The organism is Leptospira jelokensis (genome assembly GCF_004769635.1).
Taxonomy (GTDB): Bacteria; Spirochaetota; Leptospiria; order Leptospirales; family Leptospiraceae; genus Leptospira_A; species Leptospira_A jelokensis.
Window position 1 is genome coordinate 1 of record NZ_RQGH01000028.1, and the last position, 57,671, is coordinate 57,671.

The window sequence follows — 57,671 nt, forward strand, 5'->3', positions numbered from 1 at the left end:
GTTATTATGTATTGGTTAGTGATTCCGTTATGGTTTCCATCCTAATCATTGCATATTATTTTTATGTAAAAGAAAAATACTTATTATTTGTTTTATTATCTAGTTTGGCCATCCTCACAAAAGAACCGGCACTATTTTTGTTATTCCCTCTTGGCTTGGCTGCCTTATTTCGAAAAGATTGGAAAAAAATGATTGTGGTAGGATCAGTTTTGGTGATCCCCGTGTGTTGGCATTTGTATTTATCGTATCGTTTTCCTAATTGGAGGCCAGGCCGGCTAACAGACTTTATCCTCCCGTTTGAAGGACTGATTTCCTATATGGAATCCATTTGGAGCCAATTGGCCGCTGGTAGTAACGTAAAGGAACTTGCACGGCTTTTGAGTCGATTCCCTTTAGTGGTTTTGTTTTTTTTGGGAGTATTTTTGCCCTTCACTGGAAAACTAAAAAAAGGTTGGGAGTTTAGAATTTCGTTTTTATTGGTCCTCTTTATGGTAGGCACAGCTGGGTATTATCATTTTTGGTCTGTTTATGAAAACGTATCGAGGATGTTCACACTTAGCATCCCAATTTTACTTTTACTTATGAATGAAGATAAGACCATTCGCAAACAAGAATACATCTTGGTCACCATCCTCATTTTGTTTTTATTTCTTATAAAAGTTTTATTCATTTCAAAACAAATGAATTACCAAGTTGGCTTTTAGAAATTGAAATCCTGTTGGATTTGAAAATTCTTTTTGGCTTCTTCATTTAGGCTTCGGATTTCATCTTTTTTGAAAATGAGTTCGTAACCATCACCTAATACGAATCTTATGAATGGAGAATCGGATTGGTTTACAATTTGTTTGAGATCCTCAAGGGAAGAAATTTCTTTTCCATTCACAGATTTTAAGATTACTTGGTGGGTTGTATGATACGCCTTATTCCCTGATAGTGGGAATACTTGTGATAAAAATACAATTTTCCCTTCTTTTGGGTTTCGTTTGATTCGGTAAAAATCATTTAAATATAATAATTCTTTACTCACGCGGTTTCGCCATTGGTTCCCGTGTTCTGTAAGGTATTGCTCCGATAGTTCTAAAAATACATCCCAAAAATGGCACTCTTTTTCCCAAACAAACCAAAAATACCAACTAACATTGGATAACCGATACGTGGGGCACGGTAGGATTCATCAAATCCTTTTGGCCAATTTAAATTAAAATTAGAAAGTGGTCGTGAGAAATAATAAAAAATTTGTCCGTCATACCCAGCCCCTAAATCTCCAGATTCACCCTTAAAAAGTATAACATTTTCTGGAGTTTCGGATTTGTTTTGCAACGCGAATTCATGTCCAAAATTAACCATGGAGCTTGGGTTCCATTCGTATTTTTTCCAATAGGAAACCGAAGTGATCCCCCATAATAATAAAAAAACAGAAACCGTTAACCACTGTTTTGAATTTAAGTACTTAAATATTGGATTTAACTTTTTTAACAACATAGTTTACTCCTGAAACGATTCTGTTTTTGGATGTGACAAATATGGTTCTACTGACTTGGCAAAAATGTAATTATAATAACTTGCACCTTCGTACGTTAAATGGTGTGGATCAAAAAAATACCGAACATCCTTAACAACTTCGGTATGATCGATGAGGACCTGTCCTCTTTCCTCTAATTTACGACGCAAATCACCTACCCATTCTTTTCTCCATTGGGAGTCTTTATAAAATGCAAACTCTATGGGATTTTCGGGACTCAAAACCAAAACAAAGGGGATTTTTTTGGATTGAAAATAATCAGAAATTTCTAAGATCCGATTGTATTCTTTCCAAGGCTCGAAACCAACAGCATTCACCATTTTTTTTGCTTCCCTAACCTTGTGTAGGCGAAAGAGTTCATTTCTATTCCCTGAATCACGGATCATTCGTTCAAAGTATTCGTTTCTAAACTCTGAATCACTCATTTGGATGAAACGAGTGTCATCCCAAAAACTCCTTCTGGAATATGCATAACTTTCAGATGCCAATGGTTTACAAAAAAAATGAGACAATCGAATTCCAACCGGTTCATCTTTGCCATAACGAATCAAATTTACTTCTTTGGCAGTTGTAAGATTCGTATTCACTTGGATTTGAACAAATTGCCAATCGTTTTCTTTTCCAACCAATTCGTTCCATTCGATATCAGTCCAACCTGATTTTGGAAAAGATTTTTGAATTGTTACACTTGGAGTTTTTGCATCGTGGGTTTTTTGGTTTTGGTAAAATTGAAAGGTTACGTCTGTATTTGGTTTTTGAATGAATATTGACTCACGTTCTCTTTGTTCGCTACAACGAATGTTTGCCGATTCTTTCGTCCAACCTTTTGACCAAATCCCTTCCTTTGGGATCGCACCTTGGTAGAGGTGGTATTTCCGTCCACTTCGGAAATGGTTATCAATGTAAACAATGATGGGATCCCAAAAAAACACTCGGAACCGACTCACATAAAACATTGACTTCGTTGCCAATTTGGAAAATGATTTTCTTGAAATTCGATTCCAATAATCTTTTAAGTACTGTGTTGGGTAAATTGTTTTGGTAGGATACCGATCGGCTAATTGGTTTATCCAAATCTCTTCTTGGAATTCCAAGGACTGATCTTTTTTTTCCAAATACTCCCATTGCAAATCAGCAAAGTTATGTAAGTATACAACTACGTCAGGACGAGTTGAAAGTAAGGTCTCTTTATAATAATAAAGATCTGTTGGTGACATTGCAACATGGGAAAAAAAATCGTATTTTGTTTTTCGATTTTCTTTTTGATTCAATTCATCTGGAAGGACTGAATACAAAGCCACGGAACTACCTGTGATGATGGTTCGGTGTTCCTTTTTTTGTTTTTGTAGGGATTTTGTTTTGTATATAAAATTGTACCAAGGTGATGAATCCCACTCAGTTTCGTTGGGAAACAAAAAATACAATTCATTAAACAAAATTCTATCGAGTGAGAAAATACCAACTAACAAACAAATGGTGACAAAAAATACCTTCCATTTGATTCCAATACGGCTTTTTGTTATGGGTAGTCGGGGATCAGTTTCCATTTTCTTAACAAAAGTTTTTTTGCAAATTGAATGGCTAGTTTCAAAACCTTACGATTAAAACTGCTATTCGAAAAAACATATTTGATAGGAAGTTCTTTGATGTTTCCATTATTTTTAGAAACAATAGACAAAGCTTCCATATGAAAATCAAAAGCAACTGATTCCAATGGGTAATTTGCAATTTTTTCAAACATAGGTTTGGAATAACGTCGATAACCGCTTGTACAATCGCGCAAACGATTCCCAAACAAATTAAAAACTCCATTGGACAAACAGTAGTTCATCACTTTTGCAGCTAACCATGAAATAAACTTACGATACAAAGGAACATTCACCGTAGAAGTACGTGATCCAATGACCAAATCACAATTTGGAAATTGGATGAATTCTTTTAGGTAATTGGCATCATGAGACAAACCTGCATCCATAGTGATGACCCAATCGTATTTTTTTTCAACAGCATATTTCATTCCATCTTGGATACCTTTGGGAATATGGGTATTTTTTTCATGCCGGATGACATGTAGTCTCTTCCCAAATTCTTTCGAGAGTTTTTTTAAGATGGCAGGAGTATCATCTTTACTGGCATCATCCGTGACGGATACATCTGCATAGGCGATCGCACCTCGCACCACTTCTTCAATTGTGGCTGCTTCATTATAAGCTGGGATCACCACAAGGGTTCGATTTGCCATTTTATTTACCAGCGATGTTGAATACTTCTTTGTTTGCTTCAATCCACTTGAGTAAGCGAGTCACACCTTCTTTTGGAAGGATTTTAGGATTAAATCCAAATTTCTTCGCTTCAGTGATATCACAAATAAAATAACGCATGTCACCTGGTCTTTCCACTTCAAATAGAATTTCTTGTTTTTTACCAAGAATTTCACCAATGAGTGAGATACAATCTAACAAGGAAATTTTATGTGGGCTTGCACCACCAATGTTATAAACACCAGGGATTGGATTCTTAAAAAATTCCAAATAGGATTTTGCACCATCTTCTGCGTGTAAAATATCTCGTGTTTGTTTTCCTGTTCCAAAAATACGGAGTGGAAGACCAAAAACAGACCGAATCGCAAAATTTGCTACCCAACCATGGTCTTCTCCACCAAACTGACGTTCACCGTAAATACCAGTAAATCGAAAACTCGCAGCTTTAACTCCATACATATCGGTATAAGAGCGAACATAATGTTCGGCACTCATTTTGGATGCATGAAGAGGAGAAATTTGACCCACCATAGTTGGGTGTGTAACTGGAATTTCCACAGGCTCTCTCACATATGAAGTTTTGTCTTCTTTTAAGCTATCGTTAATCGAATTTCCATAAACATGGATGGAAGAAGTGTTTACTACCGGGATTTTGTGTTTCCTTGCGGCTTCCATAACATTAAAGGTTCCAATCACATTGGTTGAAAAATCAAGTTCTGGATCTTCCCAAGAAATGGTCATCGCAGGTTGTGCAGCAGTGTGGATGATGTAATCACAATCTACACTTCGGTCCATTAGGTGTTCCAAGTTCCGAATGTCACCTTTCACCATGGTGACACCAAGTGATTTCAAATAGTTCCAATTATAATCTCTAGTGGCATCTGTTCCGTAACCAGTTCGTTTTAACTCATATTTTGTCATGTTATCAAAACTGACAACATCCCAACCTTCTTTACGAAATAATTCACATACATGGGACCCTAAAAACCCACAACCACCGGTTACTAATACTTTATTCGCCATCGCGACTTTCTCCTAAGAAAAACTTTTTTGATAAAATCAATTTTAATATTTGGAATGAATCCGAAATCATATCCCGTAATCGGTATTCCACTTGTCCTACTGGTTTAAAATAAGAAACAGGAATTTCGATACACCTCATGTGAGACCTAACAATATCAATCATCATCTCAACAATGAACTTACGGTCTTCAACAACTAACTGGGGTTTGACTCGGTCATAAGATTCTCGCCAAATGGAAAAGAACTGACAATCCACATCTGTAAATCTTGGTTCTTGGCCCCACCAAAACACTTCCACAAGTTTTCCCATCAGTAAATTCACCAATCGGTACAAAGGTTTTAAATTGGAACCTTGTTCAATCATCTGCCTTGTGGTCCTTGTTCCGATGACCATGTCCGAGTCTTTCATGTATTCCAATAATTTTGGGAAATCTTTCGAACGAAACGATCCGTCCGGTGATACCACAACCAAGATATCACCCGTTGCATATTCTATCCCACGACGAACTTGTTCTCCAAGTAAAGATGGGTCGCCATCACCTGGAAAAGTATAGGTCTTTACCTTTTCCTTTTTAGCAAGTGAAAGAGTTTCATCTGTTGATTCATTATCTATTACAATGATTTCATTGAATTTGTCTTTAAAATCAACAATGACATCCGTAATCGAACGTTCATTATGATTGGTAGGGATAATCAAACTCGTTTTGAATTTGGAAAACAAATCATTACGAACTTCATAGACTGCATGGTAGTAGTCTTGCATCGAGTTGATATTAAAATATTCACAATTGAGGGTGGTTGCATATACGCCACCACTCGTTTCTTTTGCCATCTTATCAATGACATCCGTAATTTCGATTACGCCAGATTTCGGGGAGGCAGGTGTTTTTTTAAAAACTTCAAAGTATTCGGGAGTAAAATAATAACTGCCAAGTCCCAAAAGTTCGTTGGGAGGGTTTTCTGGTTTTTCGACAAGATTTAGAATTTTATCATCTTCTAATACAACTGAATAGTTCTTCCGGATACGAGAGAGAAGGGATGTTTTGACGATCCCAATCGATGCAGACATTTTAGGATGTTTCTTCAATACTTTGAGAAACATTTCATGATTGGAACGGTAATAAAATTCATCACCTAAAATGGTAAGGAAAGGCTCATGGATCATTTTTTCCAAACTTGCAACGTCGGATGCCAATCCTTTTTCCGTCCATAACACAGTTTCGATCACAACTTTAGGAAGTGCCAATCGAATGTGTTCTACTTCAGCCTTAATTTGTTCTTTTAGATGGCCAACAAGGACATACACCTTCTCAATCCCGAATGTTTTCGCCATAAGCTCCACATTCCGGTGGAGGATGGTTTTTCCTTCGATGACAAAGAGAGGTTTTGGTATAAAACTTGTACGGGGATACGCTCTGGTACCTTTTCCAGCGGCGGCAATCACCCCAATTCTGATCTTTTTCAATGTAAAAGGAAAGTCCCTGGAAGGAAGGATTGGGTCAATTAGAAAAGGTTCGTTTCCATCGGTAGAATTGCAGGTCACCTTGGTCCCCAAAGCCCGTAAACGGCTCCCAATTCCCTTTGGAAGGGTTCCAAGTCCTTTCAGGATTGCCATTGCCAATCCCATTCAAATGGAAGCCCCAAATCCCTTCCCTACCGAAAGGCAAGCCACTCAAGTGAACCCCTACTGGGTTCCCTGCTCTATGCTCCAACTCGTAGACAAGAGGGATATTGTTTAAGGTTCCGAGGAGTGATTCGGACAAAACCCAGACCTTGTCCTGGTTTTTTGAAACTGTGAATTGTAAGTGTTCACAATCGAAACGGCGAAGGAGTGCAAACTTCTGCCCCCATTCTTTCATCGCACGGATTTGGCATCCCTCAGGAACCAAAGCCATTCCCTCTGCAGTACTCGTAATTTTCCCTACAAAGAGGATTTCCTCCCAACCTAAGGTTTTTTTAAAACGAAGTTCTTGCGCGTAATAAAAAAACTTTCCTTTTTCCTGGAAAATTTCTATACCTATCACTAGGTATCCATTTTCAGTTGTTTGACGGTCTGAAAAATACAATCCTTCCAGTGATTTTCCTACCATAGGGTTCGTCCAAACAGGTAGAAGGCAAATAAGGGATAAAATCAAAAATTTATGCACTTGAATTACCGAGTAATCACTGCTCTTCTATTTATTTCATCTATTTTTTTCAATTGTTACCCCCTACTCCTTGCCACAAAAGAAGAACCGAATGACAATACTTCGGTTTTACTCGGAACGTATTTATTACTCATTGGTAATTGTAATACAGGAAGTGGTCTTTGGGCAAGGGACCTTACCACACAATCGAGTGTCTGTGTTCCTGTTCAACTTTTGTATGATGGAAACAATGTACAAGTGTATAAAGAAGTATCCCTTTCCACTAATTACGATTTGGTGAATTTTGGGAAAGTTTTTGACACCAATACTTACAACAAACTCATCGCAACATTTGGAACTCCAAGTGACAGAGATGGGGATGGCAAAATCAAAATATTGGTAATGGATATCAGAGATGGGGCAACAACAAACAGTGCTTATGTGGCTGGTTACTATGACCCAGTGAATTATTTTCCAGACAATTTTTTATCAAGAATTCGCTCCAATTACGCAGAAGTATTGTACTTAGATGGCAAAGAACTAATTGCCGCAAATAATTCTGATCCAACCGCATTTACATCCACCGCTGCACACGAATTCCAACACTTACTTCGTTTCCCTAGGATGTATGAAGTGGGTCAATCCGACGAACTTTGGATCAACGAAGGTACAAGCGAAGTGGCAAGTGACATTGCAGGGTTTGGACCTCAAACCAGTCGTTTGGATTGTTATGCGGGGAGAGAATCACGTTGTTCGGATGGGATCAACGGTGTTTCCTTGTTAGATTGGAATAATAGCAGTAGTGAAGTTCTCAAACAATATGCATTTGCCTATGTATTTATGAAGTTTCTTTATGAAAGTTCTGGAACAACAGAGGCAGAAAAACAAAGTTTTTTTCGTAATTCCGTGTTAGGTGCGAATGGGATTCGTGCCAACTCCACTGGAAGTTTGATGTCAGTCTTCCAAACCAGTGCCAATTTCCAATCCTCTGCTCTCACCACCCAGAATTCCGATATCTTCTTTCGTATGTACACTCTCATCACTGGCTATAGTTTTGGGTTGTCAGGAACCAATTTTTCCAATGTAGAACAGGTGCAAAGTGATGGCGGGAATATCAATACAATTGATTTGTCAAATGCAGTCCACTACTACCCACTTCCCACTAGTTTGAATCGGCTTATAACAAATCCAGTTTTGCCTGTAACCCCGAAAACAAATATCAAACAAGGATCGACTAACTTTTATAATTCTGCACCAACGAACATACCTACAAATCCTACTCGAAAAAATTATGGTCGTGTTATTGGAATTGGGAAAGGAATCTTATTATGGGCAGACTCCCCTTCTGGATTCAATGCAAGTGTTCGGAATGTAACAGAAACGACAGGGGATTTGTCTCACATAAGGACAAAACCAAGATCTTTAAAGTCAGTGATTGGTAGCGAACCTGGCCACCAATTCCCCATTTGTGGATTTGAATTTACAAGCGGTTTGGTTCATACTTCCGAAAGTATTCCAATAGAATAGAACGCATCAGACCACGGTAACAATCCTTCGCTACGTGGCCTCCATCCGCAAACGCATTACAAGAGTAAGAGGGATCATTTTTTAATTTCAGAATGGAATAATTGTATTTGGATGTGATCTCATTCACTTCTTTTTCCCAATAACCAACTAGAGATTCTTTTTCCATTAACGATTCAAAATCTGGGGAAGACAAGGGCCATACGACTACCACTTTGATACCTTCCTGATTCAACCTCGAAAGAATTTTTTCATAAAATCCAAATTGCATTCCACTCCTTTGGTAGGAGGCAAACAACCAATCCAAGGTTCTGTGGCTTGTTTGTAATAATGAATTCGAGTTTTTCTCCATATAATTGTCGATAGGCGAAAGTCCATTTCCATTATGCGATAATATATAATCGTAAGTCGCTTTGTGCATCTCAAAAGCATTGGTTAAATATGGATTTTTGTAATTTTTCCACATTTGGTCGAGGTATGGTTTGTAAGTACCCACCGCAAAAAGTTTGCGCCCAAGGTAAAAAGAAACATAGTCTTTTCCAAACAATTGGATATTAGAAAACACATACCCTAAGTCAAAACTATAGGTTAAATTGGAACTTTTGAATACAGAGTTTTGGTTGAACTGGTTTGGGTCTGTTTCCATGATCACAAGATCAGGTTTGATGCCAGCATCCAAAAGTTTTGTTAATTGGTAATCATAATAAGCAGGAGTTGTTACGGCTGAAGAAAGGTTATAAATCTCCCACTCTGGGTAAAACGAAACCAATTCATCATGATCAAAGTACAAAAGGCGGGAAGAACCCAAAATCAACATGATTTTTTTCGTTTTTGCCTCTCCAATCCCAGATTTTTTTTGGATGAGAGAATCCAAAAAGTCAGCTTTTGCTTTGTAGTTAACCGCCGTTAGGTCAATCTTTGTAATGATTTGCACATAAGGGATTCTAAAAATTGAATCCACACAAAACAAAAAAACTAAAAGAAAAACTGGGTAAAAAAGGAACCGTGCCTTGAGCATATCTGAAAGGAGAAAGGAAACGGATTAAAATGTAAAGCGAATTGAGAACCTCCCCCAGACTTTCGAATGAGGGAGAAAGTGTTTATGCTACTTGTGTGCGAGCAAGTTTACGTTTCTTTTTAAGACTGAGGAACCAATCATCAGCCTTACGAACATGGCTCACTAATTTTTTCACGTGTTCTCTATTCTCTGGATTTAAGATTTCACGTGCTTCTTGGATGATTTCTTCCACTGTTTTCACGTGGAAAGTGAAATAACTAGTAAAAAGTTCGTAATACTCTCTATCAGTGTTTTCCCAATCTTTTGATTGGATATCATCAAAAAACTCAGTTAACTGTGGTATGTCGATCTCAGGTGTCGCATCAAAATGATTGTTCATCATTGCGATACGGTCTGTTATATCAGTTAATTTCTGGAAATAAGATTCCAATTCAGGATATTCCATCTTCCAACCCTCCTTAACAACCCTTACTTTTACCAGGATTTTAGAAAGGGTCGAGAGATCAAGTTTTTTTCATAAATTTGCTGATATCTGGATTTTGTTTTAAGAAGTCTTTTAAGTGTACAGCTTGTCCGTCCCATGCCTCTTTGGCACCATCTAGCCATACTTGTGAAGAATCATTGTCAGGAAACCCCCCATTAACAATCGTTAATTTGGATTGATTTGGTCCCGAACTTTCAAATAATAACTGTAAAAAAATATCACCAGCAGGATGGTCTTTCCATTCCATCACAAGTTCTTTTAATGGTTCAATTTTTTTATACACTCCATGTGATGTGAAATTCCCTTCGAGACCTAATTCCCAAGTCCAAGAAAACTCACCTCCCACTTTTGGTCTTCCCCTCACCTCATCTGCCAACCAATGCACTAACACTTCATAAACGGTGACCGCTGACCACAATCGTTCAATCGGTTCATCAAATGTAAAAACAGACTTGGTTTCTCTCATAGACAGAGAGATACGGTTTTCATTTGGTTTGGCAAGATGTTTTTTAGGGAAATGACTACCAATGGATCGAAATTCATCCATCCATTGGTAGATTCGAATTTCTAATTCGAAGATTAGATGTTTAGGTTGTTGGGTCTGACATAAACAGATTGTATCACACTGATGTTTCGCATTTGGAACGCAGCAGCACAATATGCTAAGTAGTACCTCCACTTACGGATAAACGTTTCACTATACCCTTGTTGTCTCACCAAAGCCAAATTGTCTTCAAAGGCACGTAACCAAATCCGAAGCGTTTTTGCGTAACTCAGACCCATATCTTCCAAATGGTGTAAGTACATATCGCCTGTGCGGTTGATTGCTTGGTTCATTCGGCCAATCGAAGGTAATAATGAACCTGGGAAAATGTGTTTTTGGATGAAATCAATCCCCTTTTTGAAAGCTGTGAACCTAGAGTCAGGGCATGTGATCACTTGGAGTGCCATGATCCCATCCTGTGTGAGTAAGTCCTGGCATTTTTGGAAAAAGGTTTCATAAAAGGCGTCACCGACTGCTTCTAACATTTCTACAGACACTAATTTTGTGAACTTACCCTCAATTTTTCGGTAGTCTTGGATCCGAATCTCAATTTTGTCTGACAAACCTTCGTTTGCAATTCGTTCTTTTGCATATTTGTATTGTTCTTCAGACAGAGTAACAGTCGTTACTTTACATCCATAATTTTTTGCCGCATGGATGGATAAAAATCCCCATCCACTCCCAATTTCCAATAAATGGTCGTTCGGATTTAATTTTAACTTTTGGCAGAGTTTATCTACCTTCGTGGTTTGTGCTTCTTCTAAAGTTTGGTCAAGTGACTCAAAATAAGCAGAACTATAGGTCATCGTAGGATCTAAGAATAGTTTATAAAAACGATTTCCTAAATCGTAATGTTCTACAATGTTTTTTTTACTTCCCGTAAGTGTATTCCTTCTTAGGAAATGTAAGAATTTATTTCCCAAATTGAACAAATCCAAATGGAAAAGTTTTTTCTTAGCACCTGATAAATTAGGGGCTTCATCCACATTCAAAATAAACCATGATATCACGTTTTCAATGGAGTCTGTGTCCCAATCACCAGTGAGATAGGATTCAGAAAAACCAATATCACCATGTAATACAGATTTTTTGAAGAAAACAGGGTCTTTCACGTGGATGATAGCGGAGTGGAATTTTGGTTCGAAATCGCTATTCGAATCTCCGAGCACCACCTGCTCCCCGTTAGGTAGAATCATTCGCAATGATCCCCTTTTCATGGAACTCATCGCTTTAAAAAATATCTTTTTGTAAATGGGATATTGTTCGGTGACCGTTTTATCCTTTAGTTCTGTAAAAAGTTCTGAATCAATCGTTTCTTGTAAAAGGGACTGGTTCGCTGATTTTTCCAAGGGGAACTCCTGTTTGTTTCTCTAAGTTTTGGTGTTTCTTTATATAAGGAATTTTTTTGATCCACAACTTGAAGGCTTGCCAATGAATCAATGTTATTATTTTGACGGTAATAAATGGAAATTGGATGAAAAGTTTTAATAAGGATTGGGTCTTAAATGGGATTTTTTTTCCGATAAAGGATGTGATTAAAATCCGTTTCCCAGCTTCATAAGAGTCGACTCCAATCTGTAATTTTTCATTGGGAACATTCAATCGAAATTCGAATTCAGAATCCAAAGGGATAAAAGGTGAGACATAAAAATGTTTTGGTTCTCGTATGAACACTTCTGGGTCTGCAATTGTACCTTTCCCTGTTTGGAATTTACCAATGTATGGTTTGATTTCCCCAAAGGTATTCCCAACTTCTGCAATGGCGATGAGTGGTGCTCCCTCTGGAGTAAAACAAAAATAAAAACTTACCGGGTTAAACACATAACCAAGTACCCGAAAATTGGTTAAAAGGTAAATTTTTCCGAAAGGACCTTTCACTCCAGACGCTTCCAAAAACGCTTTCACATTGTCATAGGTTGTCTGTTTTCCAAATTGCAAATGGTCTTTGTCGAAGTAAGAAAATAAATTCCACCGATTCCGCGAGAAAAACAAACTTTTGTGGGACAACTGGTCTATTTCTTCCAAATCAATATAAAAATTAAAGATTTTATATTGGAATTTGTTTTGGGTCGGAGCGGTACGCATATGGAATACGTCCGCTTCATACATACATGAATTTAGGTCCATGGATCTCGTTTTAAAATGCTTTTGCAAACGTTCACTGCAGATAAAAATCCATCTTCGTGGAATCCGTAACGGAAATAAGCACCCGCATAATAAATGGGCCCTTCCTCGTTTAACTTCGGCAAACGGCTCTGTCCAAGGGAAGCTTCCACAGAAAAAAGTGGGTGTTCATAATCAATTTTTTTGATTAGGTGGCTTTTTTTCACACGGTCTGGGTCATTGATGGTTACAAAATAGTTTTGTTTCTTCGAAACATTTTGCAAACGATTCATCCAATAGATGGTAAAAGGTTCCTGTTTCCCATTTTGCCCTTCCAAAATTTTATAGTTCCAACTCGACCAACAGGATTTGATCGTTGGCATGTCTGAATCATCGGTATGTAGGGTGGCTGTATTGTGTTGGTATTTGTAAAGTGGCAATAATTCTTGTTCGAGTTTGGTCGGATTTTGTAAAAGTTTGGCAGACAAATGCCCATGTGTTGCCAGTAACACTTTGTCAAACACTTCCTTTTTCCCTTCCGGTAAACTTAGTTCCACTTTTCCATTTGGCAATCGAGTGACGGCCTCTACAGCTGTATTCAATCGGAAACGGTTTTGGATGGGAGGGATGATTCGTTTCACATATTCTTTCGAACCACCATCCACCGTATACCATTGGTGTTGGGTATTTAAGCCCAAAAATCCATGGTTATAAAAAAAGCGAATGAGGGATTTGGCCGGAAATTCCAACATCAAATCAGGTGGTGTCGACCAAACTGCAGAACTCATAGGAACCAAATAGTAGTTCAGGATGTCCTTACCATACCCAAAGGTCTGCATATAACGCCCTAAGTTCCAATCATCATAGGTAGGGTTGTCCAATATTTTTGGGGCGTTCGAATTGAACCGATCGATCTCCAGTAACATCTTCAAATAACGAGGTCGGAATAAATTTCTTTTTTGTGCAAATAAACCTGAGAGGCCTGATCCACAAAACTCAAGTTTGGTGGGATCATGTTGGACACTGAATGACATGTCAGATTTTTTAGTCGGCACACCTAAGGTTTGGAACAAACGTAATAAATTTGGATACGTGACATGATTGAAGACAATGAACCCAGTATCGATGGGGATTTGGATCCCATCTTCTTCTACCATCACTGTATTGGTATGACCACCTATGTAATCGGCAGAGTCAAAAATTGTTAAATCAAAATGATTTTTTAAAAAGTAAGCAGAACCCAATCCTGCGATTCCAGTTCCGACAATTGCTAATGTTTCTTTCACTTGTTTCCCTAATGGTCATTAGACCGTTACGAAAAGAGTTGGTTCATTTGCAAATGGACTTCTTCCGCTTTCTTTTTTGAAACTTCACCATAATTTTCGGAAGTTGTGCTTAATGTGATGCCACGAGAAGAATTGATCAGTGCATCTTTTCCAGAGGCATTCAAAATCGATTCTAAATCTCCGCCTTGGGCACCATACCCTGGGATGAGAAAACATAAATCTTTATGACGGTTACGAAGGGATTGGATCTCTTGTGGATGGGTACCTCCCACAACAAGGCCAATTTGTCCTGGGTAGGTTTCGGAAAGTTTTGCCATTTGGTCACTCACCTCTTCATAGAGGTAGAGACCACTGCCTTCGGTTTTCAGTTTTTGGAGATCCCGTGAGCTTGGATTGGAGGTTAACCCAAGTACAAATAGATAACCACCCAAATCAAGATAGGGTTCCAAACTATCTCGGCCCATATAAGGGTTCACTGTTAAAGCATCCACCTTTAGGGTTTGGAAAAAATACTTCGCATACTCTTTTGCCGTGTTCGCTAGATCACCACGTTTCGCATCCATAACGATGGGGACCTCTGGTGAAACCTCTTGCATCAGGTGGACCATATGTTCTAATGCAAAATACCCTTCTGGTCCGAAACGTTCAAAGAATGCGATATTGGGTTTCCAAGAAACAGCAAAGGGGTTGGTGTACCGAACAATGGTTTCGGAAAAATGGACTAGTGGGGATTTGGATTCCAGACATACCTTGGGTAATTTTTCTAATTCCGGATCAATGCCAATGCAAAGTTGGGAGCGTAACTGGTCACGACGGGCATGGAACTTTGGTAAAAATGAGGTCATGGATTCGGTTTTATTTCCTTTATGGTTTTCTTTTGTTTGCGTTTTTCCATTTCGAGAGCGATGTCTCTTTTTTTGTAACGACCATAAATGTGGCCCGGGATGACCGTAAATGTAGTGATTGGGTTTACCACAACATCACCAATCGCTCCACCCACATAGGTCGCATAGGCTGGGGTCAATAGTTCGTAGGAAGATTCCAATTGTGCCATATCATCCTTCTCTGCAAAGTAATTGAGTGCATCATCAGATGCCTTTGCTTCGTGGTACAAACTTCCTACGATTGGGATCGCATACACAGCCGCATATAACGTACGTTTTTCCCGTTGTGCAAAATCTTTTGCATGCCCACCTTCATGGATGGCAACGGGAGGTAAATCTGAATACAAATTGATGGTGTTGGTAAAGGCATTGTAATGGTCACCACCGATGGTTCCCGCAAACAATCGACCTGGTAAAAACGTATAGGCAAGTAAAGAAAGAGATCCAAAAAAATAACGAACAACTGGATTGATATTTTGGTTTTTTGACAATCGTTTCCATTCCGACAAGGGAGCGTATTGGTTGAATCTGACTTTCACATCACGTAAGTTATTCTCTTTCATATAACGAATTAAATATTCTTTCGTTTCTTTGGAGATATGATGGTTGTCGGCTTTTCTGTCCCACAAAACAATTTTGGAAGGAATCGAAAAAATCCAGTCCCCTGTTTTGTCCAAAATCCAAATTGGTTCCCCTTCTTCAAATTGGGGATCATCTTCTGTAAATTCTGGACTAGGCAAATATGGATTCCCATAATTGTATTGTTTTTCTAACGAATAACAGTTGATAACCAATGCACCCAAACAAAATAAAAAAAGGATTGGATAACGATTCATAACGAGTCAATGATTTCCTTTAACTTTGGATCCATCGGTTCTTCTGTTTTTGTTGTTTTCTTTTTTGGTGGAGTTTTGATTTCATCTTCTTTCATTTCCTTCCGATTGTTTTGGAAACCTGATGCCATCTCCAATTGGTTAAAAAACTCATTTACCGCATTTCGACCCAGTTGGTTGATTTGGTCTTCACGGTTCCCACGAAATCCACTATAAGGTACATACCAAACCAAAGGTAGGATTGTGATCGTACTTCCGAGAAGATAACAATTGGTTACATGGGAAAGGATCTCATCATAATAATCAAACTCTTCTTGTGAAAATCCACGAATTTGGAAATTCCCTTTGAGGCGAACATAGGTTAAGTTTTCGTGGCATCGATCTAAGGTAACCAATTCAAATGATTCAATCCTAATCTTCCCACCTTTTTCGATTAGGAGTGGGTACCTTTGTTCCCGAATGGACAATTCCTTCCGAATCAAATACGATAAGGGACCATATTCATTTTCTAAACTTTGGGCATCAAAAAAAAACGGATCAAATACTCCCATTTTCATTCGATTTTCATCTTTCACTTCAATTTGGATATGGTCCATTTTTTTGACAAAGTCGTATTCCTTTTCATTTGGAAACGACCGATACACCCGAAGGGATACATCACATCCCAAAAATAGAAAACAGGTAAGGGCAATAAAAATTCTGAGTTTTTTCTCAAAACACATAGGTATATCCTAAAAACAAATTTGCAATCGCAGCCATTCTGTTAGGGCGATCATTATAGCCATCAGCTTCATAATAACCAGAACTTAAGTAATAGTCTTTGATAGCGGAAGAATATGACTCCATGTTTGCAGCCCGAATCCCCGGAATACGGGATTCATTGGCTCTCCAATTGTATTGTAAGTATTGTAATCCTAAATGAAACTTATGGTGGGTAAATGGTTGCCAATTCAATTGTGTGATCAGGTTCAGACCAACAATTGCCGTATCCAAATTTTTTTCCGAAAAGATAGAATACATTTCATCATAGGATATTGTTTCACCAGTAAATCGTGTATACCCACTAGCATTCACGAACATATCCCTTCTGTACTTCAATTTGGCTTCTGGAGTGAAAAATAAATCCCCTCCCAACTCATAGGACCAAACATTTGCCAATTGGTGGTAAAACTTAAATCCAGTACTTGGAGCAATATAATTGATTTGGTCTTTTAATAAACTGGTTTGGCCTAAGGTCGATGAATGTTGAGAAGAATTGGAGTTCATCGAACCAAATCGAAATCCAAACTCCCAAGAAAAACTTTTGTTCGATGAATATTCTTCAAAGACTTGCACAACCAATTTGTGATCTGCATTGCGAAATGCATCCACTTGGTTTCCGTATTGGAACCCGTCTAAATAACCAAAGGTAAAATAATTTCGTGAAGTGTTGGCTTGCAAATACACATACTCAAGTCCCCATTTTTTGGACTTGTGCAGGTAGGCAAACCGTGGTGATAGGTAACTTGATTCCCTTCGTTTGTCATTCCATTCATTGGTAAAGGGTAAAGAACGGATGTTTTGGTATCCAATTTCGGACCTAGGGAAGTAAGGGGTCCCTGCTTGGAAAGCAATCCGACCATCATCAAAACTCCATTCTTTTCCAGACTGGAACATTGAATACGATTGTAGGCCTCGAAACCCAATCTCCCATTTCCCACCTGAAAACTCCAATGAGCCATTGTTCGTGGCAGGGATATTATGGTTGGACGGGATGTATTCAGGTTCGCTATACGACCTTTGGAAATTCCGTGAACGAATTTTTTTAACTTTTTCTCGGAGGATTTGGCCCTTTTTCAAATACCCTCTACTTTCATAGGATTCTGCTTCCAACTCTAATTTGGTTGCATCTGTTTCCTCTGCATATAGCAAAGTGGTTGGTATGGCCAAAAGCCAAACCAACATAGAAAGAGAGAGAGCCACCCATTTCACAAAGTTTTAACCTTTTCGTTTGATATAAGCTTTTGCAAACTCAGGCAAAACAAAGGCTGCTTTGTGAATTTCTGGGCTGTAGTACTTTAGGCCTTTTGGAACCCGTTTTGGATCAGGTGTGACCGAATACGGATCAATTGCATTGGATAAAAAAGTAAACCCTATGATCCCAGATGGGTAGGTTGGGATGGTTGTGTAATAGTAACCATACTCAGGGAAAATCTTTGGAATGAATTCGAATAGGGATGTGATCACATCTCCATGGTACCAAAACGATTCAGCTTGTGTGGCAATGATCCCAGTTGGTTTTAAGGCACTTGCCATATCACGAAAAAACGGTTCTTTAAACAAAACTTCAGCAGGTCCCACAGGGTCACTTGAATCCACAAGGATGACATCAAACCTTCCTTTATTGTCACGTGCAAATTTTGCTCCATCATCATAGTGGTGGATGACTTTAGGGTCTTTCATGGCATCAGCACATTCTGGAAAGTATTTATAACTAATGTCCACAACTGCTTTGTCAATTTCGCATAACACAACTTCTTTGACAGATGGGTGTTTTAAAACTTCACGAACAGTTCCACCGTCCCCTCCTCCAATCACAAGCACTGATTCTGGATTGGGATGGCTCATCATCGGGATGTGGGCAATCATTTCATGATAAGAATGTTCGTCTTTGTTGGTAACCATTGTTACACCATCAAGTGTAAACATACGGCCAAATGATTGTGTCTCAAAAATATCAATTTTTTGGAACGGAGATTGTAGGCTCTCGATTGTTTTTGTTACTCGGTAACTAACAGCTCGCCCTTTTTCTAATTCCAATTTTTCTGTGTACCAAATCTCCATTAAATGCTCCTAAGGATTCTCTCTTTGAACCAGAATAGGAATGGGAAGAAGAGAGTGTAGTTTTTTTTAAAGTTTTTAAACTTAAAAATTGAACTTGGCGGGAATGGGACAGTCCCTTTCCATAGACTTGTATGCAGAAATATTCTCGCGTTTTTTACCTCGTCGGTTTTTTATCCATGCCACTGTTTATTTTACTTCTCGTATTTGGTTATATCAAAATCAACCAAATGGCAAGCGAAGAAATCCACTGGGGCCATAACCAGTCCTTCGCCTTTGGACAAGCATCGAGAGAGGGAAAACTGATTTTACTTGCTGTCACCAAATCCCGATGTGAAATGTTAAAGGGTTTGGAATGTGGCGAAGGCAAACCAGATCTAGGAACCTACGTCCTACTCAACTTCACCCCTCGTGACAACGAATTCCAAACCTTGATCCTCGATGACAGATTTGCCTCATTGAAGAAGGAAGCTCTCCCCCAATACTTTTTACTCAATTCCACAGGTGAGATCCGGCACGCATCCAACCAACTCCCCAGTGTAGAAGAGATGCAAAAACTCCCTAAAAAAGAATCTACTCCCTAAAAATTTTAAAAAATCTCTTGCAACTTCTGGAATCAACTATACCCTATGGGGTATAGGAATTCGGAGGTTTTATGTTAGGGTTAACCGTACACAGAAAAAAGAGTTTTGATGAAACAATTGTCGATACCACAGAAGCTCTCAAAAAAGAAGGTTTTGGTGTCCTCACAACCATCGACGTCAAACAAACCTTAAAAGACAAAATTGGTGTCGATTTCAAACGGTACACCATCCTCGGTGCCTGTAACCCAAGTTTTGCGCACAGAGCCTTACAAACCACAGACGAAATTGGGATGTTATTACCATGCAATGTGGTTGTGACCGAAGAAAAAAACGGAGAAATCAAAGTTTCCATCTTTGATCCCATGACCATGACAAAACTTGTCCAAAACTCCGAACTAGAAACCATCGCCAAAGATGTCCAAGACAAACTTGTCCGAGTGATCCACCACCTTCACGAATAAAATCCTTTCGCAATTAGATTGTATTACAGTAGGGGCGCCTCGCCAATGGATTGGATGATTCGCATTCCATCGATTAGGCGATCCCGCTGTCCGCTCCAATCTTTCTGGAATTTTTTATTCGTGATAACGGAATATCAAAACCCAGAAAGGATTTCCGCTACCATCGGTGGCAAGGCATATTTGAAATCCACTTGAATATGTGGAATGAATTTACAAGCGCCCTTATTTGGAAACTCATTGGAAGCATTCACAAGAAAGTGTTACAAATCGCCGTCACAATTTTAAAAAATTGCATTTTTTTCTTACCTTTTGTCACAAAGTGAATTCCCGCGGGTATCCATTGTAGAGGCAAAAAGCCTAAAAGTAGGAGAAAGTTATGTTAGAAAGTTTGAAACAAGAAGGCCAAGATTTATTCACCTTGGAAAGTTTACCCCAAAGTACGGCAGTAGAAGTTGCGATTGTTACTTGTGAAAGTGAGAACATAAATCGATACCATGAAATGAGAAAAATGATGTTACCTATCCTGAAATCCCAAAAAGGATTTTTGGCTTGGAGAGCGTTCCAATCGAAATCGAAAGATGGTGTAATGATGGATCTTTTGTATTGGGAACAAGTAGAAGATTGCCACGAGGCGGGCAAAAATATTCAAAACACAGAAACTGGGAAAGAGTTTTTCCAATTGATGAAACAAACTGTGGTCTTTGAATTGTTTGAACGGCAGGCACTTTGATGAAAACCAATCGTGAAGATGATTTATTGCTCATTGAAAAAGCACGGACGGGAGACCGTCGTGCGCTGGATCACTTACTCAGAGATGTCCAATCGTGGATTTATAATGTAATCCGCCGTGTGTTACTGAATCCACAAGAAGCGGAAGATGCAACCCAAGAAGTTTTGCTCAAACTTGCTACCAATCTAGCTGCATATGATCCCAATCGTGCAAGTTTTAAAACATGGGCATACCGCATAACAGTAAATTATGCGTTAAATTCAAAAAGAGGGAAGTTAGAAGAACTCACAACTGGATTTCCTGGTTATGCGAATGAATTGAATCAAATGCCTGATATCGAAGTTCCAACCGATGAACTTTCTAACCCCGAGAACATCGTCCTTGTAGCAGAAGCGAAAGCATCTTGTACATTAGGTATGTTACTTTGCCTTGATCGAGAACAAAGAATTGCATTATTATTGGCTGATGTTATGGGCCTCAGTGATAAAGAAAGTGCTGAAATCATTGGGATTTCCCACGATGCATTTCGCAAACGCCTAAGCCGTGCAAGGCAAGATTTGTATACATTTATGGACGACCAGTGTGGACTCATCAATACATCAAATCCATGTCGTTGTTCTAAAAAAATGAAAAGTTTCCAAATGAATGGTTGGATTGATCCAAGTAACCCACGATTTTCAGCCCCATATGTCAAAAGGGTGAAAGAACAAGTGGAACAACTTCAATGTGAATATGAAGATTTTAAGCGAAAGGAATATGAAGAAATATTTCGCGACCACCCTTATTTTGAAACTCCTAAAAAAATTTTAGAAGAATTGATGGCAAAGTACAGTCCCACCCAATGAGTCTTAAGCATGTTTTACGAGTTTTTTTTCAAGAATATTCTAAAGATTCTTAAAAACTTCGAAACTTAGTTGGTTTCATTTTGATTTTGATTGGGCGCAAATGGATTCAAACAATCGTTGAAAGTAGAAAATTCAACGATTCCAGTGGCAAAATCGGAATCATGATTTTTTGATAGGAGGTGATTCCTGACTTTTGGAACTACTCGGATTGTGTTCTTTCTGTTTTCGAAACACTTCCATCACGGCACAAAATAAAATCACCCCACCACCAAGCCATAACCGATCCGGTGGGACTTCTCCGAGAAAGTACCATGCCGCCAAACTCCCGTATATCGGACTTAAAGTCGACAATGTCCCAGCTGTTGTCACTGACAAATTGGACAAACTACGAATCCAAATGGTATGGGCAAGGGATGTAAATACCCCAGCCAAGATGACCTGGAAAAGTAAGTATTTTGGTTCTGCCAGCATCTGGGAAAGCCCATCAGCGAAAGGAAGTAATACAAGTGAGGTGGCAAAAAGTTGGGTGAATAGAATTTGAGAACTTGGGTAGTGGACGTGCATTTCTTTTGTGAGTAAATTGCGGATCGCATACAAAACAGCAGAGACAACCCCCCAAACCACACCTTGGAACATTTGGTTGTCCCAAGAAAGATCGGGCACAATGAGAAAGAGCCCAAAAAGTGAAAAACAAGCTAAAAACAAAGCAAATGGCTCTGGTTTTTTCCCACCAAACAAAGGTTCTAAGATTGCGGAAAACACTGGGTAGGTAAACAGGGACAACATTCCCACTGCAACAGTAGAGACTTGGATGGAGTGGAAGTATGTCACCCAATGGATGGCAAACAAAATTCCAATCCCAAATACAAAACTAAAATCCTTAAAACTTTTGTAAGATATGGACTTACCTCGGAGTAGAAAAAACAAACCCAAAATCAAAACGGAAAACAAAGCTCGGCCTGAGATGATGGTGACGGCAGGGAATGGAAGGAGTTTGGCAAACAAAGTGACGTTCCCCATAATGAGGATCGTCAGATTGAGTTCGAGTACGGAGCGTAGGAACGAGGGGGAAGAAGTTTTCACTTCTTCCTTAGGATTCAACCCCTAGAAATTTGGCGATGGATTTTCTGTCCTTTTCCAAACTATGTTTGTGGATTTCTTCGATTGCTTTCTCTACAATCGGGGAAACAAAAAGTAAACTCGAAACCACATCCACATCATACGACCTTGTGGATTCAGCACCACTCGCTTCGTATTTACTTTTCCCTTTGATCACAAATACATTGTCTTTCCCAGGAGGAGAAATTTTGAATTCATGAGTATTTGTGGTAATGTCAAAGGTAGATTCTTCGAGTAAAGAAAGGTCATTCAGGGCTGCCGAAAGAACTGCAGGCATAGACCCTTCCAAACTTACCTTTCGTTTTTGGTGGATGAGGTTCCCTTCTTTTTTTTCTTCGAGTAAGGTGACATTCTTTAGATCAGGGAACTGGTCTAGGTGTTTGTATCTCTCTTCTCTTGCATGCAAAAGTTTTTCTAAGGGGACTGGAAATGTATGGGTGACTTGGTACTTCACTATTTTTTCTTACCTTTCTTTGCCGGTTTTGCCTTTGGTTTGGCTTTTTTAGGGGCTGGTTTTGTGGCCTTTTTCGCCTTCGCTTTGTTTGCGGGCTTTTTCACAGTTTTGGATGAAACCTTTGTTGATGGAGATGGTTTAGCCTTCGCTGAAGTTTTTGGTTTTGGGGATGCTTTCGGTTTTGGTTGTGATTTGGAAGGAGGGTTTACCTGTGCAAGTAGTTCCTCATCTTCCCAATAGAACACTTGGTCCGCTGGTGTGGACTGTTCCATCGCCATTGCTTGTGCTTCTAACAATGAATTGTTGGATTCATTAAAATTTGCTAATTTTTGGAATAACAAATTGATTTTTGGGTCTTGGAATTTCCCACGGATGGTCGCGTAAAAATTACGAGCATCTTCCCCTTCTCGGATCGCAAGTTCGATCGCCTTCTTTTCGTCCGCCTTCACTTCCGCATTTTTGTTGCGATCAAGTCGATCCATGATCTTTTGGATGGTTGACGAATGGAACTTTTCAATTTCCGAAAGTTGTTTTAAGTTCGGGAGTTCTTTCCCTTCCGCACTTTTGTAAATTTCTTTGATGTATTTGATATGCTCATCGCCATCTAACGCGAGTTGGCTAAAGAGTTCTCTAATTTGCCCTTCTGGCAAACTTTCAGAAAGTTTAAGATAAAAATTGAAACATTGAACCTCATGTTCAATTGCAGCCGCTACTGCTTCAATAAAGGATGTTTTTTTTAGTGATTTCATAATCCCTTTCCCTGGTTTTGTAAAACCATAAATACGATACTCGTTCGACCAAGGTGAATCAAGTATTTTTCACTGATTGAACATCTAACTCTTCTGTCTTTGTAGCCGCATAAATCAGCAATTGAGCCAGATAATATGTGATCATAATGCCAAGTGAGGCAAGAGAACGATCCATTTCACGGTTGAGAAACATCGAATAGGCAATGATGGAATCGGACAAAATGAAAACAAGTGCGCCGAGAAGGCCCAAATAAAATGGTTTTGAAATGGAATTTCTAGACGCAGCCCTCCAACCCATCAAACAAATGGCAGAGATATAAAACCCAACGGGGATCATAAGGGCACCAAGTTTCGGTGCAAGCACCATAAAAAAGGAACTTCCGAATAGTAAAAATGGAATCGCAAGCAGAGGTTTGATTTTTGAATCAATGGTGAAAGCGTAGGAATAAATCAATTGGGCAACAAGAAATGATCCGAGCCCTGGGACAAAGTATCCTTCTTTCGGGATGGCCAAAAAACTATCACCAAAAAGGGAAAATACAAGCCCTACCGCCACCAATTTCCCACGTTTTTCCAAACTAGGGAAAAATCGAAACAAGGACACAATCAAAATAAGGATTGGTATGATTTTGGATGGAAGATAAAACAAATCTTCCTTAGTGATCGTAACGATCGCAAGGAGATGCACAATAGAAAAGAGAACAAACAAAACAATTTCTTTAGCCATATTTCTTACTTTACACAGATATCATTCTCGAGATTTCATCAGATGGAAAGCCCGAGTGATCAGCCTATGAAACAAACACGACCCTTGTCTATCCTTTTCTTAATCTGTCTTTTGTGGACACAAACATTATCTGCAAGAGAAGTCCCTTCTGGCGGTGAAATGTTGATTGATCTCATCGTTGCGCGTCCCATGGGACTTGCAGGGACCATCCTTGGAACGGCAGCATTCATTGTTGCGTCTCCCTTCACTCTTCTCTCTGGTACCTTTAAGCAATCAGGAAGAAGATTGGTTGTGTACCCTGCCAAATTCACCTTCACACGAGGGTTAGGCGACTTCCCTGGTTATATGGAAGATTACCAAATCGTAGAGGAATAAATTGAACGAATTTTTATTTTCAGACTTCCCCGAAGTATCCACAGAAGATTGGAAAAACCAAATCCTAAAAGACCTAAAAGGTAGTCCTTGGGACAAAGTGACCTGGGAAACAGAAGAAGGTTTTAAAATTGAACCCTTTTACCGCAAAGAAGACCTTCCTGTTTTACCGAGAGTATTCAAACGAAGTCCAGGTTGGAAAGTAACAGAATCGGTCACAACCAATTCCGAAACGAATTCCCTAATCAATCATGGAGTTGATGCAGTAGTTCTTGTTTCCCACGAAGAAAACGGAACTCAGTTTGGTTGTAAAATTTCCTCAGCTTCTGAACTTGAAACATTGGCGAAGTCCAATCAAGGGATTCCACTCATTGTTTCCCTTGCCACAAGGACTCCTAAATTTACTGAATCATTAAAAAAACTTGTTTCTTCGCATAACACAGTGCTAGGTGATTTTGACCCCTATGGGACAGCACTTCTCTGTGGTGAACTCGGTTGTGAAGAGAACTCAATTGGCACAAGTTTTGCTTCTCTTTCTGGAACAAAGGGATTTGCAGGTGTGGGCATCCATAGTTTGTATTTACGCGATTCGGGAGCATCCATTGGCCAAGAATTGGCATATTCGCTTTCCTGGGGGGTGGACTACCTCAACCAACATTTGGATGCTGGAGTGTCAATAGAAGGTGCAGCCGCAAACCTTTGGTTTTGGATGGGTATCGGATCCGATTATTTTACTGAGATCGCCAAATTCCGCGTTATGCGAATCCTTTGGACAGAGATTCTAAATGCCTACAAACCAGGACTTGGAGAAACACTGCCTGCTCTCATCCTTGCCCAAACTTCCAATTTTCAGTACACAGCCTACGATCCTTATGTCAACATGTTACGTGGGACAACGGCTGCGATGTCTGCGGTGATTGGCGGAGCTGATTTTATTTCAGTTTCCCCTTTTGATTCAGAATACACCACAAAACAAGAATTAGGCAAACGTATCGCAAGGAATGCCCAACTCCTGCTCCGCTACGAATCCTTTTTAGACAAAGTAGAAGACCCGGCTTCCGGATCCTACTACTTGGAAGTCCTTACCAAAAAATTGGCAGAAACGGCTTGGGAGAAATTCCAAACCATTGAGAAAGAAGGTGGTTTCGGTGCCTGCCTAAAAAAAGGAACCATCCAAAAGGAAATCTCTGCCCGTGCTTCCAAAAAACGAGAAGCCCTTGCTTCCAAAAAAGAAATCCTACTTGGGACAAACCAATACCCTCTCCCAACAGAAAGGCATGCCGAACTAAAAGATTCGATACAAGAAACCGAAAAAAGACTTTCGTATTCGGAAAAATCAACTTACGAACGTTTGGTGCCTCTCCGGCTTTCTTATGAATTTGACAAATGGAGGAATCAGACTGACCTCCATGTGGCATCTGGGAAAAAAGCACCAAAGGTATTTTTACTTACCATCGGCGACCTCACCATGCGCAAAGCTCGCGCTGGTTTTAGTTCCAATTTCATTGGTTGCCTAGGATATGAGATCATCGACAACCTTGGGTTCTCTTCTGTGAAAGAAGGAGTGGCAAAGGCCAAAGAACTTGGGTCTGAGATGGTTGTCCTCTGTTCGTCTGACGAAGAGTATGCGACCTATCTACCTGAATTTGTCTCTGAGATGAAATCCCAACTCCCAGGTTCTTGGAAACTCCTCGCAGGTTATCCAAAAGACCTAGTGAGCCAGGCGGAGTCCCTTGGGATTGATGACTTCATCCACATGAAACGGAACCTTGTTGGGTTTATGGAAAAGGCCCAAACCAAATGGATCGGGAAATAAAATGAAGAAACCTAATTTTGCAAATACCCCACTTTCTTTTAGCGCACCAAAACCAGACCCTAAGTCCATTTCTCTTTGGCAAACGGCAGAAGGGATCTCCATCCAATCTCGTTACCAAAACTCAGATTTGGAAGGGATGGAACACTTAAACTATGCGGCAGGAATCCCACCCTACCTACGGGGACCTTATTCCACCATGTATGTAAACAAACCTTGGACGATCCGCCAATACGCTGGATTTTCCACGGCAGAAGAATCCAATGCCTTTTATCGGAGGAACTTAGCCGCAGGGCAAAAGGGACTTTCTGTTGCCTTTGACCTGGCAACACACAGGGGTTATGATTCCGACCACGAACGAGTGGTTGGAGATGTAGGAAAAGCGGGTGTGGCGATTGATTCGGTCCTCGATATGAAGATCCTCTTCGACCAAATCCCTCTCGACCAAATGTCTGTTTCCATGACGATGAACGGTGCTGTCATTCCCGTACTTGCCTTCTACATTGTTGCGGCGGAAGAACAAGGGGTTTCCAAAGAGAAACTGTCTGGTACCATCCAAAACGATATCTTAAAAGAATTTATGGTGCGGAACACATACATTTACCCGCCAAAACATTCCATGAAGATCATCGCAGACATCTTTGGTTATACTTCCAAGTACATGCCAAAGTTTAACTCGATTTCTATCTCTGGGTACCACATGCAAGAAGCGGGTGCCACTGCGGATTTGGAACTTGCGTATACCTTAGCTGATGGTTGGGAATACATCAAAACAGGGATTGCTTCAGGACTTTCGGTGGATGAATTTGCCCCTCGCCTCTCCTTCTTTTGGGCGATTGGGATGAACCATTTTATGGAGATTGCCAAGATGCGTGCAGGGCGTCTCTTATGGGCAAAAATTGTAAACCAGTTCCAGCCAAAGTCCACAAAGTCTTTGGCACTCAGGACCCACTGCCAAACCTCCGGATGGTCCCTCACGGAACAAGACCCGTTCAATAACGTGGGAAGGACTTGCATTGAAGCGATGGCAGCGGCCCTTGGCCACACACAATCCCTCCATACAAATGCCCTGGATGAAGCGATTGCCCTCCCCACTGACTTCTCAGCAAGGATTGCTCGTAACACACAAATTTACCTGCAAGAAGAAACAAACATCCACCGTGTCATCGACCCTTGGGGTGGATCGTATTATGTGGAAAAACTCACCAATGATTTGGTCCACAAAGCATGGGATCTCATTACCGAAGTACAAAAATTAGGTGGGATGGCGGAAGCGATTGAAACAGGGATTCCAAAGATGCGAATTGAAGAAGCATCGGCTAGAAAACAAGCTCGTATCGATTCCGGTAAAGATGTGATTGTAGGTGTGAACCGTTTCCGATTGGATAAGGAAGCACCACTTGATATTTTGGATATCGATAACACGGCTGTTCGACTTGCTCAGATCAAACGCCTTGAACAAATGAAAAAAGACCGTGACAACACGGCCGTGGAAGCTGCGTTAAACGCCATTACCAAATGTGCCGAAACAGGCAATGGAAACTTATTGGAACTTGCAGTGGATGCCGCAAGGAAACGTGCTTCTCTCGGTGAAATTTCTTATGCAATGGAAAAAGTATTCGGGAGATATAAAGCTGTGGTCAGGTCCATCTCTGGGGTGTATTCCTCTGAAATTTCCGAAGACAAAGGTTATATTGAAGCAAGAAGCCTAGCAGACGAATTTGCAAAACTCGAAGGCCGTCGCCCAAGGATCATGGTTGCCAAAATGGGTCAAGATGGCCATGACCGAGGTGCCAAGGTCATCTCCACTAGTTTTGCCGATATGGGGTTTGACGTTGATATCGGGCCTCTCTTCCAAACTCCTGCGGAAGTTGCCAAACAAGTGGTAGAAAACGACTGCCATATTTTAGGAGTTTCTTCTCTTGCGGCTGGACACAAAACTTTGGTCCCTCAAGTGATTGAAGAACTAAAAAAATTAGGCGCAGAAGATGTGTTAGTTGTCGTGGGGGGAGTGATCCCTGCACAAGATTACGACTTCCTCTACAAATCGGGGGCCACAGCGATTTTTGGACCAGGCACAGTGATCTCAGAAGCCGCAAAACAAATCCTCAATTTGTTACTCGGCGAACGAAGAGCTGCTTAAGGCCAGGCAAACCTAGCGAACGAAACAACAACCAAAGCACCGAAACGCAAACAATCTTTCGGTGCACTTTGGTTGGGGTTTTGGAACAAATCCCAATCATTAAAGCGAAAAAACGATCCAAACGACAACCAATCACAATGGACCAACCAAACAAAGCGGACGAATCCAAACAAGAGACAAACCCAAGTGGGGAGCCAAAATCAGCCCTTTCGGTCAACCCAGGTGTCTCTCATGCCCCCGCCATTTCTCCCTACATCCAAGAACAACGAAAATCACTTTCAAAAAAAGAAACCACAGCGGAATCCCTTGCCGAAGGAATTCTCGCGGGAAACCGCACGTCTCTCTCCAAAGCCATCACACTGGTAGAGAGCAATTTAGAAGCTCATAATGACAAAGCCCAGGCGATTTTAGAACTCGTGATGCCAAAAGTGGGAAACTCCATTCGCATTGGGATCACAGGTGTGCCGGGAGTGGGGAAATCCACATTCATTGAAAGTTTTGGAAGTTTTATCCTCGAACAAAATCGAAAACTGGCAGTGCTCGCCATTGACCCGAGTAGCCAAAGGACAAAGGGTTCCATCCTTGGAGATAAAACAAGAATGGAAGTATTGTCCAAATCAGAAAACGCCTTCATTCGTCCTTCACCTAGCAGTGGTTCGCTTGGTGGGGTTGCAAGGAAAACCCGCGAAAGTATGTACCTTTGTGAGGCCGCTGGATTTGATACCATCATCATCGAAACTGTAGGTGTGGGACAATCGGAAACACAAGTCCATTCTATGGTGGATTTCTTTTTGTTACTGATGCTTGCGGGTGCCGGAGATGAACTCCAAGGGATCAAACGAGGCATTATGGAGATGGCAGATCTCATTGCCATCAACAAAGCGGACGGTCCCAATGAAGCTTATGCCACGAGAGCAAGGGCCGAATACGAATCAGCCCTCCATCTCTTCCCTGCCCCCGAATCCAAATGGACACCGCGAGCAACCACTTGTAGTGGGTTAGGTGGCAAAGGGATTGATGAAATTTGGAAACTCATACAAGACTACATCACCACTACAAAAACAAACGGATATTATGCGAAAAATAGAGAAGACCAAACCAAAACTTGGTTTGAGGAATCCTTACGGGAAGCGGTACTAGATCAGTTTTTTGCCAAAGAAGGGAAAAAAGAGGCGATCTTACGTTCTGAATCCAAACTCATGAGTGGCAAATCCACACTGCTCCGAGAAATCAAATCTCTGCTAGGGAATTAAAAAAACACCATCGTGTTCTGGACACGATGGCGCGCATAAGGGTCATCATTCATTAAAGGAAAAAGAAAGGAATCGGTTTCAATGACGAAACGGAATCGATTAGGCGCAGTTCTAAAAAGGTTTAGTGGATGAAATTGAGAACGAACAAAACCAAACAATACACCCCAAACCAAAAAAGAATCCTGATGCCATTCCAAAGATAGGGATTCAATGGGTTTTTCTGACTCGTTTCATACTGGTGGAATTCCAACGTAACGAATAGTATACGTTTTTTCCCAGATTTCGTCTATCTACCAAATGGTATAAAATGGAAAGGAAACCATCCGATTAAAAAATTCCGAACAATCGGGCCTTTTTTAACATTTGTACCCGGGTATTCACTTGGAGTTTTTTATAAATGGTTTTGATTTGTTGCCTGACCGTTCCCAAAGAGGTACCAAAAAGTTGGGCAATTTGTTGGGGGTTATCCCCTTCCGTTATCAGTTCTAAGATTTGCCTCTCCCGAGGAGTGAGGACTTCCAATCCTTGTTCTTTTTCGCTTTTGCCTTTCACCAAACTTGGATTTGTTTTGGAAGACCGAAACGATAACAAAACCTTTGTGGCAATCGATGGAGAGATCACACTCCCTCCCTCTAAAATGGTTTGGATGGTATCAGGAAGGGAATCCAATTCCGATTTCCAAATGTAACCAGAAGCTCCTGATTGGATGGCCGCAAAAATCACGTCATCGGTTTGTAAGGCAGAAAGTACAAGGCTTTTCCGAGATTCCACCGTGTGGTATTTCTTTAAGACATCAATCCCCGTTTGCCCAGGAAGCCCAATGTCGACCAATAATAATTGTAATTCTTCTTTTGGTGGTGTCTGAAAAAAACTTTCTGCAGAATTCCAAGTGAGTATCGATACATTCCCTTGCAAAAGGAGTACATCCGTAAGGGACTTCAAATAATCAGGGTTGTCTTCAATGATGCCAACTAGGATAGGATTCATATCGTAAAAATCGACTTTGGAAGTTTGATCAAAATTTGGAATGGGAAATCAACGACGTCAACTTCTCCTTGTAAAAATCTGACTCTTTGTTCTATCCCTTTCATTCCTAATCCAATCTCAAGCGAAGGTGGATTCAAATTTGGTTCCAAGGTATTTTTTGTATGTATCTGAGTTTGCACTTCGGATAAAAAATGGATGCATAGGGTTTCCTCTTTCACCATCACTTGGCAGGTCGTTTTCCCTAAACCATGGCGTAAGTCATTGGTTGTGATTTCTTTTAGTATTTGTAGGATGTGATGGGCATGTTCCGGTTCTTTGATTTGGATGAGTTTATCATCTTGCAAAGGGTCCAAAGCAATGGATATCTCGCGGCCAAGTGATTTATATCTTTTTTTGACAAGCAAATGGATTCCGTCCACCAGGGACTCTTGTAAGATTTCCCGATGGTCTTCCTCTTTCACTTGGTTTCGTAACGATTGTAAGGCGTCACTTGCCAATTCTTTCATTTTTTGAATTTGAGGGGGAGCAACTTGATTCGGATTTTGTTCAAAGGATTGGCTTAATAAATACAAATCGGTGAGCTTCGAGCCCAAACTGTCATGGATGTCTTGGAAAAAAGTCCTACGTTTTTCTTCGAGTAACATTCCTCGGTAGGCGGCAATGTAACGAGTTTGGAACCACCAATGGTTGAGAAAAAATGCAACCAAAAACAAAGGTACGGTGGTTGACATTTCACGCCAAGTTTCCTCAGGGATGGAACCAGCATTTTTAAACGCAACTCGTGCCAAATAAAGAAAAAAGACAATGGTCCATTCGGAGATGAATTGCCAAACAAGCCCTGGGTAAAAAAAGGAAGTGGTTCCGATAAGGGCAATGATGGTTAACCAATTCCTTGGATCAAAATAAGGAATGTTTGGGTCATGGAATCCTGTTTCAATTTCTACTAGCACTAAGGCAAAAAAAGAAAATCTTACCAACTTCGATACGAATCCATTTGTATTCGTATAAAAAAAGGATATCCCGACGAGTAACAAACTGATCAAAAGTTGCACAAAGGATAAGTAACAGTTGGTTAAGTCAACTTTTCCCCATTCTAAGTATACACTTTGGGCATACGCAATTGTGTATGCAAAACCCAATAGATACAATTTGTTTAGAATTTCAGAATATACGGCAATGAGTGAAATGGGATCATATTCTCTTCCCAATAAGTTTTGGACGATTTTTTGGTAGAGAGTCATATCGCTAAAAGATGGTTTGGTATTGGAAAATCGGATAATGGTCTGGGATTTGAATTCACACTTCCAGTTTGTGGATGTGTTCTAAGAGGAGTTTTTTATCATCTTCAAAGATTTGGTTGAACTCTAATCCCACTTCATAAAAAGCACCTTCCCCAAATTCTTCTAACCGAACCACTTTCGCTTTGGGATACAATACGTACTTTACATCTGGGAACCGAAGTTCCAATTCAAGTCTTGTCCCAAGTGGCATCGGCTCTTTTGTCCGAAAGAGTAACCCCCCTTCGGAAATGTCTTGCGAGTCCCCCTCTCCTTTATCACTGGGGAGGAACTGGGCAGAGCCTGCTCCCGATTGGATCACTCGGTAGGTGAGATGGACTTTTTCAGAGATACGTTTGTAAATTCGGCGTTCGCTAGACATGTTTGCTAGAGAACACCAAATTCAAAGTTTGGGCAAGTTTAAATTGGAAAATGGATCCTCGGATTCAAATTCCTTTTCGATCAATCTTCTAAGTCTTCGGGCCTGATTTCATAGTCAGGTCGGAAAGCACCTTCGATTTTTTCTCGGAGTCTGTCAATGTATCCAAAGACAGCAGGTACGACGATGAGTGTGATCAGTGTGGATAAAACAAGTCCCCCAATGATGGCAATCCCCATGGCCGTTCTGGATTTGGAAGCCTCTCCGATTCCAAGGGCAATGGGCAGTGTCCCTGCAATCATGGCAAGGGAAGTCATCAGGATGGGCCTCAGTCGTTTGGCCCCTGCATCAAAAATTGCCTCATCCCTTGACATCCCATGTTCTTTCATGGCGAGCATGGCATGGTCAACGAGTAAAATCGAGTTTTTCGCAACAAGACCCATAAGCAGGATAAGACCAATCATACTGAAAAGATTCAACATCTCACCCGTTAGGGCTAAGGCAAAAAAGGCACCCGAAATGGCTGGAGGGATGGCAAATAATATCGTAATCGGTGTGATGAACGACTCATATAGAGAAGCTAACACGAGATAGATGAAGATGAGTGCCATTCCAAAGGCAAGTACGATATTTTGGAGTAACTCTTTGAAATCCTCAGATTGGCCCACAAAGGAATATGTGATTCCAGGAGGGGGAGGTAATTTTTCCTTTAAAATTTTGACAGCGGATTCAGAAGCAGATGCAATCGCACCACCAGGAGCAAGGTTTGCGTTGATTGGCACAACACGGGATCTGTCTTCTCGGATGATCCTTGCAGGTGAAGTACTTTCTTTTCCATCTGCAATTGCATTCAATGGGATGAGACGGTTTTGGATATTGGGAACCCTTGTTTCATAAAATGATTTACGGAGGTTCCTTTGGTCTTCTCGGAGCCTTAGTCTCACATCATATTCAATTCCATTCTCCAAGTACTTTGCCACTTCCCCACCTTCAATGTGGTAACGAAGCTCGGCTCCCATCACCCCTGCAACCACACCCACCGTTTGCATTTTTGCACGGTCAGGAACCACTTGGAATTCTGGTTTCCCTGTTCTGTACGTTGTGTCCACATCGGTAAGGTCTGGAACTTTTCTTAGTTCTTCCATCACTTTGAAAGAATAGGATTCTAGGTCTTTTAAGTTTTCCCCTTTTAGGTTCAAGTTGAAAGGGTATTGCACACCACCGCCTATCGCGGAATAGTCGTTCACCTTTGGCCTTGCTTGTGGGTAAGCTTTTAAAAATTCACGGATTTGGTCTTTTACATCCCCCGTTGTCCGTTTCCTATACTCAGAGGGAAGCAGTGCGACACCAATGGTGGCAATATTTGATTCACCATCAGAGTTCCCAACCACTGTTGCGAGCAGTTCCAATTCAGGTACATTTTTGATGATCTCGTTTTGTATTTTTTCCACCATTTCTGAAGTCCCAGTTAGGGATGTTCCAGGTGCCATCTCCACATTCACCATAAACTCCCCTTGGTCGTTTGGAGGAAGGAAGGTTTTTTTCACAAAGGCAAGGGAAAAAATACTTGTGACAAGTGTTAAGAATGTTAATAGAATCACGGCCCATGGTTTTTTGAGTGCAAACTTCATGATGATACTGTACATTCTGTCCAAAAAGTCTTGGAATTTATCAAAATAACGTAACACAATATTTTTTTCTTTGTGGATATCGTTTTTACCAGCAAAGTAGGCAGATAACATTGGTGCGACGGTCAGACCATCAAAGAGTGAGATGATCATCGCAAAAACAACGGTGAGACCAAATTGTTTGAAAAACTGTCCTACAATCCCTGATAAAAATCCAATTGGTAAAAATACAGCGATCACAGTGAGAGAGGTTCCAATCACAGCAAGGGTCACCTCTTCTGTTCCCTTTCTCGCCGCAACAATCACCGATTCTCCTTCTTCCAGTTTTCGGAAAATGTTTTCCCGCACCACAATGGCATCATCAACTAAAAGGCCCACGGCAAGTGATAGTGCAAGTAAGGTCATTACGTTCATGGTAAAACCCATGGCATACATAATGATAAAAGCACCTAACATGGAATTGGGCAGGGCCATTCCTGTAATCAAAGTGGAACGAACATTCCCGAGGAATAGGTAAACAACAAGGACAGCAAGGAAGATCCCCAAAATTATGGCAATGGTCACGTCCTCAATATTGGCACGAATCCATTTGGAACCATCTCGGATGAGGATGACTTTGGGAGCCCCTTTTAAGTCTTTGATTTGGCCATTGATGGTATCAATTTTACTTAGGATTCCATCGGCGACTTCTACCGTGTTCGCTCCCGATTGTTTGTATACATCCAAAAAAAGTGCCTTTTTTTGTACTCTTTCTTTTTTGGGAGCTTCGTATTTGAATAATAATTTTCCAATGACAGAAGGTTCTTCGTGTTCTTCTGTTTTGATAGGAGCATACAACAAACCAAGTGTTTGGCGGTCTTGTAAGGTGTCTTTCACTTGGCCCAGATCTTTGACAAGGACACCTCGGCCAAACTCTCCACCAAAGGAAACAACTGTGTTTTCGATTTGGGATAGGGATTCGTATTTCGCAACAGTTCGAAAGGAAGTTTCTTTTTCCCCACCTTCTACTTTCCCCGCGGGGATGTTGACACCCGAATTTTTAATTTGGTTTCCAATGGCAAGGGCGGGCACTTGGTAGGCATTGATTTTGTTCCGATCCAGTTCAATGTGAATTTCACGCCTAGAACCACCAATGATCTTTACGGCTCCAACGTTATTTACCTGTTCTAACTTGGTTTTGATTTTTTCTTTTGCCAAATCATAAAGTTCCCCTTCCGGAAGGTCTGCAAATAAGGAAATCCGCATGATGGGTTGGTCCGAGGGATCAAACCTTTGCACCAGTGGTTCTTTGGATGCTTCTGGGAAAAGTGGTTTGACCCTTGCGGTTTTGTCCCGTACTTGTTGTTCGGCATATTTGATGTCGGTGGTCAAACTGAACTCAGCAAAGACAAGTGAGATCCCTTCTTGGTTTCTGGAAGTGATCCGTTTCAGTCCTGAGATGGAACTGAGTTCCTCTTCCAACGGTTTGGAGATAGAAGTTTCAATTTCTTCGGGGCCTGCACCAGGGTAAACAGTGGACACCACAACAAAGGGAATGTTGATATCAGGGAATAAATCCACACCAATTCGTTTTAAGGAAATGTAACCTGTGATCACCATGATGATCACAAGCGAGGAAATAAAAATGGGGCGTTTGATGGAAAAGGAAGCAATACTCATGAATCTTTGTCTCTATTTGATGAGTTTGTATTCTTGTAAACAAGCGATACCAGAACTCTCTCTGTAAGTAGACAGCAATGTTGACTTACTGTTCAACATTTTTGTGCGATTTTCAAATTTTTCTTCCACAAAAGGTTCAGGGCAAACATCACTCAATAAAAGAACAGAATCAAAGTTTGTCCAATCTTTCCATCGGTATTTGTTGTCATTTCGTACCATTCCCTCTTTGTACGTACGAAGTTTCATCGCAAGATCAAAATCTGATGCCAAAACCCTGCCCTTTGTATCATATTTCTCTTGGAAATGGAAGGCATTGATGAGGATGTATTTTTTATCTGGAGAAACATGTTCGGCAATTTCCCTTGCAGGTTGGAAATCGCTTGCATTCATCCCACGGTAACAAAACATTTTGGATTCATAAAATTTCCCAGACAAAATCCCTTGTTCATAAAAAGAATTATAAAACACAAAACTTGTTGTAAGGATGAGTACAGAAATCGCGGTGAACTTTTGAAATTTATGATCTGCTAATTGGGACAACCTTAAAATCCAGAGAAACCCCACAAGCCCAATGGCAGGAATGAATTGTAATACATGGCGCGGTTGTTTGTTCCCCGTTGTGAGTTCCAATATCAAAAGTTCTAAAAACAAAACGAATGTTCCTGCCACAAGTGGGTCTTTGATTTTGTTCCACAAAGTTTCTTTGGTGCGCACAAAAAAGTATAACAAAGACAAGGTGGAAAATAGAACCAAGGTCCGAAAACCCCAAATGAAATCAAAAATCCCAGGCACAGATGGGTCTTTCCCAGGCTCCGTCCAAAGGGTTAAGAAAAAACTCCTGGTATATGCATTCACAATCATTTGGGCATCGATTAATGCATTCACTCGATCAGGATTCAAAAATAACCATAAAAACGCCGGGAAAATCGCATAAGCCCATAAAACAACTGCTGTTTTTGGGAATATTTTTTTCACTGCATCACGGTTACGGAAAAGGTATACCGACAGATCAACAAACAATACGAAGGTGATTCCAAACATAAACTGTTTGAAACCTTTTTGGTTTAAATTAATTTTTGTAACGACTCGTAACACTGGCAAAGAAAAAACCATTAAGACAACAAAAACCAAATACACTAATCTTATGTTCTTTGCGTAATGTTTTAATAAATACAATAAAACATCTTTGTACTTAGCTGGAGATCGTACGAGCTCATAAGCAAAACAAGCCATAAAAAACAAAATGCCATATGGATACTTTGTGAAATAAAATCCAAATAACGAAACGAATACGAGCCATTTGGTTGTGCCATCGATTTCACTTTCTTTGTTGTCTCTGTCATACAACCGATAAATCGTATAAACGGACAATAAAAGGAAAAACATCGATTGGGTTTCCAACATCGAGGACAAGGAATAAGCTGGCACTTCAACGGTTTGGATGGTAAGGATAAAGATCAAACTTGAGAATACACCCGACCAGAAAACCGATTTGGACATTCGGTAAGTTGTGTAAACCAATCCCGGGTAAACCAAAATCAAAAAGAACATACCAAGAAAACTATCTCGGTAGGTTTCATACGCATCCGTTGGTAAGTACAATGTAACAAAGGTTAAGATAGAACGAAGTGGAGGCCAAGTGGGACTTTCTAAAAAAGGCATCACCCCATAAAACCAATTCCCATTCCGAAAATCCACATACTGGTCAAGGACTTGGTTCAGTCGTATATTTTCATCCCAAGACAAAAAGTCTTTGTTGGGACAAATTTGCAGGAAAGTCTCCCAAGATTTTGTAGCATAGAACACGACGAGAAATACGCCGAAACCAATGAAAAGAACCCCAAAACTGTTCAGAAGAATGTTTTTTGCCTTCATACCAATCCTTGGAATCATTCTTTCTTTGGGGTGGAATTGGGATCAACCGAAGTTCTTTTTCTTTAAATTTTCTCTTTGATTGTAGTACATAGGATTGGATTCTGTCCGTTAGAAGGTTCCAAAATGCAAGAATTCGTAGACCTTGGGGAAAAAATCATCTTCCTCGTGATGTTACTCGCGAGTGTCCTCGCCATTGCTGTTTTCATCGAAAGGTTCATAGTTTATAAACGTAATTTTAACAAAGAATCGGAATCACTTCTCGATTCTCTCACACTTCTCATCCGCCACCGTGATCTTAAGGGCACAGAGAAATTACTCGAAACCCATCCTATGGAAAATTCCTACACTCGGTTCATCCATTTTGTATTGGAACGGGAAAAGGAAAACCATAAGGGTTTGTCGGAACTGATGGAAGGAAAAATTTTAAAAGAACGTCTCAATTTGGAAGAACGCCTTCCCATCTTAAACACACTTGGGAACAATACCCCTTTCATTGGTTTACTTGGAACGGTTCTTGGTGTGATCAAAGCGTTTTATGGACTCGGAACACTTGGAAATTCTGGTGCGGAAGTGGTGATGCGAAGTATCTCAACCGCACTGCTTGCAACCGCAGCTGGTCTTGCCGTTGCCATTCCTGTGGTTATGGCAAATAACTACTTCACTCGCAAAATGAAACTTGTGATTGGACATTTAGAAATCCTATCCAAAGAAATCCATGCAAGTTTTATCACGAGTGGGAAACACAACCAATCTGCAAGTTCAACACCTAATATTCACCACTAAACATTGAATTTATGAAATCTTTTACATTGTTCTTACAATACAAATTAAGACGGTTTGGACTGTTCCGAGCTAGTCTTTTTGTTTCAGTAAGTTTACATGTATTTTGTTATTTAATTTATTTCATCCTCACCTTACCAAGCGAAGCTGCTTTCCAAGAAACTTCCATGGAAGATGTGGATGTTTCCTTTGAAGAAATTCCACCTGAACTCATTGGTGGAACTTCAAGTCCAGCCCCTGTTGAAAAACAAGAATGGGTGGAAGGATCAAACAAAGATGCGGAAGACAAACCAGATAATTCTGATTTAAACCCAAACCAACTTTCTGGGAATGGAACGGACAAAGATGGGTATCTGTTTTCATTTAATGGAGATAGGCCACCCACTCCTATCATTGATTTTGATCTCAAATCATACTTCCCGGAAGCAGCAAAAGCCGCCAATATCACCCAAAAGACAGTGGTTGTGATGGTGCAAGTGGATGAACAAGGTGTTTTGCAAGGTGTAAAAATTGTTTCGGGTCGTGCGGGCTATGGATTTGACGAAGCTGCCATTCGGATCATACAAAGGGCAAGATTTTCACCAGGTTATGACAAAGGGAAACCAACTAGAATGGCACATCGTTTGCCAATCAGTTTCGACTTAGAAGAGGATTAATATGTTTCAAAATTCAAAACAAAGAATTGCTCTCGGCAGTCTATTTTTTATAATCGGCCTAATCGTTGTTAGTTTTCAATCTAAACCCATCACAGGGAAAACCGAAACCAAATCATCTATTAAAAAACCTGGTTTAACTCCCGATCCTTTTGCCCTTTACCAAAGCATTCCACCGTATGTTTCCGAACTCACAAATGCAGATTTACCTTCCAGTATCGACCTCAGTCCTGATTTCCCCACACCCATCGACCAAGGTGTTGGAAAAGATAATGTAGGTTATACGGTTGGGTATGGCCTAATTTCCTGTATAGAAGCAGCGAAAAAAGGAATTCGAAATCTTTCAACGATTGGCCCAAACTCTGCCAATGGACAAAAACTTCTCTATTCTGCCAATTTCATTTATAACCAATTGAATAGTGGAAAAGACCAAGCAGTTTCCCTACTCGATGCTTTGGTCCTTGCCACAAGCCGAGGTTCGGTGCCTTTGGAACAAATGAATGAAGGGAATACAAACCTTCGTACAAGGCCAAAGGCCAATATCGTTGAACAAGGTAGAAAAGTTAGGCTTGGTCGCATTTTCAAAATTGATCCCCATGATTTGAGTTCCATCAAACTCGCCTTAACCGAAAAAAAACCAGTTTTAATTGGATATTTGGTTTACGAAAATTTTTTGGATCCAAAACCAGATACCATTTATAACCAAGGTATCGGTGAGGTGTTAGGTGCTCAGTCTCTTGTCATACTAGGCTTCAATGAAAAAAAGAAAGCCTTTAAAGTGTGGAATACTTGGGGAACCCAATGGGGTGACCAAGGCATGCTTTGGATTTCCTATGAAAGTTTTCCAAAACATACAAAATCAATTTATGTTGCAGAAAGAGCGATAGAAAACCAACTTCTCACCGAATCCAAACTATTGAATATTTTAGAATCGTTAGAATATGGTGAACACAACCTATTCCCACCAAAGGAAGTATATGCTTCTCGTGGAGATTTTTCTGATCGCATTCGAATTTCATGGTCAAGTGAAAAACGAGCCATTGGGTACGAAGTGTACAGGAAACGAAAAATTGATACTAAATACCAACTTGTTGGGCTTTCCAAAAGACCAAGTTTTGATGATTTTGGTGTTCAAAAAAATACAGCTTACCATTACCGAGTGGCAAGTTTAGATGAAAATTACATCTCAAAACCATCCATTGAATCTAATGATGGTTATGCGTCAGATGAACCAAAACCTTCTGGAATTTTGCCTGTCACAAACTTACGAGCAAGTGTTGCCCCAACGAATGATCGGATCGTTTTAGAATGGGACAACCAACCGATTCCTACAACGTACGCGGTATACAAATGGAATGCTATGGCACGTATCTTTCGTTTTTTAGGTAAAACTGAAAAAAACAGATACACCGACTTAAAAGCAAGCCGGAATGGGGATAACGAAATTTACCAAGTGATCCCGGAACGAAACCAATTGGAAGGAGAAGCCAGTTATTACGTTTCGGCACACTTAGATCCATCTGAAGTTTTAAAACCAAGACCAGAACATTTTACAGCATCAAAAGGTTTGTATCCAGGTGTCACCGTCTTACAATGGGAAGGTTCTCCGAGTGCCACGGCTTATCATATTTTCCGAAAAAAAGATGGAGTTTGGAAACGCATCGCAAAAACAACGGAGTTGCAGTACAAAGACCAGGATCCTTCAGGCAAAGAAACCTTTTATGCGGTTTCCTCTGAGTTTGAAGGAGAATTATTCAGCCTTCCATCAGAACCTGATCTCGGTTATGCGTCACTTGTGGCAGGTAGATCCTTACAAATCAAAGCACCTGAGCTAACCGTAACCGAAAATCCAAAGTCCGGTGAGTTTTCTCTTAGTTGGAATTCCATACCGAAAGTCACATCTTATAAAATTTTGATACGAAAAAAGAATGAAGAGGAATGGAGTTTGGTGAAGGAAACTTCTGAAACCAGTTTCAAACTGCAAAACCTCGCTAAAAATCAATTTTATTTTTTTGTAATTCAGTCCATACAAAAAGGTGTGGGAGAAAGTTTATATTCCACTCCTGTGACAGCTGTATTATCAGAGACTGTTCCTGATGTAAAAAAAATCAAAACCTTTGGTGAGTCCGCCATACAAAAGTTTATTGGTCCATGGACTGCGATGTACTGGGATGGAAAGAATAAAGTAAAACCGATCCGTTTGTCCATTGAAGCAGAGGATATAGATGGAAACATCATCATGAAATGGAACGAAAACGAAATCTTCCGTGGGAAAAATATTGTTGATTCCGATTTAATCGAAGAAAAAGGAAAATGGAAAATCAAACTTTCTCCTAGTTACGAATCCTTATCGGGAGAATTTGAAGACAAAGTTTTGGTCCCAGAAAAAAGCCAACTTTCCTTCATACGCGAATGATATTTTTCACCACGATTGTTACCAATCGTGGCCATTGAATAAAAAATGTTTTTTAGAAAATCAAACGGCCGCTAGGTTGTCAAAATAGTGTTTTGGGATCTTCCATGGTCGTTTTTTTGCAAAATCAAAAAAGATAGCAGAGAAAAAAGCCTCACAGACAAGTGCACCGTCTGAAACGCGGTACATGGTTTGCACCACTGTCCCACGGATTTGTGTCATATCGCGAAATCCAGTTTCGATCCGAACTGATTCCGGGTGGTTCAATGCTTTGTGGTAATTCAATTCTGCTTTCATGACAACAGGACCCACTAAGTTTTCCCGCATCTCGCGAATCGAAAAACCAATGGATTCCAAAGCCTGCATCCTCGCTTCATCAAAGTACGATTGGTAAACTCCATTATTCACATGCCCGTTGGCATCCAAATGGCTCCAAAGTACCGGTATTTCCGTCGTATGGACAATTTTCATAGGAACTCTACCCTCACTCCTCCCAAATTTAGACAGACCGTCCTGTCTGCCAATAATAAAACAGACAATTCTGTCTATTTTTGATTTCCCCTCCCCGAAGTTTCTGTTACAATGGGAAGGCATGAAACCCTCACCCAAACTTCGGATCCTAGAAATCGCCAAAAATCGGTTCTACCGACAAGGGTATTTCCACACGGGCATCAACCAAATCATAAGAGAATCGGGAACTGCCAAAGCAAGTTTTTATGACCACTTCCCCTCCAAACAGAGTTTAGGTGTGCAAGTGATCAGAGCCTATGGTGTGGACGTTTTGGTCTGGTTTCGGAATATCCTTCGTAAGTCTAAAACTCCCAATGATTTTATCCGTGAGATGACTGATGCGATCTTAAAACAAATCCACGGAGATGAATCTTACTACCAAGGTTGTCCCATTGCGATTTTTTCCTGCCAGTTCCCCGTGGGTGAGATGCCATTTAGTGAAGAATTCAAACGAATTGTCCTAAGGTGGGAATCCCTTTTTGTGATGACCATTTCTAAGTGGAAAGAAAAAGGATACCTTCGTTCTCATTCTAATGAAATGGAGTTAGCGAGGGATCTCATCACTCTTTATGAAGGGGCACTCATCAATTGGAGAATTTCCTTAAATGAAGACTATATCAGTAGGGTGTTTGACCAAATGAAGGAACGTTTGAAATTAGAGACTAAAAGATAGTCCCACTCTCACAATTTTTTCGACAAATTTTTTCTAATCCAAGGCAACTGCTTGCAAGTGCCGCCAAATCAGCGTTACTGTATTCGTTAACCCCAGTTGATACTCGATAAAAAATATCGTTACGTAAAAAACATGCACCTTCGATGGTCGAACATTTGTTCCTTTCGTAACAGGCAGAACGAAAGGAAAATGGGGATCCACATTCGAAAATTGAAACAATGAAAATAAAAAATCCAAATTTTCTCATAAAACAATAGTTTGGTTTTCAAACTCTGTTTTGGAAAGGGATGAGATTTTCTTCAGACTCCCCGACTGGTTTTGGAATTTGACTTTTCCTTTTAAGGTAATGGGAACATCAAACAAAATCTCCCCTTCTACCACTAGTTCTTCACAGTCGATTAAGGATGGTAAAACGAGAAACAATGCATCAAATTGTTGGATTTTTTTATAATGTTTTTCATCCAAAAGGACTAATACTTCCCCAAGGCCTTTTTCTTTCCTTTCCTTTGCCATGGTCAATGAGTAGTCATCATTTAAAACATAGGCATCTGAACGACGGATCAAATAATCTTCCGTTTTTTTCACAGGTGCAAAACGGTCTCTTGGAATGATGATTCCCTTAAATTTGGAAAAATTCCCAACGGCACTTCCCATTGCTGTTTCTAACTGGATCACATCCTTTCCATCTACCTGTTTAGGATTCACGATGAGTGACAAAGAAAAGTTTCCCTGTTGGAATCTTTCTTTTAACGCACGTAAGTTGATCCATAAATTATTTGTGGAAAATGTTCTGAACTTGCCCAGACCACTGAATTCATGTTCGTGTTCTTTTGGAACTTGTGCGGTTTCCAAAAGTTCGTACTGCACCATTTTCCCACCAACGATCTTTCGATAGATGGCTCCTCCTTTTTTATCGGCGAGTGTTTTGGGAGTCATCTCCATCGCAAAATGGATGTTTTCTTTGAGTAAAAAAGAAACGATATGAGGATCAACTGTTGCTCCTAAATTATCTCCGTTCGAAAGGAAGGCAATTTCAAAACCTTTGTTTAAAAGTTCATCTAAGATCCCTTCTTCCATCATAGTGAAATAAATATCACCGTGGCCTGGTGGGCACCAGTTGTCTTTTTCATGTTTGGACGTTAAGGGGGCGAAGGTTTTTGCATCCAACCTAGGGACTTTGTGTTGTAAAAAACTAGAACGTAACGACTGTTTGAATCCGTTTTTTTGTAACTCCTTTTGTGAATCCTCTTGGGTGTTATAAGAATCCATAAACAAAAGGGGAACCTCAATCCCATACCGGCTTCGTAGGGATTCGATTTGTTTTGCCATCACCGCTAAAAAAGAAAAAGAACCTTTGATGGGGATGAGGGACTTTGCTTGGTTTAGACCCATACTTGTCCCAAGTCCCCCGTTCAATTTGATCACAACCAATTTGGAAAGGAGAGAGGGATCGAGCGGGTATGAGGAATGGATTGCCTCCAAGGAAATTTCATCCGTCTTCGGATCCAAATCACCTACTTCTTCCCAACGAACGATCCCAGTTTCCCCTTGGCGGACAGCATCCACTTTGGTGATAAAATCATCGATAAAGGCATGCGAGAGACCGGCCTTTTGCATGGTATCACGGATGAGTTGGTCAGAACTTTCTTTTTGCATATCATTTCCCTTCATGTGGTTCCCCAAGTTCGATCCGGTGGGGTTCGTCAGTGATTCCCGGATTCCAGAAAAGGAAGACAAGGATGTTTCGTCCGTCAGATTTTGGCACGGCGACTGTCTCTTTTCGTTCGTATTTTGGCATAAAGACTTCAAAATTGTACACCCAATACTTCCCTTTTTTTCGCGAAATCTGTCGGATTCCCTGGCCTAATGGGTCTTTCCGTAAGAGTTTTCCATAGGGAAGTGGGTACTTGGTCTCCCAAACCTGTGGGAGTAACTTGGCTGCATCATCATAACCACCTGGACTCGCGAATAGAAAGGTCGGCAGTACCAAAAAAGATAAAATGACACATACAAACTGGAACATAGGAACCTAAAAGGCAATCCTATGTGAGTACGGTTATCGGTCAATTCAGGAATTCTTAGTTTGCGTTTGATTTTCATAGACAAGAAATGTGTCGGATTGAAACATTTAATTCATGTTTCGATTCATAGAATATCTGGAACGTTTTTGGGCCTTATTGTCTTTTTATCTTCCTAGTCATTTAACAGTGGAACGGAATCAGGATAAAAATATTCTCATCGTGCCTGGGTTCAAAGCAGGCCGGTCTTATTACCTTCGATTAAAATCCAATTTAGACAATTTGGGATTCAAAGTGGGAATTCTGTCTACTTTACGAAACCCTACTTCTTTGGAAGAGGCTGTGGGGTATCTTGCCAAACAAATTTTAACAGCACCGAACGAAGTCACTTTGATCGCTCATAATACAGGTGGGCTTTTGGTTTTGATTTTGCCGGATGAAGCAAGACGAAAGGTAAAACGGCTCATCACATTAGGAACTCCTTTCCATGGATCAGATCGATTTACGAATACTCGTTATTCGTATTGGGGTTATGAATCAGATTGGGTCAAAATGAATTACAAAAATGCTTTATTTTTTCCTTTGTTCCAACCTCTTTCTGCGATAGAAGATTTTAGTTTTCCACCACAAGAAAGTACTGAGTTTGGGCAAGGTAGAGATTTATGGTTTGATATACCTGGCAACTATAACCTTGTTAGGCGAAATGAAAACATAAGAACCTTACGCGAATTTTTAGGGACCCCAAAAGATAGTATCAATATTGCGCAGAACCCAAAGGCAAATCATGAATTTGCAGTTCCTAAAAAAATTGAAGTAGATTTTTCAAAGTACGAACCTTCTGTTTACAAAAAAAACAAAGAGAGTTTGGCAAAAAAGAATTCCGCAGAGAAAAAAATTGAGGTTAAACCAAAATCAAAGGCGAAACCTAAGAGCAGTGTGGTAGCAAAACCTAAAGGGAAATCCAATCCAAAACCAGCTCCGAAACCCAAGGCCAAAAAGAAAACGAAACGATAACAAAAAAGCTGCCCACCAAACGATGGACAGCCTTTTAAAGTGAAATTCGGCTTTCGAATTATACTTTTTTTAATTCTTTAACACAAGCGAGACAACTATCTCGGCATTCTTTGCAAACCGCATGATGGTTTGCATGTTTGTCACATTCTTTTGCGCAAGACTCACAAACTTCGATACAAAGATTTGCCAATTTCTTGGTAAAGGAAGAGTTTTGGCTCGCAAGTTTCACAAACGAGTCACAAAGGCTAATCACTTCCCGTGTTGAGGCTGCACAAGCTGCCATTGATTTTTCACCTTTCCCAAGTTCGGTGAGGCAATGGCTTAGGCATACCTCAGCCGACAATTGGCAATGGACAGCTGCCATCATGGCTTTTGCAAACTTTGATTTCGCTGCGGTTGGCATTGAACCCGAGTGGTCATGGTCTTCTGCGGAAAGTGTGGATAAAATTCCAGAAACAGCCACTGCCATCCCTGCTTTTTGTAATAATTCTTTGCGGTTCATAATCGATTCCTTTTTATCAATGGATTGAGAGTAAAAAATATTTGATCACCTAACTGAGTCGGTGTGCCAATCTCAAATCAAAAGTCGAATCGTGCGTGTGGGCAAATGAGTGGGGAGCCGGGTTTCCCTGTAAACGAAACCCATCTGTATTTTTCGAACTGAGGAAACAAAACCCTTCCATGGAGAGGAAGGGTAGATGGAAACCAAGGAAATCGATGGTTTCTTAAATGACGTCACGAGATCCGTAGGAGATTGGAGTGAATCGAAAACTATGGGGCAATCACAAGTTTCCTTGTTGGAAGTACCTTCGGATTGTGTTTGGTGGCAGGGAGGAACCTTTGTTACTTTCACAAAGGCATCGGGCGAAAGGCATACCCCAAATAGAGAGGATTTACACCCTAAATACAAAAGAAAGAGTAGAATGAATCCAAAACTTGCCTTCCGTTTCATACTGGTTCCTATCCCTTAGACGAAATCCTAGCACATTTTATCAGCTTAAAATAAATCCTTCAATCCTTTTCCCGCGACAAGAAAGGTTCCGATTGTGGATCCAAATTGGGGAAGGAAAAATACGAGGAAGATATGGATGACTCGGTTTTTCCAAAGTCCGGACAAGGATTCAGAGTCTTCTGCGATCCGTTCAAAATCTTCGACTAAAGGTTTTCTTAAATAGGATTCGGAAAGGGCACTCACCCAACCTGCTTTGAAGATTGGCAAAAAAGTTCCAATGGGAGCTGTGATAAAGGCAAGTAAAATCGATATGGGATGGGCCCAAGCAATCAGTGCACCGAGAGCCGCAAGTCCACCTTTGATATAGATCAGTTTGGATACTAAATCCATCCCAGCCTCTCCCCCTAGTGAATAGGTTGTGTATCCAATGAGTCCTGCAAAAAAAATTGGATAAATTGCCAAACTGAGATGATCCCAAATCTTTTTTTGGGGGACTTCGTCTAACGGAGCCAAATCATTTTGCAACTCTATATTTCGACTGATCCCTGCTAGATGGCCGGCCCCTACTACTGCCACAACCTTTTTCACTTTTTTATCCAAGGTGGCCAAACGGATTTTTTCTGCTAAGTAAACATCCCTTTCATCGATGATCACATTTTTTACGGATTCGTATTTTTTTGGAATTTGGGTAAAAAGATCCTTTAAGATGTCATCAGATTTCATTTCTTCAATTTTTTCATCCGAGACATCTTCCTTTACTAGAAGGGAGGCAAGGAGAGCACTGAAAAGATAGATCTTAGAAAAAAATCCCACATTGCCCCAAGAACGTTTGAGTGTGGTTTGGATTTCTCGGTCCACTGCCACCACAGGTTTACGAAGAGACCTACCAAGTGAGATTGCCTTACGCATTTCGTCTCCTGGTTTGATGTCGTGGTTTCCCATTTTCTTTTGGAAAGAAGAAAGGATGAGACTTGATAAGAGTAACCACATCTTTCGTTCTTTGAATACTTTAAAGATATCTAATTTTTTAAGATAGTCAGGGTCTTCCACTGACTTTATTCGTGATTCACATAACTCAACGCAAATGACATCAGGTTTGATGGTCTGGATCATTTTTTCAACTTCTTCCACACTTTGTTTGGAAATATGGGCAGTTCCTAAAATATGGACTTCCGTTTTGTCAATGGTTTTAAACAGGTAAGGTTCTTTGGTTTTGAAACCTTTTTTGGTAGATTTTCTTGGTTGAGCAGTTTTTTTGATTGAACGCATAAGGAGAAGTGACTATCTATTATACCTAAATAACGGTTCCACTCTCTAGAAACAAGTAGAATGTCTATAAAATCCAAAATCATCAATGTAGGAATTGCTGACATTAAGGTCGGAAAGGATACGGATGTACTCCGCACGACACTCGGTTCCTGCATCGGAATCGTCTTATACGATCCGGAGCAAAAAATCGGTGCAATTTCTCATATCATGCTCGCAAAAGACCCAACGGGAAAAGATAAGGGGAAGTTCCCTCATAAGTATGGTGAGTCCGCTCTTCCCATCCTCATCGACATGATGAAAAAAGAAGGGTCTAGTATTGGTCAGTATTCTTGTCGAATTTTTGGTGGTGCCTCCATGTTCAAAGGGATCAATTCCCAATTTTTACAAAACATCGGGGAACAAAACATAGCCATTGTCAAAAAATACATGGAAGAAAAAAAAATCCCGATCATCGTCGAAGACATAGCGGGGAATGAAGGTAGGACAATCAGCCTCTATTGTGATGATGGAAGAGTATTGTTAAAAAAAGCTGGTATGGAAAAATACCTTTATAAGGTGCGTTAGGCGATATGCTAAAATCAAAAGTTGATGAAGTATTACAAGACGTAAACAAACTACCGGCCATCTCATCGGTTGTTTCCCAAGTATTAGAAAAATTACAAAAACCTGATGTCAATATTGCCGACTTGGCCCAGGAAATTTCAAAAGACCCTGCGATCACTGCCAATGTGATCAAACTATCCAATTCTGCTTACTACCGGGCTTCCAAACCCATTCGTACGGTACAAGAAGCGCTGATGACCCTTGGGATCAAAACAGTAAAAGAAATTGTATTGTTAACTGCAGCAAAAGGAATTTTAGCCCAAGACTTAAATAGTTACCAACTGGAAGCGGCACAACTTTGGACTGCCTCATTACTTGTTGCAGAACTCTCGAGTAAAATCGTTCAACATAAAAAATTAAAGATTGATAAAGACCTCGCTTTCACTTCCGGCCTTCTCTGCAGTGTGGGTAAAATTGTCCTCGCTCAGTTTTTTAGCCCCGTGATGATGCAAATCAAAACTGATTTAAAAGACAACAAGGAACCATTCCCTACCTTAGAAAAAAAATACTTTGGATACACCCATATGGAAGTTTCGGAAAACCTTCTCAAACGATGGAATTTCCCAGAAGAACTAACAGATGTTGTGGCAAACTACCTCACACCTGAAACATCCAAAGTGAACCCACTTCTCACATCCGTAGTACATATCGCAAGCATTCTCATTGTAGTTTCTGGGATTGGAATTGATATTGGTGGGGAATCTGTTCCCATTTCACCGTTTGCTCTGAGCCAAACAGGCGTTACAGATGCTGATATCGAAACCTATTTTGTTCATATCCCTGACTTACAAGCAGGCCTTGCCGATTTGTTAAATGTGTAATCCAAATCTTAAGTTAGTTTCCAAATGAACATCATTTTAATTGGAGCAAGGGGTGCGGGAAAATCAAAAGTTTCTCGTTCTCTATCCAAACAAACAGAAATCCCGGTGGTTTCCACAGATTCGATTGCCGTTTACGAATCGGGTGGATTGCCAATCCCAGAGTTTGTAGACAAAAAAGGTTGGAAGGCTTTTAGAGAATTAGAATATTCTATCCTTCAGAAATTGGAAAATGCAAATGGGATCATTTTAGACTGTGGAGGTGGGATTTTATTTGATTTGGATGATTCGGGAATCGAAGTTTTAAGCACAAGGAAATTGGATTTACTCCGAAAGATCGGAAGGATTGTGTATTTGGAACGAGGCATTGATGAACTCGTGGAGAAAGTAAAGGGAGATAAAACAAGACCCGACCTTTCCAAAATCACATCCTATCGTGCCATATTAGAAAAAAGACTCCCCATCTACCAAGAGGCCGCTCATTTTAAGTTGAATTTATCCAAACTTTCCAAAGAAGAGGCCGCCGAACGGATATTAGACTGGCTCGGTATTAAATCTAAATGATTTAAGAGAATTACTTACGATTTACCAACTCCCACTTGCACCACCACCTCCAAAACTTCCCCCTCCCCCACTAAATCCTCCGCTTGACGAACTTCCTCCGGAACTCCATCCTCCACCAGAAGAACTACCTGAAGTATAAATCACAGAATCTGAAATTTTATCTGAGATTTTTTTTATCCAAAAAATACGACTCCTTGTTAGGCGGACAAATGTAAATCCAACAATATAGATGGAATTACAGAAAATCCAACCATAATACCCATAAAAAATAGAAGGAACCCATTGGAAAAAAATAAGTAAAAAGAAAAATACCCAAATGTTATTATCTTCTTTGTGGAAGGCTAAGATGGTTGCAAAAAGAAAAATGATGCCGACAAAGATAATACCTATAACATACAAATGCCAACCATCTTTGGCACCAATCCCACGAAAGGATTGAAACTCTTCCCAAAGACTGGGCTCCTTTGGTGTGATGCCTGAATCCAACGTAGAAAGGAGTTCTTCCAGTCCAGCACTGACCCCTTCTCCATATTCACCTGATTTAAAACGAGGGACCATCAGTTGTTGGATCACACGATTGCAATACGCATCTGTGAGGATTCCTTCCAAACCATACCCAACTTCGATACGTACCTTTTTGTCTTCTATCGCAAGTAAAATGAGTACACCATTATCTAGCTTTTTTTGTCCCAGTTTCCACTCTTCCGCCACTTTTAAGCTGTATTCTTCTAAAATTTCACCTTCTAACGAACGTACGATGAGAATCGCGATTTGGTTTGAAGTTTTATCTTCGTGTTCTTTTAAAATGGTTTCCCAAACCTCTGCTTCTGATTTTGTGATCGTGCCTTCTTCCCAAGTCACTCGTCTTTCCAAACTGGGAATCTCTTTTGCGTCCAATCCAAAGAGGAAGGTTTGCAAAAATGTAAGCAAATAGATCCCGAAACAGAGTTTAGAAAATATAAATTTCATCGCCATAGGGTAGTTGACAAAAATAAAAAATCAAAGATTTTTTTTACGCTGTGGAAACTACTTTTTTATCGGATGCAGTTTTGGTGAAAGCCACTACCTTTAGCAAACACCTATTCCTTTCTGGAATTGTAATTTGGATGGTTTTTGCATTCTCAGGAATTTGGATTTGGAAACGAACACCAGTAGGCAAACTTGGGTTTCTATTTACCTTGGTTAGCTTCCTTCCCTTTAGTTATCTCTGTTACCAATCTTACGAAGAAAAAGAGGAATTTGTTTACCAACTGAAAATCGAACCATCCAAACAAGATCTTTCTTTTGGAGATTCGATAGAACCAGATATACATTTGCCGTTGGCAGGGATTCTATCTTACCAAATCAAATCAGAAAGCGAATCCAAAAAGGATGGAACAAGGTATACAGATACCATTTATCTGCACCACAACTCAGGTTTGTTACTCCCTGTTGCCAAGGTTTCAGTGAAACAGTATAAAGATTCCCAAGATGAATTCAGTCGCTACGGAGCTCTCTCTAGAGAATTGAAAAGATGGTTTCGCCTCCTACCTCTCCCTGTTGAAACGGAAACCGGAAAACCATTTCAGGGCCTTCTCGTCAAACCAGAGGTATCGAATGAAACGAAACAGATTGATGCCCTCAAATCAAATCCAACAAATACCACGGCCAGTTCACCTAACGGAATCAATGCGCTTCGTTTCCCCATCATCTGGAACCATAAAATCCTGAATGCAAATTGGTATTTTGCATTTTCTCTCCTGGCAATCGGACATCTCGGAGTGATGGTGTTTGTTTTCAACTTGAGAGAAGGTACGAAAAAGAACATGGTTTGGGGGGCTCTTATCTTCATCTTAGGGTATCTTTCATTTGCTTCTCAGTATTATTTCTGGATTTTGCCCAAGTCAAAAACAGAGTATAGAATAGAATCGTTTGGAAATGGATTCAGGTTTTACTCCACGTACGAGGGGGAAAAAAAACTGGAAGGGGAATGGATGCCAAACTCAGAAAAAATCGCTTTTTTGGAATTACCAGAAAAGTCCCTCCACTTCCAAACCAAACTTGCCTATGAAAAAACAAAAGCCTTGGTGGATTCATTGGAAAACCCTTCGGAGGGCTTAGCTGATGCCTACCGATTGACAAAACAAGCCTACGAAGCCTCTGCTTGGGAGCGTTGGGATTTAAGCGATCTTCCTATGGAAGTTGCAGTTCGCTTCTTTCTTGTACTGCCCCAGTTTTGAGACTGAATCCAGAAGTGCCTATATCATATCCATAAATCATATTAAATAGGCATTTTGTACCAAATGTATGCAATCTTTTGACTTTCATTTTGCCTAAAAATAAATCATTTTGCTGAAAACAAAATAATTGGACAGTACACCCATTTCCGAAAACAAGGTACAGTAATTGCTTTAGTGTAGGGTACGTATGTCAAAATCTAACCAACCACCCATCCTTCCGCCACTCGGCCCACAGGCCCAAGGTATGTATGATCCTGCCATGGACAAAGACTCCTGTGGTGTTGGTTTTATCGCAAATTATAAGGGCAAACGTTCCCGTGACATCGTAGACAAAGGGATCCGCCTGATGTGTAACCTCGAGCACCGAGGTGCTGAAGGGGCTGACCCAAAAACGGGAGACGGTGCGGGGATCATGATCAATATCCCCGATGCGTTTTTTCGTAAAAACCTACCCTTCACCCTTCCGAAGGAAGGTGATTATGCTGTTGGATTTTTATTTTTACCACAGAATGCTGAAGTAAGAGCAGCCATCGAAAACGTAATCGAAAAAATCATCATTGATGAAGGGGAAGAATTCCTCGGTTTCCGTGATGTGCCAGTGAACAAAGAATATGCGGGCGTTGTTGCTTCTAAAACCATCCCAGTCTTCAAACAAGTGTTTATTGGGAAAAAATCCAAAAAAATCAAAACCTCTGATGATTTTGAAAGAAAACTTTTCCTTATCAGACGACTCATTGACAGAAGGATCAGAGCCGAACTCAAACTGGATCGTTCTCAATACTATGTACCAAGTTTTTCTTCCCGAACCATCGTATACAAAGGGATGTTACTTGGGGACCAAGTGAAAAAATTCTACGAAGACCTTAAGTCACCTGACCTTACGTCTGCGTTCTGTTTGACTCACACAAGGTTTTCCACAAACACCTTCCCTACTTGGGACTTGGCCCACCCATACCGCCAAATTGCTCACAATGGTGAGATCAATACTTTACGTGGGAACATGAACTGGATGGCCGCTCGCCAAATGGTAATGCAATCTCCGTTATACGGTGATGAGTTAAAAAGAATGCTTCCTATTGTAATGGAAGGCCAATCGGATACCGCAACCTTTGATACAGTACTCGAGTTACTTGTGATGGGAGGAAGGTCATTGCCACATGCGGTGATGATGATGATCCCAGAAGCGTGGTCGAAAAACAAATCCATGGACGCCGACAGACGTGCGTTCTACGAGTACCATGCAACCTTTATGGAACCTTGGGATGGACCTGCTGCCATCGCCTTTACGGATGGAAGGATCATCGGAGCCACTCTTGACCGCAATGGACTAAGACCTGCACGTTACATTGTCACAAAAGACGATGAAGTCATCATGTCGTCCGAAGCTGGGGTTCTCAATCTCCCACCGGAAGAAGTCCTTGTCCAAGACCGCCTACGTCCAGGTAGGATGCTCCTCATCGATATGGAAAAAGGACAAATCCTAGATGACGAAGAAATCAAAAAACAAATCTCAACCCAAAAGCCATACCGCAAATGGGTAGAAGACAATATGATCCGATTGGGATCACTCCCTGATCCTGAGAACGTCAAACAGCCGCAACACGAAACCATTTTGGAAAGACAAAGGGCTTTCGGTTATACACATGAAGATGTGTTCACTCTCATCAAACCGATGGGAGTTTCCGGGGAAGAACCTGTGGGATCAATGGGTGTGGACTCATCCCTTGCTGTCCTCAGCGAAAAACCACAACCACTCTTTCGTTATTTCAAACAAAACTTCGCGCAGGTGACAAACCCTCCGATTGATCCGATCCGAGAAGAACTTGTGATGGAGCTCACAACCTACATTGGACCAGAAGGGAACCTTCTTTCCGAAGAACCGGAACATGCGCATAGGCTCGAATTGGAACACCCGATCCTCACCAATGAAGATTTTGAAAAGATCAAACAAATCAGTGAAGGCCATTTCAAAGCCAAAACCTTTGCCATCCTATTTGATCCATCCAAAAAACATGATATGCGTAACTCACTCGACAGGGTGTGTGCTGATGCTGCCAAGGCAATCCGGGAACAAGGGGTAAACCTCATCATCCTAACTGACCATGGTGTGGGGGAAACGAAAGCAGCGATCCCATCCCTACTTGCCGTAGCGGGGCTCCACCACTACCTGATCCGAGAAGGCCTTCGTACAAAAGCAGGGATCGTATTGGAATCTGGGGAACCAAGAGAAGTGGCCCACTTCGCTCTGTTATGCGGGTATGGTGCCAATGCGATTAACCCATACCTTGCTTTCGAAACCATTGCTGACTTATCCCTACAAGGATTATTACCTGAAGTCCCAGACTACAAAGAAGCAAAGAAAAAATACATCAAATCGATTGGGAAAGGACTTTTCAAAGTATTCTCCAAAATGGGGATTTCCACCTTACAATCGTACTGTGGTGCCCAAATTTTTGAAGCAGTGGGTCTTGATTCCGAGTTAGTCAACACATACTTTGCAGGAACACAATCACGCATTGAAGGGCTTTCTCTGGAGATGTTGGAAGAAGAAACCGTTCGCCGTCACAAAGCGGCATACGATCCAACGTTCTTCCCGAATAACTTAGAACCAGGTGGAGTGCATTATTACCGTAAAAATGGCGATAGCCATCTTTACACGCCGATCACAGTTCATAAATTACAAAAGGCAACACAAGAAAACGATTACAAAGCCTTCAAAGAGTTTTCTGCCCTTATCGACAACCAAAACGAAAGAGCAATCACACTCCGAAGTTTGTTCCAATTGGATTTTGATGGTTCCAAAGCCATTCCGATTGAAGAAGTAGAATCGGTAAAATCCATCCTCAAACGTTTCCAAACGGGAGCGATGAGCCACGGTTCCATTTCTTGGGAAGCACATACAACTCTTGCCATTGCCATGAACCGCATTGGTGCTAAATCGAATACGGGGGAAGGTGGCGAAGACCCAGTTCGTTTCAAAACCCTCCCGAATGGAGATAGCATGCGTTCGGCGATCAAACAGGTGGCATCTGCAAGGTTTGGGGTGACAATGGAATACCTCACTAACGCCGATGACATCCAAATCAAAATGGCACAGGGCGCAAAACCAGGAGAAGGTGGACAGTTACCAGGCCACAAGGTAGACAAATACATTGGATGGTTACGTTACTCCACTCCAGGGGTAACACTTATCTCCCCTCCTCCTCACCATGATATTTATTCGATCGAAGATTTAAAACAGCTTATCTTCGATTTAAAAAATTCAAATCCAAGGGCTCGTATCTCCGTAAAACTGGTTTCCGAGTCGGGTGTGGGAACAGTGGCAGCCGGTGTAGCAAAAGCACATGCCGACCACATCCTCATTGCAGGGCACGAAGGGGGAACGGGCGCAAGTCCAATTTCTTCCATCCACCATGCGGGAACTCCTTGGGAACTTGGACTTTCGGAAACCCACCAAACACTTGTTGCAAACGGCCTACGTGACCGTGTGTACCTTGCAGTGGATGGAAAACTCCTCACAGGAAAAGACGTGGTTGTCGGAGCACTTCTCGGTGCAGAAGAGTTTGGATTTTCCACATCAGCACTCGTTGCAGTGGGTTGTATCATGATGCGGAAATGCCATCTCAATACATGCCCAGTGGGTGTTGCCACCCAAGATGAATTTTTACGAAGTAAGTTCACAGGAAAACCTGAGTACGTTGTGAACTTTATGACCTTTGTTGCTGAAGAAGTGCGTGAGATCATGGCAAAACTTGGTTTCAGAACCTTTGAAGAAATGATAGGCCAAGTGGAAAAAATCAAATTCAAACGACCTCACCACCATTGGAAGGCACGTGGTCTTGATTTTAGTAAAGTGCTCCATAGACCAAACCCTGTTTTCCCAACAGGACTCTACCGAGCCAAAGAACAAAACCACCACTTGGATGAACAGATTGATAACGAACTGATTCGTAAATCGCTTGCGGCAATTGACCACAAACAACCTGTCAAAATCCAAACATCTATCGTGAACTTAAACCGTTCCGTGGGAACGATGCTAAGCCACGAAGTCACCAAAAAATATGGTGTAGAAGGACTTGCTGAAGACACAATTGATATCGAATTCACAGGGACCGCAGGACAGTCGTTTGGTGCATTTGTGACCAAAGGGATGACACTTCGCCTCATTGGAGAAGGAAACGATTATGTAGGGAAAGGACTATGTGGTGGTAAACTCATCTTCCAAACTCCAAAATCGGCTTCTTACAAAGCAGAAGAAAATATCGTCATTGGTAACACTTGTTTTATCGGAGCAACCGGTGGTTTTGCCTATGTCAACGGGATGGCCGGGGAACGATTCTGTGTGAGAAACTCTGGTGCCCATGTCATCGTGGAAGGAACTGGTGACCACGGTTGTGAATACATGACTGGTGGACGGGTGATCATCCTTGGTGAAATTGGCCGTAACTTTGCAGCAGGTATGTCTGGTGGAATTGCTTACCTTTGGGATCCAAAGAAAAACAAAGAAGCACTCATCAACAAAGAGATGGTCGACTTAGATCCGTTAACCGACGCGGCAGAAATTGCTGAAATCAAAAAGATGGTAGAAGACCATAAAAAGTACACTGGCTCCAAACGTGCAGAAGAAGTTCTAAACAATTGGGACGAAGTCGTAAAACAAATGATCAAAGTGATTCCGAGAGATTACAAAAAAGCTTTAGAAAAAATGGCTTCTGAAAATGGATCGGGAAAACAAAATAAAGAGGGGGTAACAGCTCGTGGGTAAACCAACAGGATTTTTAGAATTTAAGAAAGAATACCTTCAAAAGATTGAACCAAAGGAAAGGGTCAAAAACTACAAAGAGTTTGAAAAACCTTTTTCTGAGGCTGTTGCCAAAGACCAAGGCGCTCGTTGTATGGACTGCGGGATTCCGTTTTGCCATGGTGACACGGGTTGCCCTGTTGATAACTTAATCCCTGAATTCAATGACTTTGTATACCGAGGTCGTTTTAAGGAAGCTTGGGAAAATTTATCGAAAACCAATAACTTCCCTGAGTTCACAGGTAGGTTATGCCCTGCTCCTTGTGAATCAGCTTGTACCCTTGGAATCATTGAACCACCTGTTTCCATTAAGTCCATTGAACGCACCATCATTGATCGTGCTTGGGAAGAAGGTTGGGTCATCCCACAAACTCCCACATCCAAATCAGGCAAAAAAGTTGCGGTTGTTGGTTCAGGACCAGCGGGTCTTGCCGCAGGACAGCAGTTAGCTCGTGCAGGTCATACCGTCACCATCTTTGAAAAAAATGATCGGATCGGTGGCCTACTCCGTTACGGAATCCCTGATTTTAAAATGGAGAAAAGACATATCGACCGCCGCATGAAACAGATGGAAGCGGAAGGTGTGACGTTTAAAACCAATGTGAACGTGGGTGTTGATATCACCGCAAAACAACTTTTAGCTGACTTTGATGCGGTGGTCCTCGCCTGTGGGTCCGAAGTCCCTAGAGACTTACCGGTCGAAGGACGTAACCACAAAGGCATTCACTTTGCTATGGAGTTTTTAACCAAAAACAACAAACATGTTGCAGGTGATGCCATCGATATCATTAACGCAAAAGACAAACATGTGATCGTGATTGGAGGTGGTGACACTGGTTCTGACTGTGTAGGAACTTCCAACAGACACGGCGCAAAATCAGTCACCCAAATTGAACTTTTC

Annotated in this window: 54 protein-coding genes and 2 pseudogenes (1 of these 56 running past the window's edge); 22 read left to right on the forward strand and 34 right to left on the reverse strand. The window is 40.8% G+C overall.

Translation table 11 applies throughout. The annotated features are described in order from the left end of the window. Nucleotides 1–704: pseudogene (locus EHQ62_RS13925) on the forward strand (AZOBR_p60025 family cell surface glycopolymer formation protein); the annotation flags it as partial. Here EHQ62_RS13925 and EHQ62_RS18750 read toward each other — a convergent pair. The 7 genes and pseudogenes from EHQ62_RS18750 to EHQ62_RS13960 form a co-directional block, all read right to left on the reverse strand. Continuing rightward, a pseudogene (locus EHQ62_RS18750) lies at nt 701–1,087 on the reverse strand (PDZ domain-containing protein); the annotation flags it as partial. The pseudogenes EHQ62_RS13925 and EHQ62_RS18750 overlap by 4 nt on opposite strands. Continuing rightward, nucleotides 1,078–1,482, reverse strand: a complete 405-nt coding sequence (locus EHQ62_RS18755) for a hypothetical protein (protein ID WP_425269540.1) — start codon at nt 1,480–1,482, stop codon at nt 1,078–1,080. The gene EHQ62_RS18755 and the pseudogene EHQ62_RS18750, both read right to left, overlap by 10 nt. A gap of 3 nt (nt 1,483–1,485) precedes the next feature. Further along, nucleotides 1,486–3,069, reverse strand: coding sequence for a hypothetical protein (locus EHQ62_RS13940; protein WP_208720699.1), 1,584 nt, complete (start codon nt 3,067–3,069; stop codon nt 1,486–1,488). Further along, nucleotides 3,042–3,764, reverse strand: coding sequence for a glycosyltransferase family 2 protein (locus tag EHQ62_RS13945; RefSeq protein WP_135643825.1), 723 nt, complete (start codon nt 3,762–3,764; stop codon nt 3,042–3,044). The genes EHQ62_RS13940 and EHQ62_RS13945 overlap by 28 nt, the downstream gene beginning before the upstream one ends. A 1-nt stretch (nt 3,765) precedes the next feature. Continuing rightward, complete coding sequence (locus EHQ62_RS13950; protein WP_135643827.1) at nt 3,766–4,806, reverse strand: NAD-dependent epimerase/dehydratase family protein; 1,041 nt, start codon at nt 4,804–4,806, stop codon at nt 3,766–3,768. Next, nucleotides 4,796–6,271, reverse strand: coding sequence for a sugar phosphate nucleotidyltransferase (locus EHQ62_RS13955; RefSeq protein ID WP_135643829.1), 1,476 nt, complete (start codon nt 6,269–6,271; stop codon nt 4,796–4,798). The genes EHQ62_RS13950 and EHQ62_RS13955 overlap by 11 nt, the downstream gene beginning before the upstream one ends. A 34-nt stretch (nt 6,272–6,305) precedes the next feature. Further along, entirely contained in the window at nt 6,306–6,896 is a 591-nt protein-coding gene (locus EHQ62_RS13960; protein WP_208720700.1) for a hypothetical protein, read from the reverse strand. 51 nt (nt 6,897–6,947) lie between these two features. On the opposite strand from EHQ62_RS13960, the gene EHQ62_RS13965 reads away from it, so the two are divergent. Continuing rightward, nucleotides 6,948–8,459, forward strand: a complete 1,512-nt coding sequence (locus EHQ62_RS13965; RefSeq protein ID WP_208720701.1) for a peptidase MA family protein — start codon at nt 6,948–6,950, stop codon at nt 8,457–8,459. On the opposite strand, the gene EHQ62_RS13970 is transcribed toward EHQ62_RS13965, so the two are convergent. The 11 genes from EHQ62_RS13970 to speE all read right to left on the reverse strand — a co-directional run bounded on the left by EHQ62_RS13970 (nt 8,413) and on the right by speE (nt 18,431). Beyond that, a complete protein-coding gene (locus tag EHQ62_RS13970; protein ID WP_135643833.1) occupies nt 8,413–9,474 on the reverse strand; it encodes a DUF1574 domain-containing protein in 1,062 nt (353 codons plus the stop codon). The genes EHQ62_RS13965 and EHQ62_RS13970 overlap by 47 nt on opposite strands. A gap of 82 nt (nt 9,475–9,556) precedes the next feature. Continuing rightward, a complete protein-coding gene (locus EHQ62_RS13975; RefSeq protein ID WP_015679287.1) occupies nt 9,557–9,919 on the reverse strand; it encodes a protein kinase family protein in 363 nt (120 codons plus the stop codon). Between the two features lie 58 nt (nt 9,920–9,977). Further along, a complete protein-coding gene (locus EHQ62_RS13980) occupies nt 9,978–10,424 on the reverse strand; it encodes an SRPBCC family protein (RefSeq protein WP_135644374.1) in 447 nt (148 codons plus the stop codon). Nucleotides 10,425–10,537: 113 nt separating this feature from the next. Continuing rightward, a complete protein-coding gene (locus EHQ62_RS13985) occupies nt 10,538–11,851 on the reverse strand; it encodes an SAM-dependent methyltransferase (protein WP_208720702.1) in 1,314 nt (437 codons plus the stop codon). After that, the gene (locus EHQ62_RS13990; RefSeq protein ID WP_135644378.1) at nt 11,808–12,611 is read right to left on the reverse strand and encodes a DUF1365 domain-containing protein; all 804 of its coding nucleotides are present in this window, start codon (nt 12,609–12,611) and stop codon (nt 11,808–11,810) included. The genes EHQ62_RS13985 and EHQ62_RS13990 overlap by 44 nt, the downstream gene beginning before the upstream one ends. An 8-nt stretch (nt 12,612–12,619) precedes the next feature. Continuing rightward, nucleotides 12,620–13,891: an NAD(P)/FAD-dependent oxidoreductase gene (locus EHQ62_RS13995; protein WP_135643835.1), complete on the reverse strand. Its 1,272-nt coding sequence runs from the start codon at nt 13,889–13,891 to the stop codon at nt 12,620–12,622. A gap of 26 nt (nt 13,892–13,917) precedes the next feature. Further along, complete coding sequence (gene pyrF, locus EHQ62_RS14000) at nt 13,918–14,736, reverse strand: orotidine-5'-phosphate decarboxylase (RefSeq protein WP_135643837.1); 819 nt, start codon at nt 14,734–14,736, stop codon at nt 13,918–13,920. Continuing rightward, entirely contained in the window at nt 14,733–15,611 is an 879-nt protein-coding gene (locus EHQ62_RS14005; RefSeq protein WP_135643839.1) for a hypothetical protein, read from the reverse strand. The genes pyrF and EHQ62_RS14005 overlap by 4 nt, the downstream gene beginning before the upstream one ends. Next, complete coding sequence (locus EHQ62_RS14010) at nt 15,608–16,330, reverse strand: hypothetical protein (protein WP_135643840.1); 723 nt, start codon at nt 16,328–16,330, stop codon at nt 15,608–15,610. The genes EHQ62_RS14005 and EHQ62_RS14010 overlap by 4 nt, the downstream gene beginning before the upstream one ends. Beyond that, nucleotides 16,320–17,579 carry a hypothetical protein gene (locus EHQ62_RS14015; RefSeq protein ID WP_341866980.1) on the reverse strand — a complete coding sequence of 420 codons (1,260 nt, stop codon included), beginning with the start codon at nt 17,577–17,579 and terminating at the stop codon, nt 16,320–16,322. The genes EHQ62_RS14010 and EHQ62_RS14015 overlap by 11 nt, the downstream gene beginning before the upstream one ends. 6 nt (nt 17,580–17,585) lie before the next feature. Continuing rightward, on the reverse strand, nt 17,586–18,431 hold the full coding sequence (gene speE, locus EHQ62_RS14020) for a polyamine aminopropyltransferase (RefSeq protein ID WP_100727913.1): 846 nt from the start codon (nt 18,429–18,431) through the stop codon (nt 17,586–17,588). Between the two features lie 131 nt (nt 18,432–18,562). Between speE and EHQ62_RS14025 the strand changes: the two genes are divergently transcribed. The 4 genes from EHQ62_RS14025 to EHQ62_RS14040 all read left to right on the forward strand — a co-directional run bounded on the left by EHQ62_RS14025 (nt 18,563) and on the right by EHQ62_RS14040 (nt 21,048). Next, nucleotides 18,563–19,012, forward strand: coding sequence for a hypothetical protein (locus EHQ62_RS14025; RefSeq protein WP_135643842.1), 450 nt, complete (start codon nt 18,563–18,565; stop codon nt 19,010–19,012). A gap of 71 nt (nt 19,013–19,083) precedes the next feature. Next, a complete protein-coding gene (locus EHQ62_RS14030) occupies nt 19,084–19,473 on the forward strand; it encodes a DUF302 domain-containing protein (RefSeq protein WP_135643844.1) in 390 nt (129 codons plus the stop codon). A 376-nt stretch (nt 19,474–19,849) separates the two neighbouring features. Next, nucleotides 19,850–20,203 (forward strand): hypothetical protein, encoded by a 354-nt coding sequence (locus tag EHQ62_RS14035; protein ID WP_135643846.1) that lies wholly within the window; start codon nt 19,850–19,852, stop codon nt 20,201–20,203. Next, nucleotides 20,203–21,048 (forward strand): RNA polymerase sigma factor, encoded by an 846-nt coding sequence (locus EHQ62_RS14040; RefSeq protein ID WP_135643848.1) that lies wholly within the window; start codon nt 20,203–20,205, stop codon nt 21,046–21,048. The genes EHQ62_RS14035 and EHQ62_RS14040 overlap by 1 nt, the downstream gene beginning before the upstream one ends. A 159-nt stretch (nt 21,049–21,207) precedes the next feature. Here EHQ62_RS14040 and EHQ62_RS14045 read toward each other — a convergent pair whose 3' ends face one another. From EHQ62_RS14045 to EHQ62_RS14060, 4 genes are read right to left on the reverse strand one after another with little or no spacing between them, the layout of a single operon-like run. Next, complete coding sequence (locus EHQ62_RS14045; protein ID WP_341866981.1) at nt 21,208–22,131, reverse strand: DMT family transporter; 924 nt, start codon at nt 22,129–22,131, stop codon at nt 21,208–21,210. Nucleotides 22,132–22,138: 7 nt separating this feature from the next. Next, a complete protein-coding gene (locus tag EHQ62_RS14050) occupies nt 22,139–22,621 on the reverse strand; it encodes a DUF2505 family protein (RefSeq protein ID WP_135643849.1) in 483 nt (160 codons plus the stop codon). Continuing rightward, the gene (locus tag EHQ62_RS14055) at nt 22,621–23,370 is read right to left on the reverse strand and encodes a ferritin-like domain-containing protein (RefSeq protein ID WP_135643851.1); all 750 of its coding nucleotides are present in this window, start codon (nt 23,368–23,370) and stop codon (nt 22,621–22,623) included. The genes EHQ62_RS14050 and EHQ62_RS14055 overlap by 1 nt, the downstream gene beginning before the upstream one ends. Before the next feature lie 58 nt (nt 23,371–23,428). After that, nucleotides 23,429–24,097, reverse strand: coding sequence for a lysoplasmalogenase (locus EHQ62_RS14060; protein WP_135643853.1), 669 nt, complete (start codon nt 24,095–24,097; stop codon nt 23,429–23,431). Nucleotides 24,098–24,163: 66 nt separating this feature from the next. Between EHQ62_RS14060 and EHQ62_RS14065 the strand changes: the two genes are divergently transcribed. The 4 genes from EHQ62_RS14065 (at nt 24,164) to meaB (ending at nt 29,678) form a co-directional block, all read left to right on the forward strand. Further along, on the forward strand, nt 24,164–24,472 hold the full coding sequence (locus EHQ62_RS14065) for a hypothetical protein (protein ID WP_244241786.1): 309 nt from the start codon (nt 24,164–24,166) through the stop codon (nt 24,470–24,472). Between the two features lies 1 nt (nt 24,473). Continuing rightward, nucleotides 24,474–26,285, forward strand: a complete 1,812-nt coding sequence (locus tag EHQ62_RS14070) for a methylmalonyl-CoA mutase family protein (protein ID WP_135643855.1) — start codon at nt 24,474–24,476, stop codon at nt 26,283–26,285. A 1-nt stretch (nt 26,286) separates the two neighbouring features. Continuing rightward, complete coding sequence (scpA, locus tag EHQ62_RS14075) at nt 26,287–28,425, forward strand: methylmalonyl-CoA mutase (protein ID WP_135643857.1); 2,139 nt, start codon at nt 26,287–26,289, stop codon at nt 28,423–28,425. Nucleotides 28,426–28,562: 137 nt separating this feature from the next. After that, a complete protein-coding gene (meaB, locus tag EHQ62_RS14080) occupies nt 28,563–29,678 on the forward strand; it encodes a methylmalonyl Co-A mutase-associated GTPase MeaB (RefSeq protein WP_135644386.1) in 1,116 nt (371 codons plus the stop codon). A 327-nt stretch (nt 29,679–30,005) separates the two neighbouring features. Here the strand turns inward: meaB and EHQ62_RS14085 are convergent, their stop codons facing one another. The 5 genes from EHQ62_RS14085 to EHQ62_RS14105 form a co-directional block, all read right to left on the reverse strand. Then, complete coding sequence (locus EHQ62_RS14085) at nt 30,006–30,665, reverse strand: response regulator transcription factor (protein WP_135643859.1); 660 nt, start codon at nt 30,663–30,665, stop codon at nt 30,006–30,008. Further along, nucleotides 30,662–31,906 (reverse strand): sensor histidine kinase, encoded by a 1,245-nt coding sequence (locus EHQ62_RS14090; RefSeq protein ID WP_135643862.1) that lies wholly within the window; start codon nt 31,904–31,906, stop codon nt 30,662–30,664. Before EHQ62_RS14090 ends, EHQ62_RS14085 begins: the two co-directional genes overlap by 4 nt. 55 nt (nt 31,907–31,961) lie before the next feature. Then, nucleotides 31,962–32,324, reverse strand: a complete 363-nt coding sequence (locus EHQ62_RS14095; RefSeq protein ID WP_015679320.1) for a PilZ domain-containing protein — start codon at nt 32,322–32,324, stop codon at nt 31,962–31,964. A gap of 80 nt (nt 32,325–32,404) precedes the next feature. Next, nucleotides 32,405–35,608, reverse strand: coding sequence for an efflux RND transporter permease subunit (locus tag EHQ62_RS14100; protein ID WP_135643864.1), 3,204 nt, complete (start codon nt 35,606–35,608; stop codon nt 32,405–32,407). 12 nt (nt 35,609–35,620) lie between these two features. Continuing rightward, the gene (locus EHQ62_RS14105) at nt 35,621–37,483 is read right to left on the reverse strand and encodes a hypothetical protein (RefSeq protein WP_244241787.1); all 1,863 of its coding nucleotides are present in this window, start codon (nt 37,481–37,483) and stop codon (nt 35,621–35,623) included. 123 nt (nt 37,484–37,606) lie between these two features. Here EHQ62_RS14105 and EHQ62_RS14110 point away from each other — a divergent pair, with 123 nt between their 5' ends. Genes EHQ62_RS14110 through EHQ62_RS14120 form a run of 3 tightly spaced genes read left to right on the forward strand, consistent with a single transcriptional unit; the run spans nt 37,607 to nt 41,332 of the window. After that, complete coding sequence (locus EHQ62_RS14110; RefSeq protein ID WP_135643875.1) at nt 37,607–38,266, forward strand: MotA/TolQ/ExbB proton channel family protein; 660 nt, start codon at nt 37,607–37,609, stop codon at nt 38,264–38,266. Between the two features lie 11 nt (nt 38,267–38,277). Beyond that, nucleotides 38,278–38,919 (forward strand): energy transducer TonB, encoded by a 642-nt coding sequence (locus EHQ62_RS14115; RefSeq protein ID WP_135643877.1) that lies wholly within the window; start codon nt 38,278–38,280, stop codon nt 38,917–38,919. A 1-nt stretch (nt 38,920) separates the two neighbouring features. Continuing rightward, a complete protein-coding gene (locus EHQ62_RS14120) occupies nt 38,921–41,332 on the forward strand; it encodes a fibronectin type III domain-containing protein (protein ID WP_135643879.1) in 2,412 nt (803 codons plus the stop codon). 60 nt (nt 41,333–41,392) lie between these two features. Here EHQ62_RS14120 and EHQ62_RS14125 read toward each other — a convergent pair whose 3' ends face one another. Next, complete coding sequence (locus EHQ62_RS14125; protein ID WP_135643881.1) at nt 41,393–41,800, reverse strand: acyl-CoA thioesterase; 408 nt, start codon at nt 41,798–41,800, stop codon at nt 41,393–41,395. A gap of 121 nt (nt 41,801–41,921) precedes the next feature. Between EHQ62_RS14125 and EHQ62_RS14130 the strand changes: the two genes are divergently transcribed. Further along, the gene (locus EHQ62_RS14130; protein ID WP_135643883.1) at nt 41,922–42,512 is read left to right on the forward strand and encodes a TetR/AcrR family transcriptional regulator; all 591 of its coding nucleotides are present in this window, start codon (nt 41,922–41,924) and stop codon (nt 42,510–42,512) included. Here EHQ62_RS14130 and EHQ62_RS18825 read toward each other — a convergent pair. Genes EHQ62_RS18825 through EHQ62_RS14145 form a run of 3 tightly spaced genes read right to left on the reverse strand, consistent with a single transcriptional unit; the run spans nt 42,502 to nt 44,535 of the window. After that, on the reverse strand, nt 42,502–42,759 hold the full coding sequence (locus EHQ62_RS18825; RefSeq protein WP_135643885.1) for an LA_0364 family Cys-rich lipoprotein: 258 nt from the start codon (nt 42,757–42,759) through the stop codon (nt 42,502–42,504). The two genes, EHQ62_RS14130 and EHQ62_RS18825, sit on opposite strands and share 11 nt — an antisense overlap. Continuing rightward, nucleotides 42,756–44,168 carry a UTP--glucose-1-phosphate uridylyltransferase gene (locus tag EHQ62_RS14140; RefSeq protein ID WP_135643887.1) on the reverse strand — a complete coding sequence of 471 codons (1,413 nt, stop codon included), beginning with the start codon at nt 44,166–44,168 and terminating at the stop codon, nt 42,756–42,758. Before EHQ62_RS14140 ends, EHQ62_RS18825 begins: the two co-directional genes overlap by 4 nt. Before the next feature lies 1 nt (nt 44,169). Next, complete coding sequence (locus EHQ62_RS14145; RefSeq protein ID WP_135643889.1) at nt 44,170–44,535, reverse strand: hypothetical protein; 366 nt, start codon at nt 44,533–44,535, stop codon at nt 44,170–44,172. A 112-nt stretch (nt 44,536–44,647) separates the two neighbouring features. On the opposite strand from EHQ62_RS14145, the gene EHQ62_RS14150 reads away from it, so the two are divergent. Continuing rightward, a complete protein-coding gene (locus EHQ62_RS14150; RefSeq protein WP_135643891.1) occupies nt 44,648–45,544 on the forward strand; it encodes an esterase/lipase family protein in 897 nt (298 codons plus the stop codon). A gap of 58 nt (nt 45,545–45,602) precedes the next feature. On the opposite strand, the gene EHQ62_RS14155 is transcribed toward EHQ62_RS14150, so the two are convergent. Next, nucleotides 45,603–46,046 carry a four-helix bundle copper-binding protein gene (locus tag EHQ62_RS14155; protein WP_135643893.1) on the reverse strand — a complete coding sequence of 148 codons (444 nt, stop codon included), beginning with the start codon at nt 46,044–46,046 and terminating at the stop codon, nt 45,603–45,605. Nucleotides 46,047–46,242: 196 nt separating this feature from the next. Here EHQ62_RS14155 and EHQ62_RS18645 point away from each other — a divergent pair, with 196 nt between their 5' ends. Continuing rightward, on the forward strand, nt 46,243–46,515 hold the full coding sequence (locus EHQ62_RS18645; RefSeq protein WP_208720703.1) for a hypothetical protein: 273 nt from the start codon (nt 46,243–46,245) through the stop codon (nt 46,513–46,515). Nucleotides 46,516–46,541: 26 nt separating this feature from the next. On the opposite strand, the gene EHQ62_RS14165 is transcribed toward EHQ62_RS18645, so the two are convergent. Then, entirely contained in the window at nt 46,542–47,765 is a 1,224-nt protein-coding gene (locus tag EHQ62_RS14165) for a TraB/GumN family protein (protein ID WP_135643898.1), read from the reverse strand. A gap of 60 nt (nt 47,766–47,825) precedes the next feature. Here EHQ62_RS14165 and EHQ62_RS14170 point away from each other — a divergent pair, with 60 nt between their 5' ends. From EHQ62_RS14170 to EHQ62_RS14180, 3 genes are read left to right on the forward strand one after another with little or no spacing between them, the layout of a single operon-like run. After that, the gene (locus EHQ62_RS14170; RefSeq protein ID WP_135643900.1) at nt 47,826–48,329 is read left to right on the forward strand and encodes a chemotaxis protein CheD; all 504 of its coding nucleotides are present in this window, start codon (nt 47,826–47,828) and stop codon (nt 48,327–48,329) included. Between the two features lie 5 nt (nt 48,330–48,334). Further along, entirely contained in the window at nt 48,335–49,189 is an 855-nt protein-coding gene (locus tag EHQ62_RS14175) for an HDOD domain-containing protein (protein ID WP_135643901.1), read from the forward strand. Nucleotides 49,190–49,213: 24 nt separating this feature from the next. After that, nucleotides 49,214–49,750 (forward strand): shikimate kinase, encoded by a 537-nt coding sequence (locus EHQ62_RS14180; RefSeq protein ID WP_135643902.1) that lies wholly within the window; start codon nt 49,214–49,216, stop codon nt 49,748–49,750. 21 nt (nt 49,751–49,771) lie between these two features. Here EHQ62_RS14180 and EHQ62_RS14185 read toward each other — a convergent pair whose 3' ends face one another. Beyond that, nucleotides 49,772–50,680, reverse strand: a complete 909-nt coding sequence (locus tag EHQ62_RS14185; RefSeq protein ID WP_244241788.1) for a TPM domain-containing protein — start codon at nt 50,678–50,680, stop codon at nt 49,772–49,774. A gap of 89 nt (nt 50,681–50,769) precedes the next feature. Here EHQ62_RS14185 and EHQ62_RS14190 point away from each other — a divergent pair, with 89 nt between their 5' ends. From EHQ62_RS14190 to EHQ62_RS14200, 3 genes are all read left to right on the forward strand, one after another. Continuing rightward, complete coding sequence (locus EHQ62_RS14190) at nt 50,770–51,969, forward strand: hypothetical protein (protein ID WP_135643906.1); 1,200 nt, start codon at nt 50,770–50,772, stop codon at nt 51,967–51,969. Between the two features lie 187 nt (nt 51,970–52,156). Continuing rightward, nucleotides 52,157–56,734, forward strand: coding sequence for a glutamate synthase large subunit (gene gltB / locus EHQ62_RS14195; protein ID WP_135643908.1), 4,578 nt, complete (start codon nt 52,157–52,159; stop codon nt 56,732–56,734). Continuing rightward, nucleotides 56,727–57,671 carry the 5' portion of a glutamate synthase subunit beta gene (locus tag EHQ62_RS14200; RefSeq protein WP_135643911.1) on the forward strand. 498 nt of this gene lie beyond the right edge of the window, so 945 of the gene's 1,443 nt are visible here — the first part of the coding sequence; the start codon lies at nt 56,727–56,729; the stop codon falls past the right edge of the window. Before gltB ends, EHQ62_RS14200 begins: the two co-directional genes overlap by 8 nt.

Bases quoted from the DNA above. Each gene is read 5' to 3' on its own strand.
- EHQ62_RS14110 (WP_135643875.1), top strand. From the start codon at position 37,607: ATGCAAGAATTCGTAGACCTTGGGGAAAAAATCATCTTCCTCGTGATG.
- EHQ62_RS18645 (WP_208720703.1), top strand. From the start codon at position 46,243: ATGGAAACCAAGGAAATCGATGGTTTCTTAAATGACGTCACGAGATCC.
- EHQ62_RS14140 (WP_135643887.1), bottom strand. From the start codon at position 44,168: ATGCAAAAAGAAAGTTCTGACCAACTCATCCGTGATACCATGCAAAAG.
- EHQ62_RS14130 (WP_135643883.1), top strand. From the start codon at position 41,922: ATGAAACCCTCACCCAAACTTCGGATCCTAGAAATCGCCAAAAATCGG.
- EHQ62_RS14035 (WP_135643846.1), top strand. From the start codon at position 19,850: ATGTTAGAAAGTTTGAAACAAGAAGGCCAAGATTTATTCACCTTGGAA.
- EHQ62_RS14095 (WP_015679320.1), bottom strand. From the start codon at position 32,324: ATGTCTAGCGAACGCCGAATTTACAAACGTATCTCTGAAAAAGTCCAT.
- EHQ62_RS14175 (WP_135643901.1), top strand. From the start codon at position 48,335: ATGCTAAAATCAAAAGTTGATGAAGTATTACAAGACGTAAACAAACTA.
- pyrF (WP_135643837.1), bottom strand. From the start codon at position 14,736: ATGACCTCATTTTTACCAAAGTTCCATGCCCGTCGTGACCAGTTACGC.
- EHQ62_RS14115 (WP_135643877.1), top strand. From the start codon at position 38,278: ATGAAATCTTTTACATTGTTCTTACAATACAAATTAAGACGGTTTGGA.
- EHQ62_RS14085 (WP_135643859.1), bottom strand. From the start codon at position 30,665: ATGAATCCTATCCTAGTTGGCATCATTGAAGACAACCCTGATTATTTG.
- scpA (WP_135643857.1), top strand. From the start codon at position 26,287: ATGAAGAAACCTAATTTTGCAAATACCCCACTTTCTTTTAGCGCACCA.
- EHQ62_RS14125 (WP_135643881.1), bottom strand. From the start codon at position 41,800: ATGAAAATTGTCCATACGACGGAAATACCGGTACTTTGGAGCCATTTG.
- EHQ62_RS18825 (WP_135643885.1), bottom strand. From the start codon at position 42,759: ATGAGAAAATTTGGATTTTTTATTTTCATTGTTTCAATTTTCGAATGT.
- EHQ62_RS14145 (WP_135643889.1), bottom strand. From the start codon at position 44,535: ATGTTCCAGTTTGTATGTGTCATTTTATCTTTTTTGGTACTGCCGACC.
- EHQ62_RS14090 (WP_135643862.1), bottom strand. From the start codon at position 31,906: ATGACTCTCTACCAAAAAATCGTCCAAAACTTATTGGGAAGAGAATAT.
- EHQ62_RS13965 (WP_208720701.1), top strand. From the start codon at position 6,948: ATGCACTTGAATTACCGAGTAATCACTGCTCTTCTATTTATTTCATCT.
- EHQ62_RS13980 (WP_135644374.1), bottom strand. From the start codon at position 10,424: ATGAGAGAAACCAAGTCTGTTTTTACATTTGATGAACCGATTGAACGA.
- EHQ62_RS14040 (WP_135643848.1), top strand. From the start codon at position 20,203: ATGAAAACCAATCGTGAAGATGATTTATTGCTCATTGAAAAAGCACGG.
- EHQ62_RS14105 (WP_244241787.1), bottom strand. From the start codon at position 37,483: ATGAAGGCAAAAAACATTCTTCTGAACAGTTTTGGGGTTCTTTTCATT.
- EHQ62_RS18755 (WP_425269540.1), bottom strand. From the start codon at position 1,482: ATGTTGTTAAAAAAGTTAAATCCAATATTTAAGTACTTAAATTCAAAA.
- EHQ62_RS14010 (WP_135643840.1), bottom strand. From the start codon at position 16,330: ATGTGTTTTGAGAAAAAACTCAGAATTTTTATTGCCCTTACCTGTTTT.
- meaB (WP_135644386.1), top strand. From the start codon at position 28,563: ATGGACCAACCAAACAAAGCGGACGAATCCAAACAAGAGACAAACCCA.
- EHQ62_RS14055 (WP_135643851.1), bottom strand. From the start codon at position 23,370: ATGAAATCACTAAAAAAAACATCCTTTATTGAAGCAGTAGCGGCTGCA.
- EHQ62_RS14025 (WP_135643842.1), top strand. From the start codon at position 18,563: ATGCAGAAATATTCTCGCGTTTTTTACCTCGTCGGTTTTTTATCCATG.
- EHQ62_RS14005 (WP_135643839.1), bottom strand. From the start codon at position 15,611: ATGAATCGTTATCCAATCCTTTTTTTATTTTGTTTGGGTGCATTGGTT.
- EHQ62_RS14170 (WP_135643900.1), top strand. From the start codon at position 47,826: ATGTCTATAAAATCCAAAATCATCAATGTAGGAATTGCTGACATTAAG.
- EHQ62_RS14165 (WP_135643898.1), bottom strand. From the start codon at position 47,765: ATGCGTTCAATCAAAAAAACTGCTCAACCAAGAAAATCTACCAAAAAA.
- EHQ62_RS13940 (WP_208720699.1), bottom strand. From the start codon at position 3,069: ATGGAAACTGATCCCCGACTACCCATAACAAAAAGCCGTATTGGAATC.
- EHQ62_RS14065 (WP_244241786.1), top strand. From the start codon at position 24,164: ATGAAACAAACACGACCCTTGTCTATCCTTTTCTTAATCTGTCTTTTG.
- EHQ62_RS14155 (WP_135643893.1), bottom strand. From the start codon at position 46,046: ATGAACCGCAAAGAATTATTACAAAAAGCAGGGATGGCAGTGGCTGTT.
- EHQ62_RS13950 (WP_135643827.1), bottom strand. From the start codon at position 4,806: ATGGCGAATAAAGTATTAGTAACCGGTGGTTGTGGGTTTTTAGGGTCC.
- gltB (WP_135643908.1), top strand. From the start codon at position 52,157: ATGTCAAAATCTAACCAACCACCCATCCTTCCGCCACTCGGCCCACAG.
- EHQ62_RS14120 (WP_135643879.1), top strand. From the start codon at position 38,921: ATGTTTCAAAATTCAAAACAAAGAATTGCTCTCGGCAGTCTATTTTTT.
- EHQ62_RS13960 (WP_208720700.1), bottom strand. From the start codon at position 6,896: ATGGTAGGAAAATCACTGGAAGGATTGTATTTTTCAGACCGTCAAACA.
- EHQ62_RS14060 (WP_135643853.1), bottom strand. From the start codon at position 24,097: ATGGCTAAAGAAATTGTTTTGTTTGTTCTCTTTTCTATTGTGCATCTC.
- speE (WP_100727913.1), bottom strand. From the start codon at position 18,431: ATGGAGATTTGGTACACAGAAAAATTGGAATTAGAAAAAGGGCGAGCT.
- EHQ62_RS14180 (WP_135643902.1), top strand. From the start codon at position 49,214: ATGAACATCATTTTAATTGGAGCAAGGGGTGCGGGAAAATCAAAAGTT.
- EHQ62_RS13945 (WP_135643825.1), bottom strand. From the start codon at position 3,764: ATGGCAAATCGAACCCTTGTGGTGATCCCAGCTTATAATGAAGCAGCC.
- EHQ62_RS13990 (WP_135644378.1), bottom strand. From the start codon at position 12,611: ATGTATGAAGCGGACGTATTCCATATGCGTACCGCTCCGACCCAAAAC.
- EHQ62_RS13975 (WP_015679287.1), bottom strand. From the start codon at position 9,919: ATGGAATATCCTGAATTGGAATCTTATTTCCAGAAATTAACTGATATA.
- EHQ62_RS13970 (WP_135643833.1), bottom strand. From the start codon at position 9,474: ATGCTCAAGGCACGGTTCCTTTTTTACCCAGTTTTTCTTTTAGTTTTT.
- EHQ62_RS14030 (WP_135643844.1), top strand. From the start codon at position 19,084: ATGTTAGGGTTAACCGTACACAGAAAAAAGAGTTTTGATGAAACAATT.
- EHQ62_RS14100 (WP_135643864.1), bottom strand. From the start codon at position 35,608: ATGAGTATTGCTTCCTTTTCCATCAAACGCCCCATTTTTATTTCCTCG.
- EHQ62_RS14150 (WP_135643891.1), top strand. From the start codon at position 44,648: ATGTTTCGATTCATAGAATATCTGGAACGTTTTTGGGCCTTATTGTCT.